The sequence below is a fragment of the Klebsiella sp. HMSC09D12 genome, assembly GCF_001808475.1.
Classification (GTDB): Bacteria; Pseudomonadota; Gammaproteobacteria; order Enterobacterales; family Enterobacteriaceae; genus Klebsiella; species Klebsiella oxytoca.
This window is the reverse complement of the sequence record NZ_KV793429.1, coordinates 1-57,671: the sequence shown is the minus strand read 5'-3', so window position 1 is coordinate 57,671 and position 57,671 is coordinate 1. Positions and strand designations below refer to the sequence as shown.

Genomic DNA, 57,671 nt, shown 5'->3' with positions numbered 1-57,671 from the left:
TAAAAGCCGCGCTCGTCTGACCGTTTCCAAGTAATAAAGCTAACCCTGAGTGGTTAAGCTCGCATTTCCCAGGGAGTTACGTTTGTTAACTCCCAGTCATTTCACTTTCGTCTTCCAGCAGCCATTACGGGCTGGCACGCCGCAAATCACCATCCTCGGCCGCCAAAATTCGCTGGGGCATCCCCGCATCGGTCTTACCGTCGCCAAGAAAAACGTTAAGCGTGCGCATGAACGCAATCGGATCAAACGTCTGACGCGTGAAAGCTTCCGTTTACGTCAACATGAACTCCCGCCAATGGATTTCGTGGTGGTGGCGAAGAAAGGGGTTGCCGACCTCGATAACCGTGCTCTCTCGGAAGCGTTGGAAAAATTATGGCGCCGCCACTGTCGCTTGGCTCGCGGGTCCTGATAGGCCTGATTCGGGTCTATCAGCGCCTGATTAGTCCGCTACTCGGGCCGCACTGCCGTTTCACGCCAACCTGTTCTCAATACGGAATTGAGGCATTGCGCAGGTTTGGATTGATAAAAGGCAGTTGGTTGACGGTGAAACGCGTATTAAAATGCCACCCTTTACACCCTGGTGGTGACGATCCCGTCCCGCCTGGACCATTTGATACCAGAGAACACTAACGATGGATTCGCAACGCAATCTTCTTATCATCGCTTTGTTGTTCGTGTCTTTCATGATCTGGCAAGCCTGGGAGCAGGATAACAATCCTCAGCCTCAGCAGCAGACCACGCAGACAACGACCACAGCAACGGGTAGCGCCGCCGACCAGGGCGTACCGGCCAGTGGCCAGGGGAAACTGATTACGGTAAAAACCGATGTGCTTGACCTGACCATCAACACCCGCGGTGGTGATGTTGAGCAGGCGCTGCTTCTGGATTATCCGAAAGAGCTGAAGTCAACTGAGCCATTCCAGCTTCTGGAAACTTCGCCGCAGTTTACCTATCAGGCGCAGAGCGGTTTAACCGGTCGTGATGGCCCGGACAATCCGGCAAACGGACCGCGTCCGTTGTATAACGTCGATAAAGATGCGTTTGTGCTGGCTGATGGCCAGAACGAAATCGTCATTCCGCTCACGTACACCGATAAAGCAGGCAACGTATTCACCAAAACCTTCACCCTGAAGCGCGGTGAATATGCGGTGAACGTCGGCTATAGCGTAGAGAACGCCAGCGAAAAACCGCTGGAAATCTCAACCTTTGGCCAGCTGAAGCAAACCGCCAACCTGCCGACGCATCGCGACACCCAGACCGGTGGCCTGACTACCATGCACACCTTCCGTGGCGCGGCGTACTCAACGTCTGAAACGAAGTACGAAAAATATAAATTCGATACTATCGTTGATAACGAAAACCTGAACGTCAGCACCAAAAACGGTTGGGTTGCCATGCTGCAGCAGTACTTTACTACCGCATGGGTTCCGCAGAACAACGGCACTAACAACTTCTATACCGCGAACCTTGGCAACGGTCTTGTGGCTATCGGCTACAAATCTCAGCCGGTTCTGGTCCAGCCGGGTCAAACCGACAAGCTGGAAAGCACCCTGTGGGTCGGCCCGGCCATTCAGGACAAAATGGCCGCCGTTGCGCCGCATCTTGACCTGACCGTCGACTACGGCTGGCTGTGGTTTATCTCTCAGCCGCTGTTCAAGCTGCTGAAATGGATCCACAGCTATCTGGGCAACTGGGGCTTCTCCATCATCGTCATTACCTTTATCGTTCGTGGCATCATGTACCCGCTGACCAAAGCGCAGTACACCTCCATGGCGAAGATGCGTATGCTGCAGCCGAAGATTCAGGCAATGCGCGAGCGTCTGGGCGACGACAAGCAGCGTCAGAGCCAGGAGATGATGGCCCTGTATAAAGCGGAGAAGGTTAACCCACTGGGTGGCTGCTTCCCGCTGATTATCCAGATGCCAATCTTCCTTGCGCTGTACTACATGCTGAGCGCCTCGGTTGAACTGCGTCATGCGCCGTTTATCCTGTGGATCCACGACCTGTCTGCGCAAGACCCGTACTACATCCTGCCGATCATCATGGGCGCGACGATGTTCTTCATTCAGAAGATGTCTCCGACTACCGTGACCGACCCGATGCAGCAGAAGATCATGACCTTTATGCCGGTCATCTTTACGGTGTTCTTCCTGTGGTTCCCGTCTGGTCTGGTGGTTTACTATATCGTCAGCAACCTGGTCACCATTATTCAGCAGCAGCTGATTTACCGTGGTCTGGAAAAGCGTGGTCTGCATAGCCGCGAGAAGAAAAAATCCTGATACTCTTGAATTATTTTGAGTATTTACGGTAACGTTAATGCCAGAGAAGGCGGTCAATAGACCGCCTTTTTTACATCTACATAGAGAGTCACCATGAGCCATAACGACACTATCGTCGCCCAGGCAACCCCACCGGGACGCGGTGGTGTGGGCATCCTGCGCATCTCTGGCCTGAAGGCGCGCGACGTTGCGCAGGCGGTGCTGGGCAAGCTGCCGAAACCGCGCTATGCCGACTACCTACCGTTTAAAGACAGCGACGGCAGCGCGCTGGATCAGGGTATTGCCCTGTGGTTCCCCGGCCCGAACTCCTTTACTGGTGAAGACGTGCTGGAGCTTCAGGGCCATGGCGGCCCTGTTATTCTCGACCTGCTTCTGAAACGTATTCTGACGCTTCCGGGTGTGCGCATCGCCAGGCCCGGCGAGTTCTCCGAGCGCGCGTTTTTGAACGATAAGCTCGATTTAGCCCAGGCCGAAGCGATTGCTGACCTGATCGACGCCAGCTCCGAGCAGGCGGCTCGTTCAGCGCTGAATTCGCTGCAGGGCGCATTCTCTACTCGCGTCAACCATCTGGTGGAAGCGCTGACTCACCTGCGCATCTACGTCGAAGCAGCCATTGATTTTCCGGACGAAGAGATCGACTTCCTCTCCGATGGTAAAATTGAAGCCCAGCTTAACGCGGTTATCGCCGATCTCGACGCCGTGCGCGCCGAGGCGCGCCAGGGCAGCCTGCTGCGCGAAGGGATGAAAGTGGTCATTGCCGGGCGGCCGAACGCCGGGAAATCAAGCCTGCTGAACGCGCTGGCGGGCCGGGAAGCGGCTATCGTCACCGATATTGCCGGAACCACCCGCGACGTTCTGCGCGAGCATATCCACATTGACGGTATGCCGCTGCACATCATTGATACCGCCGGCCTGCGCGATGCGAACGACGAGGTCGAGCGCATCGGCATCGAGCGTGCCTGGCAGGAGATTGAACAAGCCGACCGCGTACTGTTCATGGTCGACGGCACCACCACCGGTGCGACCGATCCGGCGGATATCTGGCCAGATTTTATCGCCCGTCTGCCGAAAAATTTGCCGATTACCGTGGTGCGCAACAAAGCGGATATTACCGGCGAAACGCTGGGGTTGAGCGAAGTAAATGACCACTCACTTGTCCGCCTTTCGGCGCGTACCGGCGAGGGCGTAGACGTGCTGCGCAATCATCTCAAGCAGAGCATGGGTTTTGAGACCAATATGGAAGGCGGCTTTCTGGCGCGCCGTCGCCACCTGCAGGCGCTGTCCGATGCCGCAGAGCATCTGCAGCAGGGTAAAGCGCAGCTGCTGGGCGCCTGGGCTGGCGAGCTGCTGGCGGAAGAGCTGCGCCTGGCCCAGCAGAACCTGAGCGAAATCACCGGTGAGTTTACCTCCGACGACCTGCTGGGGCGCATTTTCTCCAGTTTCTGTATTGGTAAGTAATCTCAGTTTGTGAGCATTGACTAACCCGCCTTAACGTCCTGTTAAAGCGGGTTTATTATTTTCCCTTTACGTCTTCACGGCACAGCGCTTTCTCTATTACCCTTATCGATACCCTCGCTTTACTCGTACCGGATACCACCATGTTGAGTGATTACACCCTGATTGATACCGTACCTTCTGCGGAAGACTTTTGCCGCCTGCGCATCATTTCTGGTATGTCCCCGCGCCCGCTGGAAGGCGCCCGCGCGGGTCTGCCGCATAGCTGCTACGGGGTGCATATCCTCTATGAGGGCGTGCCCGTTGGGATGGGGCGCATCGTCGGCGACGGCGCGCTGAACTTTGAAATCGTCGACGTCGCCGTTGATCCCGCTCATCAGGGAAAAGGGCTTGGTCGCCAGATCATGCAAAAAATTGTCGCCTGGCTGGATGAAAACGCGTTTAAAGGGGCATACGTCTCGCTGGTGGCGGATGTTCCCGAGCTGTACGCAAAATTTGGGTTTTCCAGCGTCAGGCCAGAAAGTGAAGGTATGGCAAAGATCTGGAAATAACGTCGCTGATAAAGAAGCATCCGGGGATGCGGTATCCCGCGGATGCCAGTCGATGCGCTTAACGATTAAATAAAATCGGCAGCGCGAAAAGCGTCCAGCGCGACGCGCTTTTGCTCGCTGGTCATCGGGCGCAGCGGGCGGCGCGGATCGCCGACGTCAATACTGTGCAGCTGCATCGCCAGCTTCCCGGCCGCAACGCCGCCGTACTGAATCAGGACGCGAATAATTGCGATAACCTTATCCATACAGGCAGCAACATCCTGATGGTCTCCCCGGTTAAAGCTGTCGATCAGACGATGATAGAGCGGCGCCGCATAGTTATAAGTACTGCCAACCGCGCCGACGGCGCCGCAGGCCAGGCCTGCCGGTAAAAACTCATCCACGCCGAACGGAATATCGAACTGGCGATTGTTGACGCGCAGGCAGCGCTGGAACTCATACATATCCGCGGAGTTAAACTTCATACCGGACAGGTTCGGGATTTTATCCGCTGCCGCGATCAGGAACTGCTCCATATCCAGGCTCAGACCCGACATGCCGGAGTGGTAGTAATAGAAGCCTTTTGACGGCGCGGCGGCGGCGATAATACGGCAATATTCCACCAGATCGTCGACGGTTGACGGTTTGAAGAAGCACGGTCCGATGACCGAGGTGGCAAAAATATCCAGGGTTTCAGCATGGCGGCTGAGCTCCAGCGCATCGGCGATGCTGAGAGCCCCGGTGTGTAGCGTAATGCTTAATTGTCCCTGGCTTGCCGCGACCCAGCGCTCGGCAATTTTTTTACGCTCTTCTACGGAACAGTGGATGCCTTCTCCGGTCGTCCCACAGACGTAAGCACCTTTAACGCCCTGCGCAATCAGATGCTCGGCAATCCGATCGATAACGGGGTAGTTGACTTCGCCGTTGGCATCAAAAGGCGTATGGGGGGCGGCAATAAGACCTGTTAACTTTGTCATGTAATCCTCGAATGGTGTTTTTCTTCTTAAATTAATTAATTTTGAAGTATTACTCCATCCTAGGGGCTAACGATGCCGGTTGCAACAGGTTACCGGCAGGGAGAAAAAACGGGAGTATCAGATTGTGACGAATCGCACTAAATTCGCGCTACTTGAGCATGGACAGAGCATCCATCGTTCGCAGTTTATTCGCGCGGGCGGCTTCCGGGTCTCTCTGCACCAGCAGCGTATAAATGAGATCCAGAACGAAGAGCTGCGCCGTTTTAGTGCCGATAGAGTCACCCTGCAGGCGCCCCTGTCGGTTGCCGTTAATGAGCGTAATATCAGCGACTTTACTCAATGGCGATCCGAGGTTATGCGTTAAGGCGACGGTGGTGGCTCCAGCCTGCCTTGCCAGATCGAGGGCGTGCGCGGTTTCCGGCGAATGTCCGGAGTGGCTGATGCCGATGGCGACATCGCCAACCTTGAGCAGCGCGGCCTGCATATACATAAAGTGATTATTTGTTAAGGCATCGACGCGCAGCCCGATTCGCATCAGCTTATGCTTCATCTCCTCGGCGGTCAGTCCGGAAGCGCCAACGCCAAAGATATAGGCGCAATTACAAGTATGCAGCGCCTCCACGACCCGTTCCACCTGCTCCATATCCAGCAGATTTAGCGTTTCCGAAAGCACGGTCGAGATGGCGCCCTGGAGCTTCAGGCCGATGGTGTGCGCATCGTCGGTTTTCTGAATTTCAGCCTCCAGCAGCGTGCTGTTGTCATCGCTATCGTTCATGGCCAGCTCAATGGCCAGTTCCATTTTGAAGTTCTGAAAACCTTTATAGCCCAGCTGTCGACAGAAACGGATCACCGATGCTTCGCCCGCGTTCACTTCCTCTGAGAGATCGGCAATCGAAAGCTGAGTCACCTTATGCGGGGAAGCGATCACATACTGCGCGATGCTTTTCCCGACGCGGGTCATACTGCTTTGCATCGCCCCCAGGGTATCAAGTATTTTCCCGGCTTTGACCGGCGAAGTCGGAGTCGTCATCTCTTCCCTACTGTTTACGCGATTATCAGGCGCTCATGATGGAGGACAGTTCAGCGCCAGGCAATATGGTTTTTTAAAAAACGCCGTGGTGATGCGGCTATCCCCGGCGCGGCAAAAACATATTACGTCTCATCGCGTGAGTCAGATCGCCTTTTTTCATTCCCCCTCGCCTGTGACCATGATCTTGTTCACATATCTCATGCAAAGCCCTTGTGGTGTTTAACTTCTAAAAAATACATTAATTGGAGTTTAACTTCATTCGGGTGCGCGGCACCCTGCTTTTTTTTGGCCCTACAGCATAAAAACGTTGCTCATCACAGGAGAGCATATGAGTGAAATAATAAGTACCAAACCATGGTATAAGCACCTCAATAAGTCGCAGTGGCGGGCGTTTTCCGCAGCCTGGCTGGGCTATTTACTGGATGGTTTTGATTTCGTTTTAATTGCTCTGGTGCTCACCGAAGTACAAAGCGAATTCCAGCTCACCACGGTACAGGCGGCGAGTATTATCTCGGCGGCGTTTATCTCCCGCTGGTTCGGCGGCTTGCTGCTGGGGGCGATGGGTGACCGCTATGGCCGCCGCCTCGCGATGGTCAGCAGTATTATTCTTTTCTCCGTCGGTACGCTGGCCTGCGGCTTTGCGCCTGGATACACCTCCATGTTTATCGCCCGTATGGTGATTGGAATGGGAATGGCCGGAGAGTACGGATCCAGCGCCACCTATGTGATTGAAAGCTGGCCAAAACACTTGCGAAATAAAGCCAGCGGCTTCCTGATTTCCGGCTTTTCCGTCGGCGCTGTCGTAGCGGCGCAGGTTTACAGTCTGGTGGTCCCCTTATGGGGCTGGCGCGCGTTGTTCTTCCTCGGCATTCTGCCGATTATTTTCGCGCTGTGGCTGCGTAAAAATATTCCGGAAACGGAAGACTGGACAGAGCGCCAGACGAAAAAAACGCCGGTGCGGACGATGGTGGATATCCTCTATCGCGGTAAATATCGCGCCATGAATATGCTGATGACGCTGGCCGCAACGGCCGCGCTCTGGTTCTGCTTCGCCGGAAACCTGCACAATCCGCTCGTGGTGATTGCGCTGGCGCTCGTCTGCACCATCATTTTCATCAGCTTTATGGTACAGAGCAGCGGAAAACGTTGGCCGACCGGCGTGATGCTGATGGTTGTCGTTCTGTTCGCCTTTCTCTACTCCTGGCCTATCCAGGCGCTGTTGCCGACCTATCTGAAAACCGAGCTGGCATACGATCCGTCGACGGTCGCGAAGGTGCTCTTCTTTAGCGGATTCGGCGCAGCCGTCGGCTGCATCGTCGGCGGTTTCCTCGGCGACTGGCTGGGCACGCGAAAAGCCTACGTTTACAGCCTGCTGGCATCGCAGGTTCTGATTATTCCGGTCTTCGCCATCGGCGGCTCCAGCCTCTGGGGTCTGGGCATCCTTCTCTTCTTCCAGCAGATGCTGGGTCAGGGGATTGCCGGGATCTTACCGAAATTGATCGGCGGCTACTTCGACACCGACCAGCGCGCTGCCGGTCTGGGTTTCACCTATAACGTAGGCGCCCTGGGCGGGGCGGCTGCGCCGGTCCTCGGCGCGCTGGTCGCACAGCACATGCATCTGGGTACGGCGCTGGGGTCGCTCTCCTTCGGACTGACGTTTGTGGTGATCCTGCTGATTGGTCTGGATATGCCGTCCCGAGTACAGCGCTGGATTCGCCCGGAAGCGCTACGTACCCATGACGCTATTGATGGTAAACCGTTCAGCGGCGCACTGGTTGGTCACGACAAAGCGAACGCTCCGCTTTGCGATAAACACTAAATTCATGCGCCCGGCTCTGTCGGGCGCAAACGGAAGTAAGGGATAGTGCTATGTCTTTATTTGATGATTTGGATAGTAACGTTAAACAATTGGGTGGCCTCATTGTCTCCTGCCAGCCGGTACCGGGTAGCCCGTTAGATAAACCTGAAATCGTCGCGGCTATGGCGCTGGCGGCGGTCAATACGGGGGCGGTCGCAGTACGAATTGAAGGCCTTAACAACCTGAAGGCGACCCGCGAGCTGATTTCAGTACCGATTATTGGCATCATCAAGCGCGATCTGCCGGACTCGCCGGTGCGCATTACGCCATTTCTGGAAGATGTAGACGCGCTGGCGCAGGCGGGGGCGGATATTATCGCCTTCGACGGTACGGATCGCCCGCGTCCGGTTGGCGTTAAGGCAATGATTGACCGAATTCATCAGCGTGGCTGCGCGGCGATGGCAGACTGCTCCAGCCTGGAGGACGGGACTGAGTGCCACAATCTTGGCGCAGACATTATCGGGACAACGATGTCCGGGTATACCACGGATGCGGTACCTACCGAACCGGATTTCCCGCTAGTGCAGGCGCTGAGCGCCAAAGGATACCGGGTCATTGCCGAAGGCCGATTTAACTCCCCGGCGCTGGCGGCGCAGGCGATAAAGCACGGCGCATGGGCGGTGACCGTCGGCTCAGCGATTACGCGTCTGGAACACATCTGCCAGTGGTACCGCGATGCGCTGACTGAGGCTGCGCTATGACCACGCTGGCAATTGATATCGGCGGCACCAAGCTTGCCGCCGCACTGGTCGATGCTCAGCATCGCGTGCTGGAAAAACAGACGCTGCCAACGCCAGCCAGCAAAACGCCGGCGGCGCTAACGGAAGCGTTACGCGAGCTGGTTGCGCCTTTCGCAGGCCGGTCCCGGCAGGTAGCGGTCGCCTCCACGGGCATTATTGGTCACGGCGTTCTGACGGCGTTAAACCCGGATAACCTGGGCGGGCTGGCGCAGTTTCCTCTTAGGGACACGCTGGCGCAGCTAACGGGGCTGCCGTGCTTGGCGGTGAACGATGCGCAGGCGGCAGCCTGGGCCGAATATCACGCTCTGGCTGCCGATGCGAGCGAGATGGTCTTCATCACCATCTCTACCGGCGTGGGCGGCGGTATCGTCTGCCACGGTAAGCTCTTGTCCGGCAAGGAGGGGCTGGCCGGACATATCGGCCATACGCTGGCTGACCCGCACGGCCCGCGCTGCGGCTGCGGGCGTATTGGCTGCGTGGAGGCTATTGCATCCGGAAGGGGGATCGCCGCGCTGGCAACCGACGATCTGCAGGGAATGACGGCCAAAACCATTTTTGCTCTTTCGCAAAGCGGCCATTCCCAGGCGACATCGTTAGTTCACCGTTCGGCGCAAACCATCGCCCGGCTGATTGCCGACATGAAGGCCAGCTATAACTGCCAGTATGCCGTCCTGGGCGGCAGTATCGGGCTGGCGCCCGGCTATATTCCCCTGGTTGAAAGATATCTGGCGCAGGAGCCTGCGGTATATCACACCCCTATTGTAGCCGCACACTATCAGCATGATGCCGGGCTGATTGGCGCGGCGTTGTTAGCAGAGGACAAAGCATTATGATTATCGGCGATATCCATCACCCGGAATGCGCAGGACTATCACCCGTTCTGCTTGAGGCTGTGAGGCTGGCCGTTAAGGCCCAACCGCAGCAGTGTGAACCCGGGCGTTATGATTTACAGGGCGATGATATTTATATGAACGTCATGCGCTTCGCTACGCAGCCGGCGGAAAGTAAAAAAGCGGAGCTGCACAAAAAATTTATTGATATTCAGATCCTGCTGGAAGGCGAAGAAACAATCCATTATGGCGTGGTCGATAGCGCCCGGGAGTGCGAAACATGGCACCACGAGGACGACTACCGGCTATGTTCAACCATTGCCGACCAGCAGCAGGTAGTGCTGAAGCCCGGTATGTTTGCCATTTTCTTGCCGGGCGAGCCGCATAAGCCAGGCGTGCAGGGCGCAGAGAGCGTTGAGATAAAAAAAACGGTGATTAAAGTTAATCACACGCTGCTGGCCTGACAAGCCTCCGCCGCCCGCCAGACCCGCTGGCGGGACGGTATCCCCTGAATCAAACCCACCATACCGATTTATCCGGGCATGAAAAGTGTCTCTTGCGTCTCCCGTTTCCTCTCAGGAAAACATTGTTGTCCAAATGGCAACTCGTACTACCGCACGAACCCCACTATGCTTTACGGCAATCTTATGTGAGGGGTTCTATGGCACGCTTTCTTATCTGCAGTTTTGCGCTGGTTCTGCTTTATCCATCCGGCATCGATATGTATCTGGTCGGCCTGCCGCGCATTGCGCAGGATCTGGGGGCCAGTGAAGCGCAGCTGCACATCGCCTTTTCAGTTTACCTGGCAGGAATGGCCGCGGCGATGCTGTTTGCTGGCCGTATAGCCGACAAATCCGGCCGGAAGCCGGTGGCGATTTTCGGCGCCGTCGTTTTCCTGCTGGCCTCTCTTCTTTGCTCGCAAGCGCAGGGCAGCGCCCATTTCCTGGCCGGGCGTTTTATTCAGGGGATTGGCGCGGGCAGCTGCTACGTGGTCGCCTTTGCGGTATTGCGCGATACCCTGGACGATCGCCGCCGGGCAAAAGTGCTTTCTCTCCTTAACGGTATTACCTGCATTATTCCGGTTCTGGCCCCGGTAATCGGTCATCTGATTATGCTGAAATTCCCCTGGCAGAGCCTGTTCTATACCATGAGCGGCATGGGGGCTCTGGTGGGATTGCTGTCGATATTTGTGTTGCGGGAAACGCGACCAACATCCGTTCCGCACGCGGCAAAGCAGCAAAATATCGTCCCGGAGTCGCTGCTCAATCGCTTTTTCCTCAGCCGAATCGTGATGACTACTCTGAGCGTGGCGGCTATTCTGACCTACGTTAACGTCTCACCGGTGCTGATGATGGAGGTGATGGGCTTCGATCGCGGTACCTATTCCATGACCATGGCGCTTATGGCGCTCGTGAGCATGGTGGTTTCATTTTCGACGCCGTTCGCTCTGACGCTATTTAAACCCCGCACGCTCATGCTGACCTCACAGGCGCTGTTCTTTAGCGCGGGCGTGCTGCTGAGTCTGTCCACCAGCCAGACGGTGACGATGCTGGGGCTGGGACTGATTTGCGCAGGGTTCTCCGCAGGCTTTGGCGTGGCGATGAGTCAGGCCCTCGGGCCATTCACCCTGCGCGCTGGCGTAGCGAGTTCAGTTTTAGGGATAGCTCAGGTTTGCGGCTCTTCTCTGTGGATTTGGCTGGCGGCCATCATCGGACTCAGCGCGATGAATATGCTGATCGGGATACTTATTGCCTGTAGCATAGTGAGCATTGTTCTGATTATGGTCGCCTCTCCGGCGCGGGCCGCGCAACGCTATGAAGAAACCCCTGTCGAGTCTCGATCTTAATCTGCTGCTCTGCCTGCAGCTCTTAACTCAGGAGCTCAGCGTCACCCGCACGGCGAAACGGATGAACGTCTCGCCGTCAGCGGTAAGCAAATCGCTGGCCAAGCTGCGCGCCTGGTTTGACGATCCGCTGTTTGTCAAAACGCCTCTGGGGCTATCACCCACGCCGCTGATGAGCAGTATGGAGCAGGATCTGGCGGACTGGATGCAGATGGGCAATCAGATCCTTGATAAGCCTCATCACACTATGCCCAGCGGGCTAAAGTTTGAGCTGGCGGCAGAGTCGCCGCTGCTGATGATCCTCCTCAATACGCTTTCGCAGCGGATTTACCAGCGCTATCCTCAGGCGCTGATCCGCCTGCGTAACTGGGATTACGATTCGCTGGATGCGATTATTCGCGGTGAAGTCGATATCGGATTTTGCGGCAGGGAAACACATCCTCGCTCCCGGGAGCAGCTTAGCCTGCTGCCCTGGTATATTGATTTTGAAATCCTGTTTACCGATCTCCCGCAGGTATGGTTGCGCGCCGATCATCCCGCGCTGAGCGAAGAGTGGAATCTGGACACATTCTTGCGCTATCCGCACATTAATATTTGCTGGGAACAAAGCGACACCTGGGCGCTGGACGATGTCCTGCAGGATCTGGGACATAAACGCACCGTGGCGCTGACCGTTCCGGGTTTTGAGCAGTCGTTATTTATGGCCGCTCAGCCCAATCATACGATGCTGGCCACCGCTCCGCGTTACTGCCAGCGTTACAATCAGCAGCACCACCTGCCGCTGGTTTGCTTACCTCTGCCGCTGGAACCGTCGCAGCTGGAGAAAATACGCGTCCCCTTTACCCTTCTTTGGCATAAGCGCAACAGTTATAACCCGAAGATCGTCTGGCTACGGGAAACGCTCAGGCAGCTCTACGCCGAACCGCTATAGCTCCCGGTTTGCCCCCCTTTGCGCAATAAATTGTAAAATTCACGCAATTTCCCTTTTCAAGAGATGATTTCCACATTAAAACCTGGTAATTCTGAGCGATAATATCATTTGCAGTTTTTATCATTGACCATTAATCACGGAGCGAAGAATGGCAACGCATTTTGCAAGAGGGATACTCAACACCCGGGAGCCGCTATCCACACGCCTGTCAGCGGCCTGTCATCAATCCGCCAGACGCCTGCCTGAGTACCGACAAAGCCGATATCGCGCATCCCGGTCACTCCTCGCAGAACTCCTCTTTATGTTGTACGGCATCAGTGAACTCCCCGAAATTATTGACGAAGAGAATGGAAAACCGGCTTTTCGCGACGAACATCTCCCGCGTTTCTCCATCTCCTATGCCGGAAATATCGTCGGCGTTGCCTTAACCACCGAAGGCGATTGCGGCCTGGATATGGAATTGCCGCACGCTTCCCGCGCGTTACATGCATCGCACGATACAGAACGTTACGTATTTAACAGTAATGAGCGAATATGGATTAGCAATCAGCACGATCCTGACGAAGCGCGCGCGCAGCTTGATGCGTTACGCAAAAGCGTGATGAAGCTGACCGGCGAAACCGCCTTGAACCTGCAGCTTCTCCCGGGCTCCGGACGGTTGCGGACAAGCGGGACGCAGTCAATCGAAGCCGTCTGCGACGCCGAAACGGTGCTGGTCTGGTCTATTGCCGCCAGCCCGGATATTGGCCAGCTAAAAGTCTGGGAATATAACGCGAAAGAGGGTTGGCGCAGCCTGCCTGACGCGCAGGCCCGTGCTAAAGAACCATCCGCCCGGCTGATGCGCTTCACCAGTTTACCGGTAGAAAAAGCCTTCTCCCTCAACTGACCGGTGTTTCCGGCCATCATGATGCAAAGGAGCAATCATGTCTGATACGTTGAAAGTTGTTACGTTACTCGGAAGTCTGCGCAAAGGCTCTTTTAATGCCATGGTCGCACGTACCCTGCCCGGCATCGCGCCCGCGGGTATGGAAGTTTCCGCGTTACCGTCCATTGGCGATATTCCTCTCTATGATGCCGACGTGCAGCAGGAAGAGGGTTTCCCACAAAGCGTTCAGGATATCGCGCAGCAAATTCGTGAGGCGGATGGCGTGGTTATCGTTACGCCGGAATATAACTACTCGGTGCCCGGCGGCCTGAAAAACGCCATCGACTGGCTGTCTCGTCTCCCGGAACAACCGCTATCCGGCAAGCCGGTTCTGATCCAGACCAGCTCTATGGGGGCCATTGGCGGCGCGCGCTGCCAGTATCATCTGCGTCAGATTCTGGTATTCCTCGATGCGATGGTGATGAATAAGCCCGAGTTTATGGGCGGCGTGATTCAGAATAAAGTGGATCCGCAGGAGGGGAAAGTTGTCGATCAGGGCACGCTCGATCATCTGACCGGGCAGCTTAGCGCTTTTGCCGAGTATATTCAGCGAGTTAAGGCCTGAATAAAAAGGGATGTCACCCCGCCCCTCTCCCTCGCGGAGAGGGTGTAAACGCTAAAGCCCTTTTCACAGAAAAGGGCTTACTGTTTATTTCGCGTCAATAAACACAATCTTCAGCACGAACAGCAGTGAAACTACAATAACGCACGGGCTGAGATCGCGCAGCCGGCCGGTGCCAATCTTCATCACGCAATAAGAGATAAAGCCTAAGGCAATACCTTCTGTAATGGAGAAGCTAAACGGCATCATCACGGCGGTAATAAACGCAGGAACGGATTCGGTTAAATCATCCCACTTCACGCGCGCCAGGCTGGACGTCATCAGGACGCCAACGTAAATCAGCGCGCCGGCTGCGGCATAAGGAGGGACCATGCCCGCCAGCGGCGACAGGAAGATCACCAGCAGGAACAAAATGCCCACCACCACGGCGGTTAAGCCGGTACGGCCGCCCACGGAAACCCCAGAGGAAGATTCAATATAGGCAGTGACGGAAGAGGTACCGATAAAAGACCCCGCAACGGAGGATACGCTATCGACAAACAGCGCCTGCTTCATACGCGGGAACTTGCCCTTAGCATCGGCCAGGCCGGCCTTGTCGGTTACGCCGATCAGGGTGCCGGAGGAGTCGAACAGGTTCACCAGCATAAACGAGAAGATCACTCCTGCCAGGCCAAGATTCAGCGAACCTGCCAGGTCAACATGGCCAATGACCGTCGTTACGCTCGGCGGCATGGAAACGATGCCGCTGTAGTGAACGTCACCCAGCATCCAGCCCAGCAAAGTGGTGACCACGATAGAAACCAGCACCGCCGCGTGGATGTTGCGGGAAGCCAGAATAGCAATAATAAAGAAGCCAAGAATACCCAGCAGCACGCTGTGAGACGTCAGGTTGCCGATACTCACCAGGGTTTCCGGGTTGGCGACGATAACGCCCGCGTTTTTCAGGCCCATCATACCGATAAACAGGCCGATACCGCTGGTGATACCAATACGCAGGCTAACCGGGATATTCGCAATCATCCAGTAGCGCACGCGGAAAATCGTCAGCAGGAGCAGGCCAACGGCGCCCCAGAAAATCGCGCCCATCCCGACCTGCCAGGGCAAGCCCATCGCCTGTACCACGACAAAAGCAAAGAAGGCGTTTAGCCCCATCGCCGGCGCCAGGGCCACCGGAAGGTTCGCGAACAGCCCCATCATGATGCTGCCGAATGCAGCAATCAGACAGGTTGTGACGAAAACGGCGCTGGTATCCATACCCGCCACGCCGAGGATCTGTGGGTTAACGAAAACGATGTACACCATCGTCAGAAAGGTGGTGAAACCTGCAATCGCTTCGGTGCGTGCCGTCGTGCCGTGTTCACGCAGTTTGAACACGCGCTCCAGCAGACCCTGGCCAGAAGACTGGCTGGTTTGTTGTTGACTCATTATCGGTTTCCGAACAAAGGAGGGAAAATTCGTCGCTATCCTATACCAAAATGCGACAATAAGGGCGGTTGTGAGATACTTTTTTTCATCGATTTTGCTTATACGGCAACGATTGCGTCTCACAAATCAGCAAGACGAAAACGTTAACTTATTAAAATGGAAACGACATGACCCAACCAGAAGCAGTATTTTTCGACTGTGACGGCACGCTGGTCGACAGCGAGGTGATCTGCTCCCGCGCCTACGTTCACATGTTCAGGGAATTCGGCATTACGCTGGATTTAGAGGAGATTTTTAAGCGCTTCAAGGGCGTAAAGCTGTACGAGATTATCGACACCATTAACGCGGAGTACGGCGTTAATCTGGATAAGGCGACCCTTGAGCCGGTGTACCGCGATGAAGTCGCCCGCCTGTTTGATAGCGAACTGGAAGTCATCTCTGGCGCCCAGGCGCTACTGGACGCGGTCAGCGTGCCGATGTGCGTGGTCTCCAACGGTCCGGTGAGCAAAATGCAGCACTCTCTGGGTAAAACCGGAATGCTGCACCATTTTCCCGAGCGTCTTTACAGCGGCTATGATATTCAGCGCTGGAAGCCCGATCCGGCCCTGATGCTGCATGCCGCAAAAGCGATGAACGTTAACGTCGAAAACTGCATTCTGGTTGATGATTCCAGCGCAGGCGCGCAGTCAGGGATTGCCGCCGGAATGGAGGTGTTCTACTTCTGCGCCGATCCGCATAATAAGCCGATCGACCATCCGAAGGTGACGACCTTTACCCGCCTGGAAGAGCTACCTGAACTATGGCAAGCGCGCGGCTGGAATATAACGCGATAAACCCGGAGCGTAGCGCTATCAGGGCGCGTCCCGCCTGCGCTACGCTGAAAGTGGATTACGGTTGTCTCAATTCCGCAGCCGCCGCTTTATCAGCCACTATCACCAGGGATGGATGCAGTTTCAGCACTGATGCCGGAACCCGCTCGCTGACTTCGCCTTCAATCACCTCTTGTAGCGCCCGCGCCTTTGCGGCGCCGCTGACGATAAGCAGCAGGTTTTTCGCCGCCATAACGCTTTTCGGCCCCATCGTGACGTAGCTATCCGGCACCGCAGAGAAGTCGCCGCCCATTTCGCCGTGAGCGACAAGCCCCACCATATCTCCGACGATAGGGACTTCCACCGTCGCATCGTGGAAGCGCGTGGTATTCGGCAAGTTACCGCAAAAATGGCCGTCGGCGCCGAGGCCCATCACCATCAGATCGAGGCCCCCTTCTTCCTGTAACCTCTGGTCGTGATGCATAAAATTTTCATGGCTGAGCTTGTGAATGTTCTCTTCCGGGATCTGAGCGGGAGTGAAAAACAGATTGCGCAAATTGGAAATGGTCACGCCTTCACGATCCTGTCCACGAAATGGGATCTCGTCAAAGTTGTAATAATGGACTTGAGAATAGAACGGTTTACCTTTAATCGCGGCCGTCAGATATTCATACATTTTTTTCGGCGTACTGCCTGCCGTCACCGCCAGATTCACCCTGCGCGGCGCGGTGATATAGCCCAGAACGTGATGGCTGGCGACCAGGCTCATCTCCGCATAATCTTCCGTCACGATTAATTTCATATTGTCTCCCTCAAGGTATTGAAGATAAGGAGCCAGCAAACTGGCCCCTTAATTTTATTTGAACAACTTCTGAACGAACTCGGCGTAGGCCGGGCGCCAGACGTCCATTTCATGGTTGAGGCCCGGATACTCATGGTAATCAAAGTTGATTTTCTGCTTCTCCAGCTCCGCTTTCAGGCCGGCGATATCTTTACCGGTGACCACGTCTTTCTCACCCACGACGACGGTAAAGTTACGCAGCTGCTTGTTGATCGCCTGCGGCTGGTTTAGCTGTGCTTCAACGCCGGCATCCGGTACCGTCGTTGTCGTTACGCCGCTGAAGGTTGCCAGCCAGCCGAAGCTCTCCAGATGGTTCATTCCGGAGACCAACGCCTGATAACCGCCCTGCGACAGCCCGGCAAGCGCCCGGCCATCCGCGTCTTTACGCACGTTAAAGCGCTCATCAATCAGCGGAATAATATCGTTCATCAGCTCTTTATCAGCCGCTTTCGCATTCAGCGGATAGAAGGTTTTACGCCGCTCCTGCGGCGGGAAGTTTTCCGCAACCGCTTCAGGAATATCGGTTTCGGTATCCGGCACCACTACCAGCATGGGCTTGATTTTGCCTTCCGCCAGCAGGTTATCCATGATTTGCGGGATACGTCCCTGATCGATAGCCGACAGGCCGCTGTCGCCAAAACCGTGATAGAAGTAGAGCACCGGCAGCGGCTCGCCGCTACCGGTATAGCCTGGCGGCGTCCACACGTAGGCGCGACGCTCAGAATTCAGGGCCTTTGAGTGATAGGTCAGAGTTCGTAGCTCGCCGTGAGCCACCGCGCGATCGTCAAGAATGCTGCCGGGAACCAGAATCAGGCTGGTATTCACCTGTCGCTGCGGTTTTTGATAGCGGCTACCGGTATCGACAGAACGGAATCCGTCGACATCGAAATAATATTCGTAAAGGTTCGGGGTCATCGTTTCGCTTTTCCATGTCCAGATCCCCTGCTCGTCTTTGGTCATATCATGGGAGACGAAGGTATCCGGCGTTGCCCCCGTTACCACGGATACCCGTTTTGCATCCGGGGCAAACAGGCGGAAGGTAATGCTCTTATCGCCGTTAACCTGGGTAATATACTGGCTGACCGGGATCGCCGCGCTCGGGGTGGCCGGGAATGGCGCGGCATGAGTGGTAAACGCAGCGCCTGCCAGCGCCAGAGCGAAGTAAATAGCATGTCGTTTCATCGATATTCCTCTTGAGAATTTGTCCTGACCGGAACCAGCCTTACCACCAGATTTCAGCCTGGGCGCCTACGGCAAACTGGTCGTTCTTACCGTCTTCAAAAATGCTGCGAGTATTGCTGTTGGCTGCCTTATCCAGGTCGATATCCTGCGCTTTAATATAAGTCGCATAGAAACGAATTTCCGGGCGGGAGGTCAGCATACTGGTATTCACTTTAAAGGTATGGAACAGGGTGGTTTTGTAGCCGGATTCGTTATATTTCTTGCCGGTGATATCTTTGTTCTGCTGCTTGAAATAGCCCAGCTCAACGCCGGTCTGGTTATATTTATCCCAAATCCAGGCCGGGCGCACGACGGCGCGAATAGACTCAAAATCAGAGTGCGCGCCGGTCTCGTAGCTGTAGACATCATTACCAAAAGAGTAAACGATGGCGTTCGCCAGAATGATGTCATCACTCAAATAGGTTTCTCCCTGAGAGGTCAAACGAACGGCGGTGCCGTTGGTGTGATCGCCATAGTATCTGCCGTTAAAGGTGGTATACGGGCTGGATCCCGCGTAGCGCGAGAAGCTGCTGGCGATGGAGTTATTTGCCAGCAGGAAGGAAAATTCGTTAAATCCGCCGTTATCAAACTTCTGCGTTAACGACGTTCCCGCCATCCAGGTATCTTTCCATTCATAATATCCATTATTACCTTCATTATATTTCTCAGATGAGCTCTGATTGGCCGCGACATAACGACCGCTGACCATCAGTGATGCTTTATCCCAAAGAGGGATCTCTTTATAACGAATATCAATAGTATTGGTGTTAATTTGCTGGCTTTTGGTCAACGTGCGGTTGTAGTCATCGACGTCCTCGCGCACCAGCGCGATATCAAATTTACCCGCGCCCACTTTCCAGTTTTCAAGACCAATGCCTGCTGCGGCATCGGTTCTCTGCGTTTTCCAGTCCAGCATCTGGATTTCAATTTTCGGCGCGCCGTGCTTACCCACCCAGAAATCCGCCTCCGGTGCGAATGGCAGGAAACCTTTGGTATTTACGTACATATCAGAGAACTGCATATAGTTCTCGCCGCCAGCGTTATCGCCAAACCAGCCGGAGGAATACTGCTGCCCGACGTTACCGTCAAGCATCACGATGGCATCAACCCGCTTATTGTCTTCCTGATAGACCCGCTGCTTAAGCTGTAAATCAAACCAGCCAGAGTATTCATTACCGAAGCGACCGAGCGAGCCAATCGCCCAGGACTTTGGTGAACCATGAGATGCGGTCCCCCAGCCGGAACGGTAATAGCCGTTATAGCTGAAGCCAATTTCATCCTTCACAAACTTGCTGAAATCCTTCATTGTCATCGAGCTATAAATGGACTCGCCATTCGCCGCGGGCTGTTCGTTTTTCACCAGAACCGCGGCTGGTTTTTCTGCGCCGCCGGCCGGTGCGGGAGCGCTGGCAACCTGCGTAGAAGCACGTTGTGTGTTGGTACCGGACTGCGTATTGGCGATCCAGATTTGATTTCTGGCTTTCTCTTCATCTTTATATTTTTTAAGTTCGGACTGCGTATCTTTAAGCGCCTTTTCCAGAAGCTCAAGGCGCTGTTCGACCGTTAGCGATTCCGCCAGAGCATGCGTCGAATAAGCGAGCGGCGCCATAATAAGTATGGCAGATGTAATCAGATTTTTTTTAAACATAAGTTCCCTTTATATAAACATGAGTGCAATTGAATATCGCGAAAAAATAACAACCTGCGTGAAGGCATGGTGTATTCTCAGACATCCTTGCATCGCATAAAAAAACCTGAAGAAAACTCCCTGTATAAAACAGAGGCGATTTTCTTCAGGTTTTGCCCGCACGGCGGTAACAATCCCATTCATTTACTGCGGGTGGATTATTTGGCAAAAAAAAACCTGACATCACCCGGTTAACGGTGATGTCAGGTTTTGCCTGCTTACGCAGTAACAATCCAGCGTATTTATTCGGGCCCTGTAACGACAAGTCACCCGATTAATGAACCACATTGTTACGCTATAAAAATCAAACCACAATTGGCGAAATTATTATTTGTGATGAAAATCGCATCAATTTTTGCGAATAAAAAAATAGCCACTGCATTAATCATAACTAATTCTGATATATCCTTATATCAGAATTAGTCTCTGTGATTCATTACTCTTTAGGATCTTTTCCCGCCAGCAGTTTATCCAGTTCGTCGCCGCCAACGTGACGGAAATCCTGACCTTTAACGAAGTAGAAAATATATTCGCAGATATTCTGGCAGCGGTCGCCAATACGCTCAATCGAGCGGGCGCAGAACAGCGCGGTCAGGACGCTGGGAATAGTGCGCGAATCTTCCATCATATAGGTCATCAGCTGGCGCACGATGCCTTCATATTCCTGGTCGACTTTCTTATCTTCACGATAAATCCGCACCGCTTCATCAAGGTCCATACGGGCAAAAGCATCCAGCACATCGTGCAGCATCTGCACGGTATGGCGCCCCAGCGATTCCAGACTCACCAGCAGCGGCTGGTGCTGCTGGGAGAATTTTTCCAGCGCTGTGCGGCAGATTTTATCCGCAACGTCACCGATACGTTCCAGTTCGGCGATGGTTTTGATAATCGCCATCACCAGGCGCAGGTCGCTGGCGGTCGGCTGACGCTTGGCGATGATGCGCACGCAGGCTTCATCGATCGCCACTTCCATCATATTGACCTGCTTATCGCCGTCGATAACGCGCTTTGCCAGTTCGCTGTCCTGGTTATGCATTGCGGTGATAGCATCAGAAAGCTGCTGCTCCACCAGCCCACCCATGGTCATGACCTGGGTGCGGATGTACTCCAGTTCGGCATTGAACTGGCCGGAAATATGTTTATTAAGATTTAGGTTATCCATGGTATCTCCTGATTGCCCAATAGGTTAGAGCCTGAAAGCAGAAGGGCAATCAACCGTAGCGGCCAGTAATATAATCTTCAGTTTGCTTCTTAGCGGGCTTGGTAAACAGATCGTCCGTGTTGCTGAATTCAATCAGCTCGCCAAGATACATAAACGCCGTATGGTCGGAGCAACGCGCGGCCTGCTGCATGTTGTGGGTCACGATAACGACGGTGTAATCCTGTTTCAGTTCGGTGATCAGCTCTTCAATACGCCCGGTAGAGATCGGGTCCAGCGCCGAACAGGGCTCATCCAGCAGCAGCACTTCCGGACGAATAGCGATACCGCGCGCGATACACAGACGCTGCTGCTGACCGCCGGAGAGAGAATATCCGCTCTGATGCAGTTTATCTTTGGTTTCATTCCATAATGCGGCTTTGGTCAAAGCCCACTGCACTCGCTCGTCCATATCCGCGCGGGAGAGTTTCTCGAACAGACGCACGCCAAAGGCGATATTGTCATAGATAGACATCGGGAACGGCGTCGGCTTCTGGAATACCATGCCGACTTTGGCACGCAGCAGCGCGATATCCTGGGTATTGGTCAGAATATTATCGCCATCCAGCAGAATTTCACCTTCTGCACGCTGCTCCGGGTACAGCTCAAACATTTTGTTGAACGTACGCAGCAGCGTGGATTTACCGCAGCCTGACGGACCGATAAACGCCGTCACCTGGTTTTTTGTGATATCCAGGTTGATGTTTTTCAGGGCATGGAATTTTCCGTAGTAGAAGTTCAGGTTACGAACTGAAAGCTTACCCGGGGTCGTATTCACCATACTCATCTCGTTCTTTTCCTCGTTCGACGCCGCGTTTCGCCGCGCCGCAAAAATTAACCGTGTTTATTCTTCGCGAAAATAACGCGCGCCAGAATGTTCAGCAGCAATACGCACAGGGTGATAATCAATACCCCGGCCCATGCCAGTTGCTGCCACTCCGCAAAGGGACTCATGGCAAATTTGAAAATCGTTACCGGCAGGTTAGCGATCGGCTGCATCATGTCGGTGCTCCAGAACTGATTGGAGAGCGCGGTGAACAGCAGCGGCGCCGTTTCCCCGGCGATACGGGCAATGGCCAGCAGGATACCGGTCATAATGCCGGAGACCGATGCTTTCAGGGTGATCGCAGAAATCATTCGCCACTTTGGCGTACCGAGCGCATAGGCCGCTTCGCGCAGGCTATCCGGCACCAGCTTCAGCATATTTTCAGTAGTACGAATCACGATAGGCACCTGCAGCAGCGCCAGCGCAATCACGCCCGCCCAGCCGGAAAAGTGCTGCATTTGCGCAACGACGATGGTGTATACAAACAGACCGACCACAATCGACGGCGCGGAAAGCAGGATGTCGTTAATAAAACGAATGACTTCAGCCAGCCAGGATTTACGGCCATATTCCGCCAGATAAATCCCCGCCAGAATGCCCAGAGGGGTACCGATAATCGTCGACCACAGGATCAACAATCCGCTACCTGCCAGGGCGTTCGCCAGACCGCCGCCCGCCGTATTAGGCGGCGGCGTCATTTCGGTAAACAGCGCCAGGCTCATGCCGTCGATGCCGCGAGTGACGGTGGACATCAGGATCCAGATAAGCCAGAACAAGCCAAACGCCATGGTCGCCATCGATAGCGTCAGGGCGAGGCGGTTTTTCATGCGGCGTTTCGCCTGCATTTTGCGACGGGATTCCGCCAGCTCTGCGGTGGTTTGTAATTCAATCGTCGCCATTAGCGTGCCCCCTCGTTCTTAGCCAGGCGCATGATCATAAACTTTGATGCGGCCAGAACAATAAAGGTGATAACGAACAGAATCAGACCCAGTTCCATCAAGGCTGCAACGTGCAGTCCGGTTTCCGCTTCGGCAAACTCATTCGCCAGCGCGGAGGTGATGCTGTTACCTGGCATATACAGCGAAGCGCTATCGAGCTGGTAGGTGTTGCCGATAATAAAGGTTACCGCCATGGTTTCCCCCAGCGCGCGCCCCAGTCCGAGCATCACCCCGCCAATCACGCCGTTTTTGGTAAAGGGCAGAACGATACGCCAGATAACTTCCCATGTTGTACAACCGATACCGTATGCGGACTCTTTCATCATTACCGGCGTCTGTTCAAAAACGTCACGCATAACGGCAGCGATGTAAGGAATGATCATGATGGCCAGAATGACGCCGGCCGCCAGAATGCCGATACCAAACGCCGGACCCGCAAAGAGCGCGCCAACGAACGGAATGGTCGACAAAACGTTGCCAACCGGCTCCTGAAAGTAAGTCGCAAACAGCGGGGCGAAAATAAACAGACCCCACATGCCGTAAACGATACTGGGGATGGCGGCCAGCAGTTCAATAGCGATACCCAGCGGGCGCTTCAGCCAGGCGGGTGAAAGTTCCGTCAGGAACAGCGCGATACCGAAGCTCACCGGTACGGCGATCAGCAGCGCGATAAATGAGGTGACCAGCGTCCCGTAAATGGGCACCAGGGCGCCGAAAATCTGGTTTGGCGCATCCCACTCTTTGGTCCACAGAAAGGCAAAGCCAAATTTCTCAATGCTTGGCCAGGACGAGATGATAAGGGAGACGATGATGCCGCCAAGCATCAATAGCACAATCAGCGCCGCCAGTTTTACCAGCACGCTGAAAATTATGTCACCCTTTTTCCCCGGAGGGTTAAATGCCGGCTTGGTTGCAGCCATACGTTACTCTTCAGTTTCGGGCCAGAAAAAATCGTAGTTTACTGATCTTTCTGGCAAAGGTAATGCCATACCCTAAATAATTCGAGCTGCAGGCAGGTAGCAAGCTTGTTCACCCTGGTCACATAGCGTATCTATGCTCCCGGGATGAACAAGCGCTACCATCGTCCCTGTAACTCGACGTAAGACGGGTATTAGTACAGCGCTTTACCGCTGCTGTCCTTTACGTTGGTCTTCCATGCTGCGCGAACTTGCTCAACCACGCTATCCGGCAGGGTGGCATAATCCAGCGCATTCGCTTCTTTACCGCCGTTCTTATACGCCCAGTCGAAGAACTTCAGCACTTCAGCGGTTTGCTCTGGCTTGTTGGAAGCCTTGTGAACCAGGATGAAGGTGGTAGAAGTGATCGGCCAGGCATTGTCACCTTTCTGGTTAGTCAGATCCTGTGCAAAGGATTTGCTCCAGTCGATTTCTTTCGCCGCGTTAGCGAAGTTGTCTTCCGTCGGGCTCACCGGCTTGCCATCGGCAGACAGCAGTTTGGTATAAGCAAGGTTGTTCTGTTTCGCGTAGGCATATTCTACGTAGCCGATTGAGCCCGGCAGACGCTGAACGAACGCGGCGATGCCGTCGTTGCCTTTACCGCCCAGCCCGGTCGGCCAGTTAACGGTTGAACCCGCGCCGACTTTAGATTTCCACTCTTCGTTCACCTTCGCCAGGTAGCTGGTGAAAACGAAGGAGGTGCCGGAGCCATCCGCACGGCGAACAACCGCGATGTTCTGAGAAGGCAGCTTCATACCTGGGTTGAGCTTAGCAATCGCTTCGTCATCCCATTTTTTGATTTTGCCCAGGTAGATATCACCCAGCGTTTTACCGTCAAGCACCAGCTCGCCTGATTTCACGCCAGGCAGGTTGATCGCCAGCACCACGCCGCCGATCACGGTCGGGAACTGGAACAGACCTTCCTGAGCCAGTTTGTCGTCAGCCAGAGGGGCATCAGAGGCGCCGAAATCTACGGTGTTGGCCGTAATTTGTTTTACGCCGCCAGAGGAGCCGATACCCTGGTAATTGATTTTATTACCCGTTTCCTTGTTATAGGTATCTGCCCATTTGGCATACACCGGCGCGGGGAAAGTTGCGCCAGCGCCAGTCAGGCTTGCTGCTGCAAAAACAGAGAAAGCACTCATCGATAAGGTCGCGGCGACAACTGTTGCGACGGTGGTACGCATAACGTTCATAATGTCTCCTGCTGGATTCGTAAACCATTGTTTCGAAGCTATGGTGAGCAAAATAGGACAAACAGGTGACAGTAAAATGTACGAATTATTACAGTTTTATGACAAGCCAAAAGGCGGGATTTTACGATAAATAAAAACAATACAAATCATATTGTTAATAAAGATAATGAGGAAAATATTGCCGAAAAATTTTATTTTTATGACGGCAAAAAAGCGTCGCAAAAATGACAGACTGTCATAAAGCGGGTGGGATCTCGCCGTTCGCCGCAAATAAAAAGGGCTGCCGGATGGCAGCCCTGTCACGATGTAAAAACCGTTATTCCACGGTCACCGATTTCGCCAGGTTACGCGGCTGATCGACGTCAGTTCCTTTGATCAGCGCGACGTGATAAGCCAGCAGCTGCAGCGGTACAGTATAGAAGATTGGCGCGATCACCTCTTCAACGTGCGGCATCTCAATGATGTGCATATTATCGCTGCTGGTGAAACCCGCATCGCCGTCAGCAAAGACGTACAGCTGGCCGCCGCGGGCGCGAACCTCTTCAATGTTAGATTTCAGCTTTTCCAGCAGTTCGTTGTTCGGCGCGACCACAACCACCGGCATTTCTGCATCAATCAGCGCCAGCGGACCGTGCTTCAGCTCGCCAGCGGCATAGGCTTCCGCGTGAATATAGGAGATCTCTTTCAGCTTCAGCGCCCCTTCAAGGGCAATGGGGTACTGATCGCCACGTCCGAGGAACAGCGCGTGATGTTTATCAGAGAAATTCTCAGCCAGCGCCTCAATGCGCTTGTCCTGCGAGAGCACCTGCTCAATGCGGTTCGGCAGCGCCTGCAGGCCATGCACGATATCGTGTTCAATCGCGGCATCCTGGCCCTTAAGACGCGCCAGTTTCGCCACCAGCATCAGCAGAACGGTCAATTGCGTAGTGAAGGCTTTAGTCGAAGCGACGCCGATTTCCGTCCCGGCATTGGTCATCATCGCCAGATCGGACTCCCGCACCAGTGATGAACCCGGCACGTTACAAATCGCCAGCGAGCCCAGATAGCCCAGCTCTTTAGACAGGCGCAGACCTGCGAGGGTGTCCGCCGTTTCGCCGGACTGCGAGAGGGTGATCATCAGGCTATTGCGACGCACGGCCGATTTACGATAGCGGAACTCAGAAGCGATTTCGACATCACACGGCACACCGGCCAGCGATTCAAACCAGTAACGGGAAACCATTCCTGAGTTGTAGGAGGTACCGCAGGCGATGATCTGAATATGCTCAACCTGAGACAGCAGCTCGTTAGCCTGCGGGCCCAGTTCGCTTAAATCAACTTCACCGTGGCTAATGCGCCCGGAGAGGGTATTTTTGATCGCGTTCGGCTGCTCGTAGATCTCTTTCTGCATATAGTGGCGATAGATACCTTTATCGCCTGCATCATACTGCAGACTGGATTCAATATCCGGGCGCAGCACTTCGGCGCCGGATTTATCAAAGATAGTGACCGAACGACGGGTGACTTCCGCAATATCCCCCTCTTCGAGGAAGATAAAGCGGCGGGTAACCGGCAGGAGCGCCAGCTGATCGGAGGCAATGAAGTTTTCTCCCATCCCCAGGCCAATAACCAGCGGGCTGCCCGAACGAGCGGCCAGCAGCGTACCCGGATCGCGGGAATCCATAATCACGGTACCGTAAGCGCCGCGAAGCTGCGGGATAGTCCGCAGAACAGCATCACGCAGGGTGCCGCCTTGTTCCAGCTCCCAGTGAACCAGATGCGCAATAACTTCGGTGTCAGTCTCGGAGGCGAAAACGTAGCCCCGCGACTGCAACAGCTCGCGCAGCGGCTCATGGTTCTCGATAATTCCGTTATGCACGACCACAATATGGTCAGAAACATGCGGATGCGCGTTGCCTTCAGAGGGTTCGCCGTGCGTCGCCCAGCGGGTATGGGCAATTCCCGTCCCACCGTGCAACGGATGTTCCTCCAACGCCTGGGCCAGCATCTGGACTTTCCCAAGGCGACGAACGCGGTTCATATGACCTTCGTTATCGACGACTGCCAGACCGGCGGAGTCATAACCGCGGTATTCCAGACGACGTAAACCTTCGAGAAGGATTTCAGCAATATCACGCTGCGCGACTGCGCCAACAATTCCACACATAGTTTTTCATTCCGATTTTGGCTGTATGCCATACGTTGTCGGTCAACCTGTTTACCCGTTTTTCCGGGCGCCCCGAGCCTTGTAGAGAGTGGGGTTATTTTTATGGGCACTGCCGTGGGGGGAGGATTATTTTATCCCCTCACCCCGCTCTTTCCCCCAAAAGGGCGAAAGAGAAAAGCGTTACTTCTTCTTCACCGGGCGCTGCCAGCCCTGTTTATGAACCTGCGGCACGCGGCTTAAAACTAACTCATCGTCGGCAACGTTGCGCGTTACCGTCGTTCCTGCAGCAATGGTGACTCCCTTGCCGATGGTCACGGGAGCGACCAGCTGGCTGTCCGAACCAACAAACACGTCATCGCCGATCACCGTTTTATGTTTATTTGCGCCATCATAGTTACAGGTGATGGTGCCGGCGCCGATATTGACGTTATCGCCAATCTCAGCGTCTCCGAGGTAGGAAAGATGCCCGGCTTTCGTGCCTCTCCCCAGACGCGCCTTTTTAATTTCGACAAAGTTGCCGACGTGCGCGCCTTCCAGGAGCTCCGCGCCAGGGCGCAGCCGTGCGAACGGCCCGATAGTACAGGCTGCCTCAAGATGAGCATCTTCCACTACGGTATAAGGACTGATCTCGCAGTCATCGCCAATGGTACTGTTCTTGATCACGCAGCCGGAGCCGATCTTCACCCGATTGCCCAGTACAACATGCCCCTCGAGAATAACGTTAGTATCTATTTCGACATCGCGCCCGTGTTTCAGCACGCCGCGCAGGTCAAAACGCGCCGGATCGCGAAGCATTACGCCTGCGAGCAGAAGTTCCTCCGCCTTTTCAGACTGCCAGACGCGTTCCAGGCGGGATAGCTGCAGCCGGTTATTCACGCCTTCCACTTCGCTTAGGCGCTGAGGATGGACTGCCGCGATTTCGCGACCTTCGGCATAGGCCATGGCGATAATATCGGTAATGTAATATTCGCCCTGCACGTTATTATTGGTCAGCTTAGCCAGCCAGCGTTTGAGATCCGCCCCGTTGGCGACCAGAATTCCGGTATTAATTTCCTGAATCCGACGCTGCTCTTCGCTGGCGTCTTTATGCTCAACAATGCCGGTTACCGCGCCGTTATGGCGCGTAATGCGACCATAGCCGGTCGGATCGTCCAGCTTCACCGTCAGCAAACCGATGCCGCCCTGCGGTTTCGCTTCTCGCAGGCGCTTTAATGTTTCGACGGAAATCAACGGTACATCGCCGTACAGCATGAGGATATCTTCATCATCTTTGAAGAACGGCGCCGCCTGCTGCATGGCGTGGCCGGTACCCAGCTGTTCAGCCTGTAAGATCCAATTTAGCTTATCTTCGTGCAGCGTCTGGCGAAGGAGATCGCCGCCGTGCCCGTAGACCAAATGGACAGCGGAAGCACCTAATTCTTTAGCCGTATCAATGACATGCTGAACCATTGGCTTGCCGGCCAGCGAATGCAGCACCTTGGGAAGATCGGAATACATGCGGGTACCCTTGCCTGCGGCAAGAATCACCACGCTCATCGGACTGTTTGACATACGCATCCTGACTGCTGTTAGAACGAAAAGTAAAAGCCTTTCACGTTGAAATATCTACATATTTTTCATCATGAAACGAGACGGAGATAAAACGCGCAGGCTTCACGCAATACATCATTTTAGGGGGCTATTTTTAGTCAGCGCAAACCCGTTTCGCGCAAAAAAATCATTTTTATGAGGGGGTGGCCAGGCTATCCCTCTGCTTTTGCTGTTTTTTTGGCGGGTAAATAAAGAAAAACCATAAAATAAAACGCAGTTTTAATATTCATTAATTGTGACGTGATAAATAGAAACACCATTTCATTTTCCTGATAATGCCGATTAATAATTACCCAGGAGAAAAGAATGAATAACAAAATACCTTTGGCATTAACCCTTTGCAGTACGATGATCGCGCTACCGCTGCAGGCCAACGAAGGCCCTCAGTGGCGCGCTATCGCCTTCGGGCAATCCACGGACAGCAATTTTTCCTCGAATGTTCTGCCTGAAAAGATTGGCGTCAATGATGTCACTATCGCCGGTAAAAAACTGACGCCGCAGGACGTCGCCGATCTCAGCCAACCCATTACTATTGAAAGCCGGGGAGGTAAAATTGCCAACTCCCACGACGGACTGACCTTCTTTTATACCCAACTTCCGACCAGTCAGAATTTTATCCTGCAGGCAACGGTGACCGTCAATCAGTTTGGCCCGGAAAATGGCGCTCGCCCGGCAGCACAGGAAGGGGCAGGACTGCTGGTGCGCGATGTAATAGGAGTTCCGCGTCAACAGCCGCTGAAGGTCGGTTATGAAGAGTTCCCGGCGGCGTCCAATATGGTGATGAACGCCATTATGACGCAGGATAAAAAAGATCACTCGCATATTAAGCTGCAGGCTATCAGCCGGGAAGGGATAACCCAACCGTGGGGCAATGCGGGGGCATCAATAAAGCGTCAGAGTTATAAAGAAAAAATCGATATACAGCAAACGCCGACGTTCCAGCTCAGGCTGGAACGCACCAACGACGGGTTTATTACTTCCTGGGCAGCGACGGGCAGTGAAAAATGGGTAAGCCAGCAGGTTCCTCACGCCGATCTGATTGCTCAACAGGATAAAGAACATTACTACGTCGGTTTTTTTGCTTCTCGTAACGCTAAAATCACCGTCAGCAACGCCTCGCTCACCACGTCAGCGGCAAATACTGTTCCCTCTGCGCCGTACATCGCTAAAAGCTGGCCGCCGGTCATGCAAATTGCCTCGGGAACAAAAAGCCAGGACAAAAAGTACATCCTACAGGCGCGTACCAATAGTGACGGGCGCATAACCGTTCGCCAGGATGAAGTGGTGATCGGGCAGGATAAAGCCGTGAAAGCCGGTGAGATGTTTACCCAGCCTGCCGTTCTGAAAGATAAAAGCACGTTCGAAGTTACCTTTACGCCGACCACCAGCGCAAAAACGCTGACCCAGACGCTGACGGTGGAACAGAATGCCAATATCACAGGCAATACGCTCTATGCTGCACCTGAGGGGCAAGCGCAGGCCAAAGGCACGGCAGAGTCGCCGTTGGATTTAGCCTCCGCCGTCGAGCTCGTACCCGCTGGCGGGGAAATTATATTAGCCGCCGGAGACTACCCGCAAACCGTCATCCCTCTGAGCGCCAGCGGCCTGAAAGACAAAACCAAGACCCTGAAAGCCACCGGTAAAGCGGTAATACACGGGCTACTGCTGGATGCCAGCTACTGGCATATCGTTGGAGTAGATATTACGGATAAGAGCCTGCGCATACAGGGTAGCCATAACCTGATTGAGAACGTCACCGCTTATCGTAACGATGATACCGGCATTCAAATTTCCTCACCGGCGGATGTAGGACGCCCGCTGTGGGCCAGCTATAACCGGGTGGTGAATTCAGAATCCTTTAGCAACGAAGATCCGGGAAAAATAAACGCCGATGGCTTCGCCGTAAAAATGCGCGTAGGAGAGGGGAACCGACTGGAAGGCTGTTACTCGCACGATAACATCGACGACGGTTTCGATCTGTTTAATAAGATTGAGGACGGTGCAAACGGCGTTGTGGTGATCGAGAACTCTATTGCCCGCAATAATACCAGCAACGGTTTTAAGCTCGGCGGGGAAGGGCAGCCGGTTGCTCATGAGGTACGTAACAGCATCGCCATCGGGAACCATCTCGACGGTTTCACCGACAACTTCAATCCCGGCAAGCTGGTGGTGGTCAACAACGTCGCGGTGGATAACCAGCGCTTTAACTACCTGTTCCGCCCAAGTCCATACGGCGCGCCGGAAACCCAGGGCACGTTCAGCGAGAACCTTTCCTTACGTAGCCAGCCGGGGAAATATGACGATGCCGTTGTCGGGAATATCGACGATAGCAACTACTTTATCCACGCTGGTAAAAGCATCAACGCTCAAGGAAAAAGCATTAACAGCGCCGATTACCAGACTCTGGCGCTGCCTGACCCGCTAATACGTGAGGCTGACGGCAGCTTCAATACCGGTAACTTCCTCAGCCGTAATTAACCCCGCTATACGTGAAAAACATAAAGGTCGCCCTGGGGCGACCTTTTCACTTTCTGTCTGTTTCACACCGCATGTGTTGTCGTTTTAGTTAGCGGTACAGCGCAAAAACAACCTGGAAAGTTGACTTCTTAGTGGTTGAACGTACCGAAGGTTACGTTCATAGCACTGAAGAAAGCGACGATTTTATTAAGCAGTTTCATGATCTCTTCCTGGATAGTGATTACGTTTTATGATGCATTTTTTGTGACTTACATCACAAAACAAAGTCTACGCTGCATTCTCCAAACGATCAACAAAAATGAGACATTCATCACAAATTTTTTAAACCATCTTTTTAGTTTTGTTATTTCTGAAACGAAGCCATAAAAAAAGCCAGCCTGGCAACCAGACTGGCTTTTTAACTTTCAAGCCGGTGTTACATCGCTTTTTTGGTCAACTCGATAACGCGCAGTTTAGCGATCGCTTTGGCCAGTTCCGCGGACGCCTGAGCGTAATCCACGTCACCATGAGAGCTCTTAATGTGCTCTTCAGCCTTACGTTTCGCTTCCAGGGCTCGCGCTTCGTCGAGATCCTGGCCACGAATTGCCGTATCAGCCAGAACGGTCGTGCTACCCGGCTGCACTTCAAGAATGCCGCCTGACAGGTAGATAAATTCTTCGTGACCGTGCTGCTTAACGATGCGAATCATACCAGGCTTAATGGCGGTGAGCAGCGGCGCGTGCCCCGGGTAAATACCCAGTTCACCTTCGCTACCCGTTACCTGGATTTTCTCGACCAGACCAGAGAACATTTGTTTCTCTGCGCTGACGACGTCCAGGTGGTAAGTCATTGCCATATCACCCTCCGATTAAGGCGTTAAAGTTTTTTGGCTTTTTCCACGGCTTCGTCGATAGAACCGACCATGTAGAACGCCTGCTCCGGCAGGTGATCGTATTCGCCTTCCATGATGCCTTTAAAGCCACGGATGGTGTCTTTCAGGGAGACGTATTTGCCCGGAGAACCGGTAAATACTTCTGCCACGAAGAACGGCTGGGACAGGAAGCGCTGAATCTTACGTGCGCGAGCTACCACCAGTTTATCTTCTTCAGACAGTTCATCCATACCCAGGATGGCGATAATGTCTTTCAGTTCCTGATAACGCTGCAGGATGGACTGAACGCCACGAGCGGTGTCGTAGTGCTCCTGACCAACAACCAGCGGATCCAGCTGACGGCTGGTGGAGTCCAGCGGGTCAACTGCCGGGTAAATCCCCAGAGAAGCGATCTGACGGCTCAGTACCACGGTTGCGTCAAGGTGCGCAAAGGTGGTGGCTGGAGACGGGTCAGTCAAGTCATCCGCAGGTACGTATACCGCCTGTACGGAAGTGATAGAACCCGTTTTGGTGGAGGTGATACGTTCCTGCAGAACGCCCATCTCTTCCGCCAGAGTCGGCTGGTAACCTACCGCTGAAGGCATACGACCCAGCAGTGCGGATACTTCAGTACCGGCCAGAGTGTAACGATAGATGTTATCGACGAACAGCAGAACGTCACGACCTTCGTCACGGAACTTCTCAGCCATGGTCAGGCCGGTCAGCGCAACGCGCAGACGGTTTCCCGGCGGCTCGTTCATCTGGCCATACACCAGGGATACTTTATCGATAACGTTGGAGTCGGTCATTTCGTGGTAGAAGTCGTTACCCTCACGAGTACGTTCACCTACGCCCGCAAACACGGAGTAACCGGAGTGCTCGATCGCGATGTTACGGATCAGCTCCATCATGTTTACGGTTTTACCTACACCCGCACCACCGAACAGACCAACTTTACCGCCCTTCGCAAACGGACACATCAGGTCGATAACTTTGATGCCGGTTTCCAGCAGTTCCTGAGAGTTTGACAACTCTTCGTAGGAAGGCGCTGCGCGGTGAATCGCCCAACGCTCTTCTTCGCCGATGTCGCCTTTCATGTCTACCGGTTGGCCCAGTACGTTCATGATACGACCCAGCGTTGCTTTACCTACCGGGACTTCGATCGGATGCTCGAGGTCTTTGACTTCCAGACCGCGACGCAGACCGTCGGAAGAACCCATGGCGATGGTACGAACAATACCGCCGCCGAGCTGCTGCTGAACTTCCAGCACCAGATTCTCACTACCATTTTGTACCTCAAGAGCCTCGTACACGCGCGGTACGGCATCCTGAGGGAATTCGACGTCGACCACGGCGCCGATTACCTGGACAATTTTTCCAGTAGCCATCTTGAATCCTCTACGAATTAACCTGGTTATACCGCGGATGCTCCACCGACGATCTCGGTGAGTTCCTGAGTAATGCTGGCCTGACGAGCTTTGTTGTATACCAACTGCAGCTCTTTAATCAGGCTGCCGCCATTGTCGGTCGCGGCTTTCATCGCCACCATACGTGCGGCCTGCTCGCTGGCCAGGTTTTCTACCACGCCCTGATAAACCTGAGATTCCACATAACGACGCAGCAGGGTATCCAGCAGCGCTTTCGGATCGGGTTCATACAGGTAATCCCAGGATTTACGCTTCAACTCACCATCTTCTGAAGCCGGTAACGGCAGCAGCTGAGTAATGGTTGGAACCTGAGACATGGTGTTAATAAATTTGTTGCTGACAATATACAGCTTGTCCAGACGGCCTTCATCGTAGGCCTGCAACATCACTTTTACCGGACCGATCAGTTCGGACAGGGATGGGTTATCCCCCATACCTGTCACCTGGGCGACAACATTACCGCTAACGGAATTAAAGAAAGACACGCCCTTCGAGCCGATCATTGCGAGTTCGCACTGAACGCCTTTATCGGACCATGCTTTCATTTCCGCCAGCAGCTTTTTGAACAGGTTAATGTTCAAGCCACCACACAGACCACGGTCGGTAGACACCACCAGGTAGCCCACGCGTTTAACGTCGCGTTCTTCCAGGTAAGGGTGCTTATATTCCAGATTACCGTTCGCAAGGTGACCGATCACTTTGCGCATCGTATCTGCATAAGGACGGCTGGCTGCCATGCGCTCCTGCGATTTACGCATTTTGGAAGCGGCGACCATTTCCATCGCTTTAGTGATCTTTTGCGTGTTCTGGACGCTTGCGATCTTACTACGTATCTCTTTTGCGCCGGCCATGAGCTTCTCCTCAATGCCTTGCGGCCTGCCCTAAAGCAAGCCGCCAGACTTTACCAGGATTGGGTTGCTTTGAAGGAATCGAGGATGCCTTTCAGCTTGCCTTCGATTTCGTCGTTATAGCCACCGGACTGGTTGATCTCTTGCATCAACGGAGCGTGATCACGGTCGACGTAAGCCAGCAGAGCGGCTTCAAAGCTACCGATTTTCGCCAGCTCTACATCCGCCAGATAACCACGTTCTGCCGCGAACAGAACCAGAGACTGCTGCGCAACGGACATCGGCGCATACTGTTTCTGTTTCAGCAGTTCAGTTACTTTCTGACCGTGGTCCAGCTGCTTACGGGTTGCATCGTCAAGGTCAGAAGCAAACTGCGAGAACGCCGCCAGTTCGCGATACTGTGCCAGCGCGGTACGAATACCACCGGACAGTTTCTTCATGATCTTGGTCTGAGCTGCACCACCAACACGGGATACGGAGATACCCGGGTTAACCGCAGGACGAATACCGGAGTTGAACAGGTTGGTTTCCAGGAAGATCTGACCATCGGTAATAGAAATTACGTTGGTCGGAACGAACGCAGAAACGTCACCCGCCTGGGTTTCGATAATCGGCAGAGCGGTCAGAGAACCGGTTTTACCTTTCACTTCACCTTTGGTGAAAGCTTCAACGTATTCGACGTTAACACGTGCAGCACGCTCCAGCAGACGAGAGTGGAGGTAGAATACGTCGCCCGGGAATGCTTCACGTCCAGGCGGACGGCGGAGCAGCAGGGAAATCTGACGGTAAGCAACGGCCTGTTTAGACAGGTCATCATAAATGATCAGCGCATCTTCACCGCGGTCGCGGAAGTATTCACCCATTGCGCAACCGGCATACGGAGCCAGGTATTGCAGCGCGGCGGATTCAGATGCGGTTGCAACCACAACGATGGTGTTAGACAGCGCGCCGTGTTCTTCCAGTTTACGCACCACGTTAGAAATGGTGGACGCTTTCTGGCCGATTGCCACGTAGACGCACTTGATGCCGGAATCACGCTGGTTGATGATGGCGTCGATTGCCAGCGCGGTTTTACCGGTCTGACGGTCGCCGATGATCAGTTCACGCTGACCACGACCGATTGGGATCATGGCATCAACGGATTTATAACCGGTCTGCACCGGCTGATCGACGGACTGACGTTCGATTACGCCCGGAGCGATAGCTTCAACGGCAGAGAAGCCGTCGTGCTCCAGCGGACCTTTACCATCAATCGGTGCACCCAGGGTGTTAACCACACGTCCCAGCAGGCCGCGGCCAACCGGAACTTCAAGGATACGGCCAGTACATTTAACCTTCATGCCTTCGGCGAGGTCAGCATACGGACCCATCACAACCGCACCAACGGAGTCGCGCTCCAGGTTCAGTGCGATAGCGTAACGGTTACCCGGCAGAGCGATCATCTCACCCTGCATACAATCGGCCAGGCCGTGAATGCGGATAACACCGTCACTTACAGAAACGATAGTACCTTCGTTATGAGCCTCGCTCACAACATTGAACTGAGCAATGCGCTGCTTGATCAGTTCGCTGATTTCGGTGGAATTCAGTTGCATGCTCCAGTCCCCTTAAGACTGCAAGACGTCTGCAAGGCGTTCAAGACGGCCGCGTACGCTGCCATCAATGACCATATCACCCGCACGGATGATAACGCCTGCCATTACAGACTTATCGATTTTGCAATTCAGCTTAACTTTGCGTGACAGACGTTTTTCCATCGCGCTGGTGATTTTCGCAAGCTGTTCTTCGCTCATCTGAGCGGCAGAAATAACTTCTACCTCTGCGGTTGCCTCACTGGCAGCGCGCAGGTGAATGAACTGCTCAAGAACATCAGGGAGCGCATTCAGACGACCATTTTCAGCCATTACCCGAATCAGGTTTTGACCGTTTTCGTCCAGTTGCTCACCACAAACCGCGATAAACGCATCAGAGAGCGTTTCCGGCGCCAGCGCGCCAGAGAGTAGCTCTGCCATTTGTTCGTTTTTAGTCACTTCAGCGGCAAACGCCAGCATATCCTGCCAGCGCTCTACGCTTTGGTGTTCGACGGCAAAGTCAAAAGCTGCTTTGGCGTAGGGGCGAGCTACCGTTACAAATTCAGACATCAGCCCCTCCCTCCTTACAGTTCAGCGACAAGTTTATCCACGATGTCGCTGTTAGCAGCTTCATCCACGGAACGTTCGATGATCTTCTCGGCGCCAGCAACAGCCAGGATAGCGACCTGCTTACGCAGCTCCTCGCGAGCACGTTTACGTTCGGCATCGATTTCAGCCTGCGCCTGTGCGACGATTTTAGTGCGTTCCTGTTCTGCTTCAGCTTTAGCTTCGTCCAGAATCTGAGAGCGACGCTTGTTCGCCTGCTCGATGATTACCTGGGCTTCCGCTTTCGCTTTTTTCAGCTGGTCGGTCGCGTTGGCCTGTGCAAGGTCCAAATCTTTCTTAGCGCGTTCTGCAGAAGCTAAACCGTCAGAAATTTCTTTCTGGCGCTTTTCGATGGCAGCCATTAACGGCGGCCATACATACTTCATGCAGAACCATACGAAGATAACAAACGCGATGGCCTGGCCGAGGATTGTTGCGTTCATGTTCACAGCACAATACCTCTTAAAAAATAACTCTGTGGCTTAGGTTTCTTTCGAACAACTTACTACGCGACGGCGAACATCACGTACAGACCCAGACCTACAGCGATCATCGGGATAGCATCCACCAGACCCATAACGATAAAGAACTGAGTACGCAGCAGAGGAATCAGATCCGGTTGACGCGCTGCGCCTTCCAGGAATTTACCCCCGAGGATGCCGATACCGATCGCAGCACCGATTGCCGCCAGACCCATCATCACAGCGGCAGCCATGTACAGCAGATCCATATTCAGGTTTTCCATGACAGTCTCCAGTTTGTTTCAGTTAAAACGTAGTATGTTGGTAAAAAATCAATGCTCTTCAGATGCCATCGACAGATAGACGATCGTCAGAACCATGAAGATGAAGGCTTGCAGCGTAATAATCAGGATGTGGAAAATGGCCCACGGCACATTCAGAACCCACTGTGACCACCACGGCAACAGACCAGCAATCAGAATGAAAATCAGCTCACCGGCATACATGTTGCCGAACAGTCGCAGACCCAGAGATACAGGTTTAGACAGCAGGCTTACCCCTTCAAGGATTAAGTTGACAGGAATGAACGCCCAGTGATTGAACGGCTGCAGGGTCAGTTCTTTAACGAACCCGCCCACGCCTTTCATTTTGATGCTGTAGAAAAGAATCAGGATAAACACGCCAAGCGCCATCGACAGGGTGATGTTGACGTCCGCAGACGGAACCACGCGCAGTGCTGGCAGGCCGAAAATGTGTTCACCGATGTATGGCAACAGGTCGATAGGCAGCAGGTCCATCAGGTTCATCAGGAATACCCAAACGAACACGGTGAGGGCCAGCGGAGCGATAACCTTGCTCTTGCCGTGGTACATGTCTTTAACGCTGCCATGGACGAAGCCGATGATCATCTCGATAAAGGTCTGGAATTTTCCCGGTACGCCGCTGGTCGCCTTTTTGGCTACGCTACGGAACATAAGCAGGAACAACAGACCAAGCACCACCGAGAAGAACATGGAGTCAATGTTGAGCGTCCAGAAGGTGGCCGGGGGGTTATGCGGATCCACCAGCGAGAAAGTACGCAGGTCCAGCTGAAGGTTATTCAGATGGTGTCCTATGTATTCCTGCGGCGTCATATTTTCTGAAGCCATGATGCCTTTTACCCTTTGTTGTTAATTACAGCTGGCGCCAGAACTTGTACCACCAGCACCAAAACCCACGTCACTATCAGCGGCAAAAACACCACTTTGAAAACCGCCAGCGCCACCGCCAGAAGGGCGAAGGTCAACGACACCTTGAAAGCTTCGCCGAGAGCGAAGGTCCAGGCCACTCGGCCTTTAGCAGGTGTATGCGCCTGATGACGCCAGGCAAAAATCATAAAAATCATATTTGGCAAAAGAACCGCCAAACCTCCGCTAACGGCGGAGATGCCCCAGAAAGGGTCTTTGAGGCTGAACAGCAGTCCACTTGCTATTACCGCCAGTAACTGAATAAACAGAAGCTTACGAGCAACGTTTCGACTCAAGAGCGACACTGACATCACGTATTTACTCCTGCTCCCTTCGAGGTATGTCGCGTGTCGTATAAAACGTCCTTTAAGACGAAGAGTCAAGCATCAAAAAGCGGACAAATTATACGGTGACGCCCCGTGATTTCAAACAATAAGTAGCAAAATAGTGAATAAATGTTTAATTATTTTCCGACTGACAACTTTTCATGCATTTCACCAATCTGTGAGCCGTCATGCAAAACTGCAAATACCGCGAAAACACGGCTATTAAAGCGTGCATCAGATCACATAATAAACATTTTTCGTGAAATCGAATTAATTCTGTACATAAAACTCAATTTTTTATCCAATTGATATTCAACATAAAAAGTGGGTATTCTTTCTAAAACAATCCCATATACAATAAAAACCTTTTATTGACATTCATAATAAAAATTTAACATCAGTATGAAGTGCAAGCAGCGAGATTTTTAGCGTACTGATATTTTCAATGTTGACTATTCTCCTGGTAAAGCAACAGCGCAAAGTTAACCGAAAGAAAAACCATGGTAACGACAAGGTTAAATCTTGTCCGATGCTACCCTGCTGTGACTTTTATTTTTGTAACATGCACAACCCGGTTTTTTTTCACATTTTTTGATAAAAATTAAATCATTTTTGGCTGGATCACCACAAGGTGACGCTCACCATCCAGCTGAGGAACATGCAGTTCGAAAACATCACTAATGGCAAACCCTTCCGGAAGATTGGCCATTTCATCTTCTTGCGCTAACCCTTTGAGCGCATAGAAGTGACCGTCCTGCGCCGGTAAATGATGGCACCAGCTCACCATATCATTCAGCGACGCAAAAGCGCGGCTGATCACGCCATCAAACGGCGGTTCAGCCGGAAACGTTTCCACGCGGCTTTGTACCGGCGTGATGTTATCCAGTTTTAACTCATGCTGGACCTGTCGCAGGAAACGTACTCGTTTACCGAGGCTATCCAGCAGGGTGAAATGAGATTCAGGGCGTACGATAGCCAGCGGGATCCCCGGCAGACCCGGTCCGGTACCCACATCGATAAAACGCGTTCCTTTAAGGTATGGCGCAACAACAATGCTATCGAGAATGTGGCGTACCAGCATCTCATCCGGATCGCGAACCGAGGTAAGGTTATAGGCCTTATTCCACTTATCCAGCATGCCTACATAGGCGACCAGCTGATTTTTCTGGTGATCGGTAAGTGAAATACCCGCTTCATCAAGCAGACGAGAAAGTTTGTTGATCACGTTCGGTACCTGTTTAAAAACAATGAGCCCGGAGGCGATGCGCTTACCGGGCTGGATATAAACCAGGCGGATATCTTATGCGCTATCCGCCAAATGTATCGTTCAGGGAAAGTCAGGCGCTACGGCGCAGCATTCCCTGCTTTTTCAACCACACCAGCAAAATCGAGATTGCCGCAGGCGTAATGCCGGAAATACGCGATGCCTGCCCTATTGAAGACGGCTTGTGGTCGTTCAACTTAGCAATGACTTCGTTCGACAGCCCATTCACCTGGCGATAATCAAGCGTGGCAGGCAGCAACGTGTTTTCATTGCGCTGCTGTTTCTCAATCTCATCCTGCTGGCGCGCGATGTAGCCTTCGTATTTTACCTGAATCTCAACCTGTTCCGCGGCCTGCTTGTCTTCAAGACCCGGCGAGAATGGCGACATCTTCACCAGCTGTTCGTAGGTCATTTCCGGACGACGGAGCAAATCTTCACCGTTAGCTTCACGAGACAAAGGCGCCGTCAGCTGTGCGTTAACTTCAGCGGCGCTTTCCGCCAGCGGATTTACCCAGCTGGATTTCAGGCGCTGACGTTCACGTTCAATACTCTCAAGCTTCTCGTTGAAACGCGCCCAGCGTTCATCATCTACCAGGCCCAGTTCACGGCCTTGCTCAGTCAGGCGCAGATCGGCGTTGTCTTCACGCAGCATCAGGCGGTATTCCGCACGTGAAGTAAACATGCGGTACGGCTCTTTGGTGCCGAGCGTACACAGATCGTCCACCAGGACGCCAAGGTAGGCCTGGGAGCGACCCGGCGCCCATCCCTCTTTCTCGGCAGAGAAGCGGGCTGCGTTCAGGCCTGCCAGCAGGCCCTGAGCGGCCGCTTCTTCATAACCGGTAGTGCCGTTAATCTGGCCCGCAAAAAACAGGCCATGGATAAATTTACTTTCCAGCGTTGGTTTCAGGTCACGCGGATCGAAGAAATCGTACTCGATAGCGTAGCCGGGGCGAACGATTTTTGCATTTTCCATCCCCTGCATTGAGCGGACGATTTGCATCTGGACATCAAACGGCAGGCTGGTGGAGATGCCATTTGGATAAATTTCGTTCGACGTCAGTCCTTCCGGCTCGAGGAAGATCTGATGCTGATTGCGATCGGCAAAACGCATCACCTTGTCTTCGATCGAAGGACAGTAGCGAGGGCCGATCCCTTCAATCACGCCGGCATACATCGGGCTACGATCGAGGTTATTGCGGATCACATCGTGGGTTTTCTCGTTGGTATGCGTGACATAGCACGGTACCTGACGCGGGTGCTGGGAAGCATTCCCCATAAACGAGAAAACCGGCATTGGATCGTCGCCGTGCTGCTGAGCCAGAACGCTGAAATCAATGGTCCGCGCATCAATACGCGGTGGGGTACCGGTTTTCAGGCGGCTGACGCGTAGCGGCAGTTCACGTAAACGGCGAGACAGCGGGATCGACGGAGGATCGCCAGCGCGACCGCCGCTGTAGTTATCGAGTCCGATATGGATCTTACCGTCGAGGAATGTCCCTACGGTCAGCACTACCGCTTTGGCGCGGAATTTAAGCCCCATCTGGGTAACAGCACCCACCACGCGATCGTTCTCCACAATCAGATCTTCAACGGCCTGCTGGAAGATCATCAAATTAGGCTGATTCTCCAGGGCCGTGCGTACGGCTTGCCGATAAAGCACGCGATCGGCCTGAGCGCGAGTCGCCCGTACGGCTGGGCCTTTGCTGGCGTTTAGTATCCTAAACTGGATACCGGCATGGTCAATGGCCTTCGCCATCAGGCCGCCAAGCGCATCCACTTCTTTTACCAGGTGTCCTTTCCCAATGCCGCCAATCGCCGGGTTACAGCTCATTTGCCCTAGCGTGTCGATATTGTGTGTCAAAAGCAGAGTCTGTTGACCCATTCGCGCTGCGGCCATTGCGGCCTCAGTGCCTGCATGACCCCCGCCAATGATGATGACGTCAAAAGGATCCTGATAAAACATGGTGGTATGCCTCGCATAAAGCGGTTTGAAAATGGATTGAAGCCCGGGCCGTGGATTCTACTCAACTTTCGCCTTTCGAGAAAGCGCCGGGATCCTGAGTATTAAAAAGAAGATCTTTTATTTAGAGATCTGTTTTATTGTGATCTCTTATTAGGATCGGCTTGTCTTGTGGATAAGTCGGATCCAAGATTTAAGATCAATCGTTTAAGAAGGATCGCTTTCTGTGAATGATCGGTGATCCTGGTCCGTATAAGCTGGGATCAAAATGAAGGGTTATACACAGCACAAAAATCAGTCTACGGTTATACTTTGGATAACTACCGGTTGATCCAAGCTTTTAAGCATAGTTATCCACAGAAGAAAGTATGATCTTTACAATTCTCAGAGCAATTTTTGCCAGGATCCCAGCCAGACCTCAGCCGGATCTTCCGGAATTTCATGTTCGAGGACGTTAATTTTTAGCGTTTCGCCAATCTGTTTTGCCCCGCAGGCCTTCAGCGCCGACTCCAGCTTATCAATCGCTCCGCAGAAGGTGTCATATTCACGACTACCGATACCGACTGCGCCAAAATGGACCGCAGAAAGGTCGATCTGCTTTTCCTGAAGCGCTTCATAAAAAGGCAGCAGGTTATCGGGAATGTCGCCGGCGCCATGAGTAGAAGAGATAACCAGCCAGATCCCTTCCGCCTGTAGATCGTCAATCAGCGGGCCGTGCTGAATAGTCGTGCTGTGACCAGCCTCTTCCAGCTTTTCCGCCAGATGTTCTGACACATATTCTGCGCTACCCAGCGTACTGCCGCTGATAAGAGTTATCTCTGCCATGATCGCCCGCTCCACTTTTCCAGAGTGGCGTATTGTACGCTGTGAGCGAGCTGGGATCTACCTGTGGAAAAATGTGGGATTAAATAGTCCGTTCACGGGCGGATGGTACGCATGATCGGGTTTTGCAGCACGATCAGCGTTTCGGTGGACTGAATTTCATCAATTGTTTGGATCTTGTTGATAAGTACATGCTGGAGCGCATCGATCGATCGGCACATGACTTTTATAAAGATACTGTAGTGCCCGGTGGTGTAGTACGCTTCGGTAACCTCATCCAGACTGTTTAACCTCGCCAGCGCCGAGGGATAGTCTTTGGCGCTTTTCAGAATGATGCCGATAAAACATCCCACATCGTAGCCCAGCTGCTTTGGGCTCACGTCAATCCGTGCGCCAGTGATAATTCCGGCCTGCTTCATCTTCTCCACGCGAACGTGAATGGTTCCCGGACTGACGCCAAACTGTTTTGCCAGTTCAGCATAAGCGGTGCGCGCGTTGGCCATTAAGGCCTCAAGGATGCCGCGGTCCAGATTGTCGATCTGATAATTTTCCATAGGTTTTTCTTATGAAGTTTGACGAATCTTTCTATTTTAGCCTCGAATTTTAATGAATCAAAATCGATGCTGGCTTTTTGTTGTGGGATTATTGAATTGCAGCGCTGTTTTGTTGCTTAATCAATGGCAACAGGACGCAGGAGTTATAAAAAATGAAAACCGCATACATCGCAAAACAACGCCAGATTAGTTTCGTTAAGTCACACTTTTCCCGTCAGCTTGAAGAGAAGCTCGGCCTGATCGAAGTTCAGGCGCCGATCTTAAGCCGCGTGGGCGATGGAACTCAGGATAACCTTTCTGGTTGCGAAAAAGCGGTTCAGGTTAAAGTGAAAACACTGCCAGACGCCCAGTTCGAAGTGGTTCATTCACTGGCGAAGTGGAAGCGTCAAACCCTGGGACAACACGACTTCAGCGCGGGCGAAGGGCTGTACACGCACATGAAGGCCCTTCGCCCCGATGAAGACCGATTAACGCCCATCCATTCCGTTTACGTTGACCAGTGGGACTGGGAGCGCGTAATGGGTGACGGAGAACGCCACTGCGGAACGCTGAAATCGACCGTTGAAGCGATCTATGCCGGGATCAAAGCTACCGAAGACGCCGTCAGTAAAGAATTTGGCCTCAAGCCGTTTCTGCCGGAGACGATCCAGTTTGTTCATAGCGAGGAGCTTTTAAGTCGCTATCCGGATCTTGATGCCAAAGGTCGTGAACGGGCGATTGCTAAAGAGCTGGGGGCTGTATTCCTGATCGGCATCGGCGGCAAGCTTTCCGATGGTCAGCGCCACGATGTTCGCGCGCCGGATTATGATGACTGGAGCACGCCGGCTGCTGAAGGCTATGCCGGTCTGAACGGCGATATTCTGGTATGGAACCCGGTTCTGGAAGATGCCTTCGAGCTCTCTTCAATGGGGATCCGCGTGGATGCCGAAGCGCTGAAGCGCCAGCTTGCGATTACCGGTGATGAAGATCGCCTGAAGCTGGAATGGCACCAGGCGCTGCTGCGCGGAGAGATGCCGCAGACTATCGGCGGCGGCATTGGTCAGTCTCGTCTGACGATGCTGCTCCTGCAGCTTGACCATATCGGCCAGGTACAGTGCGGCGTATGGCCGACACAGGTTCGTCAAAGCGTTGCCGCTCTTCTTTAATGCGTGATTAACGCCGCCAGCGTCGCAGCAGGCGGCTACGCAGCCCGGTATCAAAGCGCCAGATATGATCGAAAATGCGCATAATACCGGGCTTGCCGTGTACCGACATCGCCACCGCATGAAAGCGATGCTGATGTTTATGCTGTAGCTCTCCCACCTTATTGATCACCTCATCCGGCAAGCGCTGTGCGATAAAATCTGAAATGACTACCGCATCGGCATCGATCCACTGCGGATTCTGCATACGCTCAATCACTGCCCGGAAACAGCTGGCCAGATCGGTGCCGCCACGGAAGCGCTGGCTCAGAAAGCGGATCGCCTGTTCCAGCCCCTGCGGACCGGTAAGTTCGTAATGCACCACCTCGCTGGAAAACAGCATAATAAAGCAGCGGCGGTTATCCGCCAGAGCGACCCGCATTAGCGCCAGACAAAACGCCTTGGCGCACTGTTCATTAAAACCGCCCATTGAGCCGGAAGTATCGACGCAGACGATAAAGGGTCCGCGCGGCTGTTCATCAAAATCCTGGCGAGTGACCGGCCGTTCGGTGATCTTTTCTTTCCACGCATCGCCGTGAAGCCGATAGGTCAGCAGCTGCTTTTCAACCAGCTTACGATAGAACTCGAACTCCAGCTCGGTGATACCGAGGGTAGCCAGCTCTGGCGGCAACAAACGCAGAATATCGTCGCTCTGCTGAAGCCCGTCCACCTGTTCCGGTACGGTGGCCGGTTCGCGCACCAGGCTGCGAAAGGTTTCCATCGGCGCATCTTTTTTCGGCACCGCTTTCGCTTCACGTGAGCGTCCCAGCTGTTCAGCGAGCTGCATGAGCTCGGGTTGTTGGCTTAGAAAGTCGCCGTAGCGCACGATCAGCTGATAGTCGCCTCGCTTCAGCTCGCCAGCGCTCATGTCCCACAGGTGTCCCGCCGCATTGTCATTTTCCACCAGCACCGGCTCCAGCTGGCCGCTGAGGGTCATGCGTTCCTGAACTTCGATCAGTAGCTGATCGCGCTCTTCATCCAGCAGTTGCTGATTAAGTGAGGTTGCCTGCACCACCAGACTCAAGCGCCAGCGCTGGAGGAATAACGTGTGCAGCGCTGGCGTAAAGGTGCTGTTGTTATCCACCAGCTGCTGGGCCTGGCTGGCAAAAGGGGAGTGCAGCTTATGCAGCTGGCTCAAAATTTGCGGAAGCTGGACGATAAACTGCGAGGTAGAAAGCCGCTGTGATTGCTGATAACACTGAACCTCCGCATCCAGCTCGGGGGGGATATTGGTCTCTTTAAGTCGCGATCTGACCGCTTCCCGCCAGCGCGGAATGTCGGCGGCGATAATATTTTTTAGGCGCGGGAATTTTTCAAAGAATACCGCCAGTTGAGGTGCCGCCAGCAGCGCCAGCAGCATCTCATCGATCATACCCTCTTCGCCGACTGCCAGCATGACATTCAGCATGTCCAGCGTCATGACTGACGCGCCTGTTTAATCTGCGCTCCGACGTCCTGCAGGCTGGCCTCAATGCGTCCCAGCCACTCACCGGGAATAAACAGACATTTCTGCTGTTCGCTGAAGCGGTTATGTTGCTGATGCCATTCGTCGTCCAGCGCTTCCAGCTGCTGCCGGATTTCGGCCGGCATATTTTCCCGCGATTCGCTACCGGGCAGGGAAAGTCGCGACCCCTGTAAGCTGACATCGCGCACGACCAGATGCTGGCTGGTATCGACATCCATATTCAGCGGCTGGGCAAAACCAATACCGTTGAGCTTGCCGCGAATCTCACCCCCTTTCTCCAGCCAGTGAGCAAGCTCTTCACGAACAAACGTAATATGAATCACTTCCAGGTCGTGCAGCTTAAGCGGCTGCTGGAGGAGCAGCGTCAACGTGGGCTCCTGAACTTCAGCGGGCAGTTCATAATGAGGTTTACGGCTGAACATACCGCCAAGACGGTTTACTTTTAGCGCGGTTTTATCGCTTTGCTGCTGTTGAAGCTGAATACGTCGTTGGATAATCGACCCCAGGCGAGTGAGCATCGCCTGCTGCTGCCAGGCGTGGCTGGTCATTAAGGTCTCCAGCTGCGCGGACATCAGGTTCATCGTCTCAATATTGTGCCACAGGCAATCTTTCAGCAGGATCAGGTCTATTGGCGCGATAGTGTCGCGGCCGCTGAAAAAGGCGCTGGCCTGCAGCAGACGAATGGCTTTTTTCCACCGACGATCTGAGACGTACGGCGCGTTCGGCAGCGTATCTAACTGCTGGCGCAGCTGGAAAATAAGTTCAAAAACGCTGTCCGGCAGCTTAACGCTGCCGATATCCTGCTGCCATTGCTGAAACTCCTCGTCGCTGACCTGTAGATTCGCCGGGACGGGGTTACTGTTCTCGTCCTGCTGGCTTATCAGCATTGAGCGGAAGTTGGTTTTATCCTGAACCTTATCCAGCCATAAACGGATAAGCATCCGATCGTATAGCGCCTCCAGGCTGTTGTCTGCTTCGGGGAGTTCGTTCGACGCCGCCACCAGCAGGCGCATAGGGATTTTTTCTTCGGTTGCCCCGTTGCGGAAATGACGTTCGTTTATTGCCGTCAGCAGCGTATTGAGGATCGCCGGGCCAGCTTTCCAGATCTCATCGAGGAAAACAATTTCGGCTTCCGGAAGATAACCCGCGGTCAAACGCTCGTAGCGTCCTTCATCTTTTAGCGCCTGAATGGAGAGCGGGCCAAAAACTTCTTCCGGCGTGGAAAAACGCGTCATCAGGTACTCAAATGCGCGAGCCTGCTGGAAGGCGAATTTTAGGCGTCGGGCGATCAGACTTTTGGCAATGCCCGGTGGACCCAGCAGAAAAACGCTCTCGCCGCTGAGTGCGGCAAGCAGGCAAAGGCGAATGGCGTGGCTGCGTTCGAAGAGTCCTTTTTCCAGAGCGGCGCTGAGCCGGGAAATTCTTTCTGCCAGTAAATGTGATTGAGCCATAATAGAGTTGCGTGCTTTTTAGAATGTCGTTGTTAGGTCGAGTATAGATGTTTGCTTAGGGGTGGTAATAGCCTGAAGAATCGATTTATTTTCTTTGAGTCAGGTTAAGATGATGTCAGTTAGGGGTACGATTCAGCAAATAATCGTGCATACTGTGCGCTTTTTGTGGGCCAAGGGACTAGGCACACATTTGTTTTATAAACGAAAAGACTAGTCTATGAGCACTGATAATAAGCAATCGCTGCCGGCAATAACGCTGGCGGCAATCGGCGTGGTATACGGCGATATCGGTACCAGTCCACTGTATACACTTCGTGAATGTCTGTCCGGCCAGTTTGGCTTTGGCGTTGAGCGTGATGCTGTTTTTGGCTTCCTGTCGCTCATTTTCTGGCTATTAATTCTCACCGTATCACTCAAATACATCACCTTCGTGATGCGGGCAGACAATGCCGGCGAAGGCGGGATCCTGACGTTAATGTCGCTGGCGGGGCGAAACACCTCCGCGCGCGCAACCTCCATCCTGGTGATCCTTGGGCTTATCGGCGGCAGCTTCTTTTATGGCGAGGTGGTGATTACGCCTGCCATCTCGGTGATGTCGGCGATAGAGGGGCTGGAAATTATCGCCCCGGACCTGGATACCTGGGTGGTTCCCATATCCATCATCGTTCTGACGCTGCTATTTGCCATTCAAAAGCACGGTACCAGCATGGTCGGTAAGCTGTTCGCGCCGATTATGCTGATCTGGTTCCTGCTGCTGGCGGTACTGGGCGCGCGCAGTATCTTTGCTAACCCGGAAGTGCTGCAGGCGCTGAATCCTTACTGGGCGGTACACTTTTTCCTCGAATATAAAACCGTCTCGTTTGTGGCGCTGGGCGCGGTAGTGCTGTCGATTACCGGCGTGGAGGCGCTGTACGCGGATATGGGGCATTTTGGTAAACTGCCGATTCGCCTGGCCTGGTTTTCGGTAGTACTGCCTTCACTGGTGCTTAACTACTTTGGTCAGGGCGCGCTGCTGCTCAAACACCCGGAAGCGATTAAAAACCCGTTCTTTCTGCTGGCGCCCGAGTGGGCGCTCATTCCCATGCTGATTATTGCCGCCCTGGCGACGGTTATCGCTTCACAGGCGGTTATCTCTGGCGTCTTCTCGCTAACCCGGCAGGCGGTGCGCCTGGGGTACCTGTCGCCGATGCGGATTATTCATACTTCGGAAATGGAGTCCGGGCAGATTTATATTCCGTTTATCAACTGGCTGCTCTATATCTCGGTGGTCATCGTCATTGTTAACTTTGAGCACTCCTCGAATCTGGCGGCGGCCTACGGTATTGCGGTGACGGGGACGATGGTGCTGACCACCATTCTGTTCACGACGGTAGCGCGTCAAAACTGGCACTGGAATAAGTTCGTTGTGGCGCTGCTGCTGGTTGCCTTTATGTGCATTGATATCCCGCTCTTCTCCGCGAACCTCGATAAAATCGTCTCCGGCGGCTGGCTGCCTCTGACCCTCGGCCTGGTGATGTTTACCATCATGACCACCTGGAAAAGCGAGCGTTTCCGCCTTCTGCGTCGGATGCATGAGCACGGTAATTCTCTGGAAGCGATGATCTCTTCTCTGGAGAAATCGCCGCCGGTCCGCGTTCCGGGTACCGCCGTCTATATGTCGCGGGCGCTGAACGTCATTCCTTTCGCGCTGTTGCATAACCTTAAGCATAATAAGGTGCTGCACGAGCGGGTGATTTTGCTCACGCTGCGTACTGAAGATGCGCCGTACGTGCATAACGTTCGTCGCGTACAGATTGAGCAGATTTCGCCGTCGTTCTGGCGCGTCGTAGCCAGCTACGGCTGGCGGGAAACGCCGAATGTCGAAGAAGTTTTCCACCGCTGTGGGCTGGAAGGCCTGAGCTGCCGGATGATGGAGACCTCCTTCTTTATGTCTCATGAGTCGCTGATCATCGGCAAGCGGCCATGGTACCTGCGCCTGCGCGGCAAGCTTTATCTTCTGCTGCAGCGCAACGCTCTGCGAGCGCCTGACCAGTTCGAAATCCCGCCGAATCGGGTTATTGAGCTCGGCACCCAGGTTGAAATCTGATGCGCTAAAGCCCTTCTTGATGAAGGGCTTTTTGTTTATTTGAACGCTTCTGGCTTTAACTCTTCAGACTTGCGAAACGTTTCGATGACGATCACAATTCTCACATCTGGTGATGGTTTTCTGTTCTCTTATTGCTAATACTTATACCAGCGAAACGTTTCGCTAGTGGAGTAAAAGAGAAAATGAAAAAAGGTACCGTCCTCAATGCTGAAATTTCGTCGGTCATCTCCCGCCTGGGTCATACCGATACGCTGGTAGTTTGCGATGCCGGGTTACCTGTTCCCCGCAGCAGCGCACGTATCGATATGGCGTTAACCCACGGGGTGCCCTCCTTTATGCAGGTTCTGGAGGTGGTGACTAGCGAAATGCAGGTTGAAGCGGCTATCCTCGCGGAAGAGATTAAAACGCTTAATCCGCAGCTCCACGCGACGTTGCTCAATCATCTTGAGCAGCTGCAGCAACACCAGGGAAACACCATTGAAATTCGTTACACCAGCCATGAGCAGTTCAAAAAAGAAACCGCAGATAGTCAGGCGGTGATTCGCAGCGGGGAATGTTCCCCGTATGCGAACGTTATTCTCTGTGCCGGCGTGACGTTCTGAGGTCGCCGCTATGGAAGCCTTATTGCAATTAAAAGGGATCGATAAATCGTTCCCTGGCGTCAAGGCGCTCTCCGGCGCCTCGCTAAACGTATATCCGGGCCGCGTGATGGCGCTGGTCGGGGAAAACGGCGCCGGTAAATCCACGATGATGAAAGTGTTGACCGGCATTTACTCCCGCGATGCCGGTTCGCTGCTGTGGTTGGGTAAAGAGACCACCTTCAACGGTCCCAAATCTTCTCAGGAAGCCGGAATTGGCATCATCCACCAGGAGCTAAACCTGATCCCCCAATTGACGATCGCCGAGAACATTTTCCTCGGCCGTGAATTTGTGAATCGCTTTGGCAAAATAGACTGGAAAACGATGTACGCCGAAGCCGATAAGCTGCTGGCAAAGCTGAATCTGCGTTTTAACAGCCAGAAGCTGGTGGGGGATTTATCGATAGGCGATCAGCAAATGGTTGAGATCGCTAAGGTGCTGAGCTTTGAGTCGAAGGTCATCATTATGGATGAGCCCACCGATGCGTTGACTGACACCGAGACCGAATCCCTGTTCCGCGTAATCCGCGAACTGAAATCGCAGGGGCGCGGTATTGTCTATATCTCCCACCGTATGAAAGAGATCTTCGAGATTTGCGATGACGTCACGGTATTTCGCGATGGGCAGTTTATCGCCGAGCGTGAAGTGGCCAGTCTGGATGAAGATCTGCTGATTGAGATGATGGTCGGCCGTAAGCTGGAAGATCAGTACCCGCATCTGGACAAAGCCCCGGGCGCTGTTCGTCTTAAGGTCGACAACCTGTGCGGTTCGGGCGTGGAAAATATCTCCTTTATTCTGCGTCAGGGCGAGATTCTCGGCGTCGCCGGGCTGATGGGCGCCGGGCGCACCGAGCTGATGAAGGTACTGTACGGTGCGCTGCCGCGCAGCAGCGGTTCGGTCACGCTGGATGGACGCGAAGTTGTTACGCGCTCCCCGCAGGATGGTCTGGCCAACGGAATCGTCTACATCTCAGAAGACCGTAAGCGCGACGGTTTAGTGCTCGGCATGTCGGTTAAAGAGAACATGTCGCTGACCGCGCTGCGTTACTTCAGCCGCGGCGGCGGTAGTCTCAAGCACAAAGATGAACAACAGGCGGTGAGTGATTTTATCCGCCTGTTTAACGTGAAAACGCCTTCGATGGAGCAGGCCATTGGGCTACTTTCCGGCGGTAATCAGCAGAAGGTCGCGATAGCCCGCGGGTTGATGACCCGCCCGAAGGTATTGATCCTTGATGAGCCGACCCGCGGCGTCGACGTCGGGGCGAAGAAAGAGATCTACCAGCTGATTAATCAGTTCAAAGCCGAAGGTCTGAGCATCATTCTGGTCTCTTCGGAGATGCCGGAAGTGCTGGGCATGAGCGATCGCATCATGGTGATGCATGAAGGGCATCTCGGCGGTGAATTCACACGCGAGCAGGCCACCCAGGAAGTATTGATGGCTGCCGCTGTGGGCAAGCTTAATCGTGTGAATCAGGAGTAAAAAAGATGAATAACCCGGCTGTTTCTGGTCGTCGCTACTTCACAAAAGCGTGGCTGATGGAGCAAAAATCGCTGATTGCCCTGCTGGTGCTGATTGCGATTGTCTCGACCATGAGCCCCAACTTTTTTACCGTGAATAACCTGTTCAATATTCTGCAGCAGACTTCAGTTAACGCCATTATGGCGGTAGGGATGACGCTGGTTATCCTGACGTCGGGTATCGACCTGTCCGTCGGTTCTCTGCTGGCTCTGACCGGCGCGGTTGCTGCTTCAATTGTCGGGATTGAGGTCAACGCGCTGGTGGCCGTGGCCGCTGCGCTGGCATTAGGCGCGGCTATCGGCGCCGTGACCGGCGTGATTGTGGCGAAAGGGCGCGTGCAGGCATTTATCGCTACGCTGGTCATGATGCTGCTGCTGCGCGGCGTGACGATGGTGTATACCAATGGAAGCCCGGTAAATACCGGCTTTACCGACAACGCCGATCTGTTCGGCTGGTTCGGGATTGGTCGTCCGCTGGGGATCCCAACGCCGGTGTGGATTATGGCGATCGTTTTCCTGGCCGCCTGGTACATGCTGCACCATACTCGCCTGGGCCGTTATATTTATGCGCTCGGCGGTAACGAGGCGGCAACGCGCCTTTCCGGCATCAGCGTGAATAAAGTTAAAATCATCGTCTATTCTTTGTGCGGCATGCTGGCCTCGCTGGCCGGGATTATTGAGGTCGCGCGTCTCTCTTCCGCGCAGCCGACGGCGGGCACAGGATATGAACTGGATGCGATTGCGGCGGTGGTGCTCGGTGGTACCAGCCTCGCGGGCGGTAAAGGCCGTATTGTCGGCACGCTGATTGGTGCGTTGATCCTTGGCTTTCTGAACAACGGCCTGAATTTATTAGGCGTTTCATCCTATTACCAGATGATCGTGAAAGCGGTGGTCATTTTGCTGGCGGTACTGGTAGATAACAAGAAGCAGTAACTGAGAACTCTACAGGACATCTTAACTATGAATATGAAAAAACTGGCGACCCTGGTCTCTGCTGTAGCGTTAAGTGCGACCGTAAGCGCAAACGCGATGGCAAAAGATACTATCGCTCTGGTTATCTCTACCCTTAACAACCCGTTCTTTGTCTCGCTGAAGGATGGCGCGCAAAAAGAAGCGGACAAACTTGGCTATAACCTGGTGGTACTGGACTCCCAGAATAACCCGGCCAAAGAGTTGGCTAACGTTCAGGATTTAACCGTTCGTGGCACCAAACTGCTGCTGATCAACCCTACGGATTCCGATGCGGTGGGTAACGCCGTGAAGCTGGCTAATCAGGCGAAAATTCCGGTTATCACCCTCGACCGTCAGGCGTCAAAAGGCGACGTGGTAAGCCATATTGCATCTGACAACGTGCTGGGCGGTAAGATGGCCGGCGACTATATCGCGAAGAAAGTCGGCGAAAGCGCGAAGATCATTGAACTACAAGGCATTGCCGGGACCTCCGCGGCGCGCGAACGTGGTGAAGGTTTCCAGCAGGCCGTTGCTGCGCACAAGTTTAACGTACTGGCCAGCCAGCCGGCAGATTTTGACCGTACCAAGGGTCTGAACGTCATGCAGAACCTGCTGACGGCGCATCCTGATGTGCAGGCGGTATTTGCCCAGAACGATGAAATGGCGCTGGGCGCGCTGCGTGCGCTACAAACGGCAGGCAAATCTGATGTGATGGTTGTTGGATTTGACGGCACGCCGGATGGCGAAAAAGCGGTTAATAGTGGCAAACTGGCTGCGACCATCGCCCAGCTACCGGAGCAGATCGGCGTTAAAGGCGTTGAGACCGCCGATAAAGTGCTGAAGGGCGAAAAAGTGGATACCAGCTACCCGGTTGAGTTGAAACTGGTCATTAAGCAATAATGTGCGATTCGGATCGGCGACGGTCCGAGGGACAACATAATAAAGAAAAGCAGGGCATGCGCCACCGGATCCCGGTGGCGCGCTTTCCGGGAATATTGATTATGAAAACCGCAGGCAAACTTGTCGTCCTTGGCAGTATCAACGCCGATCACATCCTGAATCTCGACGCCTTCCCAACGCCTGGTGAAACCGTTACCGGTCATCACTATCAGGTCGCTTTTGGCGGTAAGGGCGCAAACCAGGCCGTTGCTGCCGGACGCAGCGGGGCTAATATTTCCTTTATCGCCTGTACCGGCGATGACGACATTGGCGAGCGCGTTCGTCACCAGCTGGAAAGCGACAATATTGACGTTTCGCCGGTCAGAGCCGTCACCGGAGAATCAACCGGCGTGGCGCTGATTTTTGTTAACGCTGAAGGTGAGAATACTATCGGTATTCATGCCGGTGCTAATGCCGCGCTCTCCGTTGCGCAGGTTGATGCGGAAAAAGAGCGTATTGCTGGCGCGCAGGCGCTGCTGATGCAGCTGGAATCACCGCTGGAAAGCGTACTGGCCGCGGCGAAAATCGCTCACCAGAATCAAACCTCAGTCATCCTCAATCCGGCGCCGGCACGTGAATTGCCCGATGAGCTGCTCACGCTGGTAGATATCATTACCCCTAACGAGACCGAAGCGGAAAAGCTCACCGGCGTGCGCGTGGAAAGCGACGATGATGCGGCAAAAGCCGCCAAAGTGCTCCATGATAAAGGTATCGGTACGGTGATCATTACCCTTGGCAGCCGTGGCGTATGGGCCAGCTGCGAAGGTGAAGGTCGTCGGGTGCCCGGCTTTAAAGTGCAGGCGGTAGATACCATAGCCGCTGGCGATACCTTTAATGGTGCGCTGGTCACCGCGCTGCTTGAAGGTAGTGAACTGGCGCAGGCGATTCGTTTTGCCCATGCCGCCGCCGCTATCGCCGTCACCCGCAAAGGGGCCCAGCCCTCCGTGCCCTGGCGAAAAGAAATAGACGAATTTTTACGTCAACAGGGGTAACGCTTGGCCACCATGAAGGATGTAGCCCGCATAGCGGGCGTTTCCACTTCGACGGTTTCTCATGTCATCAACAAAGATCGTTTCGTTAGCGAAGCAATTACCGCTAAAGTCGATGCCGCGATTAAAAGCCTGAACTACGCGCCGTCTGCGCTGGCGCGCAGCCTTAAATTAAACCAAACCCGCACCATAGGCATGCTTATTACCGCCAGTACCAACCCGTTTTATTCGGAGCTAGTGCGCGGCGTGGAACGTAGCTGCTTTGAGCGAGGCTATAGCCTGGTGCTGTGTAATACCGAAGGCGATGAGCAGCGGATGAACCGTAATCTTGAGACGCTGATGCAAAAGCGCGTCGATGGTTTACTCCTGTTGTGCACTGAAACTCATCAGCCTTCGCCGGAAATTATGCAGCGCTATCCTTCTGTACCGACGGTGATGATGGACTGGGCGCCGTTCGACGGCGATAGCGATCTGATTCAGGATAACTCTCTGCTCGGCGGCGATATGGCGACCCAGTATCTGATTGACCAGGGCTATAGTCGGATTGCCTGTATCGCAGGTCCGCTGGATAAAACGCCAGCCCGATTGCGCCTGGAGGGATATCAGGCTGCGATGACTCGAGCCGGACTTGCGGTACCGGAAGGATATGTGATTAGCAGCGATTTTGAATTTGGCGGCGGATTCAGCGCCATGCAGACGCTGCTGACGCTGTCAGAGCTACCGCAGGCAGTATTTGTCGGTAACGATGCGATGGCGGTGGGCGCCTATCAGGCCCTTTACCAGAGCGGCCTGCGTATTCCGCAGGACATGGCGCTGGTGGGTTATGACGACATCGAACTGGCGCGCTATATGACGCCGCCGCTAACCACAATTCATCAACCGAAAGATGAGCTGGGCGAACTGGCCATCGATGTGCTGATTCACCGCATGGCCGATCCGGGACAAAAACAGCAGCGCGTACAGTTAACGCCTGAGCTGGTGGTTCGTGGCTCAGCCTAACGCTTATGCCGCTCCTTAATCAGGTTGCGGCCATCTTTTGCTCTTAATAAGGTAAATACCAGCGCCGATACCACGGTGATAGCCCCCATGGTAATAAAGGTGTAATGAAATTGCTCAATGGTATTTGCGCTATCAAATCCTTCATAAAACCTCAGCACCGCCGCGCTAACGGCGACCCCGAGACTGATAGAGAGTTGCTGAGTAACGGCCAGCATGCTGTTGCCGCTGCTGGCGTTTTCATCGGTTAAATCGGCGAGCGTGATGGTGTTCATTGAGGTGAACTGAGTGGACATCGCCATCCCCAGAACGAATAGCGGCAGCAGCAGCATCCAGATCGACAGATCCGGAGATTGCAGCGAAAACTGAGCAATCATCAGGCCGATGAATACCGTGACCCCAACCAGCGTTTTACGGTAGCCGAACCAGCGAAGTATCTGGGTGACGGTTGATTTCGCAATAATGGAACCGATAGCCGTAGGCGCAATCATGCAGCCAGCAATAATCGCCGGATACCCGAAGCCAACCTGGAGCATCAGCGGCATCAGGAACGGAACGCAGCCGGTGCCCAGGCGCGTGGCCAGGTTTCCCGCGATCCCAACAGAGAAGGTATGCGTCTTAAATAAGGATAGCGAAATGAGCGGTGTGGGATGACGGCGAGCGTGGCGAATATAGGCCCACATTAAAACGATGCTCAGGGCGATAACGGCCAGAGCCATCCAGGTGGCAACAATCTTCTCGCCAAACAGCTCGATTCCACTGGAAAACAGCACCAGGCTCAGGCCAAAGAGGATAAAACCGAGCGTGTCGAAGCGACGTCGTGGCGTGGTGAAATCCGGCATGTACTTGCGAGCGTAGACGATTCCGATAATGCCGATGGGAATATTAATCAGGAATATCCAGTGCCAGCTTGCCCAGGTCACCAGTACGCCGCCGAGCACGGGGCCGAGGATAGGGCCGACCAGGCCAGGCATGGTGACGAAGTTGAGTACCGGCAGCAGTTCGCTGCGCGGATAGGCGCGCAGTAACGCCAGCCTCGCAACCGGCATCATCATCGCTCCGCCGATGCCCTGAATGACGCGGAAGATAACCAGTTCCATCAGGGAGTTGGAAAGCGCGCAGGCCAGGGAACCGAGGGTAAACAGGCTGACGGCGATGATAAATACTTTCCGCGTGCCGAAGCGGTCGGCCAGCCAACCGCTGACCGGGATAAGCATGGCTACTGTCAACGTGTAGCTGATAATGGCCGATTGCATCGCAAGCGGTGAACGGTTAAGGCTATGGGCGATAGCGGGAAGGGCCGTATTCAGAATGGTAGCGTCAAGCGCCTGCATAAAAAAAGCCATCGCTGCGATCCATGGCAGCCCGGCCATACTGCGGGCTTTCTTTTTGGTCATTCGATACCTTTACTATTTGTCGGAATGGTTGGGGGCACTCAACAACGCCTGGCAGGCGCTCAGCGCTCGCAAGCCGTCGCTATCCAGAATGGCATCAACGATTGCCTGATGGAGATCCAGCTTCACCACTTCATTTTGGGTAATCGAAGTGAAGTAGGTGTGGTAAACCGAATGAAATAAAGAAGCGAAAGAGGTCAGGAAAGGATTGCCGCTCATTTCATATATATGTTCATGCCAGGCCATATCGACCTCAATCCAGCGCTCGCGCTGAAAGTTCCTCTTTAGCTCAACCATCTCCTCCATCAAAGCGTTGAGTTGAGCCTTCTGCTCCGGCGTGCCTGAGGTTGACGCCAGAAAACAGGCTTGGGGCTCCAGGCTTTCGCGCATAACGAGGAAATGGCCGACAACTTCAGCGAAATTATCTTCCGTTAACCACCATGCGAGTAGTTCTTTATCGAGAAAGTTCCAGCTGCTGCGGGGCATCACCCGCGTTCCGATCCGTGGACGAGGTAAAAGCATCCCTTTCGCAGCAAGCGTTTTAACCGCTTCACGCACGGCCGTACGGCTCACGCCAAACTGCTCACCCAGTTCCATCTCTCCGGGAAGGATACTTTCTGGCGGGTATTCCCCGGTCAGGATTTTTTGAGCTAGTTTCTCCGCTAATACCCAGGAGATGTTCTTTTGTGCCGCCAACTGCTGTGCGCTTAAAGACATAAATGCCGTTCCTTTCTCTTTTTTACCTTATCAGTATGCCATCTGGCGGCGTGCTTCGTTGGTTAAAACGGCAAAACGCCGCTTTTTTGCTACATTACACGGCGTAATGATGAAAAAAGAGGCGGTTGAAAAGTTTTTTGAAATTTCCCCTTGTCACTTC

General features: G+C 53.7%; 54 protein-coding genes (1 of these 54 running past the window's edge). 24 read left to right on the top strand and 30 right to left on the bottom strand.

Annotated elements, in window-relative coordinates:
* The 6 genes from rpmH to HMPREF3178_RS06425 form a co-directional block, all read left to right on the top strand.
* On the top strand, positions 1–34 hold the 3' end of the coding sequence (gene rpmH / locus HMPREF3178_RS29660) for a 50S ribosomal protein L34 (RefSeq protein ID WP_004871828.1). It extends 107 nt beyond the left edge of the window; 34 of the gene's 141 nt are visible here — the last part of the coding sequence; the start codon falls outside the window, past its left edge; its stop codon occupies positions 32–34.
* A gap of 15 nt (positions 35–49) precedes the next feature.
* Positions 50–409 carry a ribonuclease P protein component gene (gene rnpA / locus HMPREF3178_RS06440; RefSeq protein ID WP_004871829.1) on the top strand — a complete coding sequence of 120 codons (360 nt, stop codon included), beginning with the start codon at positions 50–52 and terminating at the stop codon, positions 407–409.
* Complete coding sequence (gene yidD, locus HMPREF3178_RS29655; protein WP_071530267.1) at positions 373–630, top strand: membrane protein insertion efficiency factor YidD; 258 nt, start codon at positions 373–375, stop codon at positions 628–630. The genes rnpA and yidD overlap by 37 nt, the downstream gene beginning before the upstream one ends.
* Before the next feature lie 2 nt (positions 631–632).
* A complete protein-coding gene (yidC, locus tag HMPREF3178_RS06435; RefSeq protein ID WP_004107212.1) occupies positions 633–2,279 on the top strand; it encodes a membrane protein insertase YidC in 1,647 nt (548 codons plus the stop codon).
* A 93-nt stretch (positions 2,280–2,372) separates the two neighbouring features.
* Positions 2,373–3,737: a tRNA uridine-5-carboxymethylaminomethyl(34) synthesis GTPase MnmE gene (gene mnmE, locus HMPREF3178_RS06430; RefSeq protein WP_004107214.1), complete on the top strand. Its 1,365-nt coding sequence runs from the start codon at positions 2,373–2,375 to the stop codon at positions 3,735–3,737.
* Between the two features lie 140 nt (positions 3,738–3,877).
* Entirely contained in the window at positions 3,878–4,285 is a 408-nt protein-coding gene (locus HMPREF3178_RS06425) for a GNAT family N-acetyltransferase (protein ID WP_004107215.1), read from the top strand.
* Positions 4,286–4,350: 65 nt separating this feature from the next.
* On the opposite strand, the gene HMPREF3178_RS06420 is transcribed toward HMPREF3178_RS06425, so the two are convergent.
* The gene (locus tag HMPREF3178_RS06420) at positions 4,351–5,241 is read right to left on the bottom strand and encodes a dihydrodipicolinate synthase family protein (protein WP_004107216.1); all 891 of its coding nucleotides are present in this window, start codon (positions 5,239–5,241) and stop codon (positions 4,351–4,353) included.
* A 148-nt stretch (positions 5,242–5,389) separates the two neighbouring features.
* The gene (locus tag HMPREF3178_RS06415; protein WP_004107217.1) at positions 5,390–6,271 is read right to left on the bottom strand and encodes a MurR/RpiR family transcriptional regulator; all 882 of its coding nucleotides are present in this window, start codon (positions 6,269–6,271) and stop codon (positions 5,390–5,392) included.
* 328 nt (positions 6,272–6,599) lie between these two features.
* On the opposite strand from HMPREF3178_RS06415, the gene HMPREF3178_RS06410 reads away from it, so the two are divergent.
* From HMPREF3178_RS06410 to HMPREF3178_RS06375, 8 genes are all read left to right on the top strand, one after another.
* Positions 6,600–8,090: an MFS transporter gene (locus HMPREF3178_RS06410; protein ID WP_004107218.1), complete on the top strand. Its 1,491-nt coding sequence runs from the start codon at positions 6,600–6,602 to the stop codon at positions 8,088–8,090.
* Between the two features lie 50 nt (positions 8,091–8,140).
* Positions 8,141–8,830 (top strand): N-acetylmannosamine-6-phosphate 2-epimerase, encoded by a 690-nt coding sequence (locus tag HMPREF3178_RS06405; RefSeq protein WP_004107219.1) that lies wholly within the window; start codon positions 8,141–8,143, stop codon positions 8,828–8,830.
* Positions 8,827–9,702 carry an N-acetylmannosamine kinase gene (gene nanK / locus HMPREF3178_RS06400; protein ID WP_004107220.1) on the top strand — a complete coding sequence of 292 codons (876 nt, stop codon included), beginning with the start codon at positions 8,827–8,829 and terminating at the stop codon, positions 9,700–9,702. Before HMPREF3178_RS06405 ends, nanK begins: the two co-directional genes overlap by 4 nt.
* Positions 9,699–10,163 (top strand): N-acetylneuraminate anomerase, encoded by a 465-nt coding sequence (nanQ, locus tag HMPREF3178_RS06395; protein ID WP_004107221.1) that lies wholly within the window; start codon positions 9,699–9,701, stop codon positions 10,161–10,163. The genes nanK and nanQ overlap by 4 nt, the downstream gene beginning before the upstream one ends.
* 197 nt (positions 10,164–10,360) lie before the next feature.
* Positions 10,361–11,545 (top strand): MFS transporter, encoded by a 1,185-nt coding sequence (locus HMPREF3178_RS06390; protein ID WP_017145195.1) that lies wholly within the window; start codon positions 10,361–10,363, stop codon positions 11,543–11,545.
* Positions 11,514–12,473, top strand: coding sequence for an HTH-type transcriptional regulator YidZ (gene yidZ, locus HMPREF3178_RS06385; RefSeq protein WP_004107223.1), 960 nt, complete (start codon positions 11,514–11,516; stop codon positions 12,471–12,473). Before HMPREF3178_RS06390 ends, yidZ begins: the two co-directional genes overlap by 32 nt.
* A 301-nt stretch (positions 12,474–12,774) precedes the next feature.
* Entirely contained in the window at positions 12,775–13,359 is a 585-nt protein-coding gene (locus tag HMPREF3178_RS06380; protein WP_369752008.1) for a 4'-phosphopantetheinyl transferase family protein, read from the top strand.
* Between the two features lie 37 nt (positions 13,360–13,396).
* Entirely contained in the window at positions 13,397–13,963 is a 567-nt protein-coding gene (locus tag HMPREF3178_RS06375) for an NADPH-dependent FMN reductase (protein WP_004116720.1), read from the top strand.
* Between the two features lie 84 nt (positions 13,964–14,047).
* Here the strand turns inward: HMPREF3178_RS06375 and adeP are convergent, their stop codons facing one another.
* The gene (gene adeP, locus HMPREF3178_RS06370) at positions 14,048–15,385 is read right to left on the bottom strand and encodes an adenine permease AdeP (RefSeq protein WP_004116723.1); all 1,338 of its coding nucleotides are present in this window, start codon (positions 15,383–15,385) and stop codon (positions 14,048–14,050) included.
* Positions 15,386–15,552: 167 nt separating this feature from the next.
* On the opposite strand from adeP, the gene yieH reads away from it, so the two are divergent.
* Positions 15,553–16,218: a 6-phosphogluconate phosphatase gene (gene yieH / locus HMPREF3178_RS06365; protein WP_004107237.1), complete on the top strand. Its 666-nt coding sequence runs from the start codon at positions 15,553–15,555 to the stop codon at positions 16,216–16,218.
* A 55-nt stretch (positions 16,219–16,273) separates the two neighbouring features.
* Here yieH and HMPREF3178_RS06360 read toward each other — a convergent pair whose 3' ends face one another.
* The 10 genes from HMPREF3178_RS06360 to glmU form a co-directional block, all read right to left on the bottom strand.
* Complete coding sequence (locus tag HMPREF3178_RS06360; RefSeq protein ID WP_004107241.1) at positions 16,274–16,996, bottom strand: glucosamine-6-phosphate deaminase; 723 nt, start codon at positions 16,994–16,996, stop codon at positions 16,274–16,276.
* Between the two features lie 54 nt (positions 16,997–17,050).
* The gene (locus HMPREF3178_RS06355) at positions 17,051–18,217 is read right to left on the bottom strand and encodes an esterase (protein WP_004107245.1); all 1,167 of its coding nucleotides are present in this window, start codon (positions 18,215–18,217) and stop codon (positions 17,051–17,053) included.
* A 40-nt stretch (positions 18,218–18,257) separates the two neighbouring features.
* Complete coding sequence (locus tag HMPREF3178_RS06350; RefSeq protein WP_004107248.1) at positions 18,258–19,904, bottom strand: carbohydrate porin; 1,647 nt, start codon at positions 19,902–19,904, stop codon at positions 18,258–18,260.
* A gap of 475 nt (positions 19,905–20,379) precedes the next feature.
* Complete coding sequence (phoU, locus tag HMPREF3178_RS06345) at positions 20,380–21,105, bottom strand: phosphate signaling complex protein PhoU (RefSeq protein ID WP_004107251.1); 726 nt, start codon at positions 21,103–21,105, stop codon at positions 20,380–20,382.
* 49 nt (positions 21,106–21,154) lie between these two features.
* A complete protein-coding gene (gene pstB, locus HMPREF3178_RS06340; protein WP_004107254.1) occupies positions 21,155–21,928 on the bottom strand; it encodes a phosphate ABC transporter ATP-binding protein PstB in 774 nt (257 codons plus the stop codon).
* Positions 21,929–21,975: 47 nt separating this feature from the next.
* On the bottom strand, positions 21,976–22,866 hold the full coding sequence (gene pstA / locus HMPREF3178_RS06335; RefSeq protein ID WP_017145194.1) for a phosphate ABC transporter permease PstA: 891 nt from the start codon (positions 22,864–22,866) through the stop codon (positions 21,976–21,978).
* A complete protein-coding gene (pstC, locus tag HMPREF3178_RS06330) occupies positions 22,866–23,825 on the bottom strand; it encodes a phosphate ABC transporter permease PstC (protein WP_004107261.1) in 960 nt (319 codons plus the stop codon). The genes pstA and pstC overlap by 1 nt, the downstream gene beginning before the upstream one ends.
* Before the next feature lie 191 nt (positions 23,826–24,016).
* Positions 24,017–25,057, bottom strand: coding sequence for a phosphate ABC transporter substrate-binding protein PstS (gene pstS, locus HMPREF3178_RS06325; protein WP_004107263.1), 1,041 nt, complete (start codon positions 25,055–25,057; stop codon positions 24,017–24,019).
* A 316-nt stretch (positions 25,058–25,373) separates the two neighbouring features.
* Positions 25,374–27,203: a glutamine--fructose-6-phosphate transaminase (isomerizing) gene (gene glmS, locus HMPREF3178_RS06320; protein ID WP_004107265.1), complete on the bottom strand. Its 1,830-nt coding sequence runs from the start codon at positions 27,201–27,203 to the stop codon at positions 25,374–25,376.
* A gap of 180 nt (positions 27,204–27,383) precedes the next feature.
* Entirely contained in the window at positions 27,384–28,754 is a 1,371-nt protein-coding gene (gene glmU, locus HMPREF3178_RS06315) for a bifunctional UDP-N-acetylglucosamine diphosphorylase/glucosamine-1-phosphate N-acetyltransferase GlmU (RefSeq protein ID WP_004107268.1), read from the bottom strand.
* 345 nt (positions 28,755–29,099) lie between these two features.
* Between glmU and HMPREF3178_RS06310 the strand changes: the two genes are divergently transcribed.
* Positions 29,100–31,271, top strand: a complete 2,172-nt coding sequence (locus tag HMPREF3178_RS06310) for a right-handed parallel beta-helix repeat-containing protein (protein ID WP_017145192.1) — start codon at positions 29,100–29,102, stop codon at positions 31,269–31,271.
* A gap of 415 nt (positions 31,272–31,686) precedes the next feature.
* Here the strand turns inward: HMPREF3178_RS06310 and HMPREF3178_RS06305 are convergent, their stop codons facing one another.
* From HMPREF3178_RS06305 to asnC, 13 genes are all read right to left on the bottom strand, one after another.
* On the bottom strand, positions 31,687–32,106 hold the full coding sequence (locus HMPREF3178_RS06305; protein WP_004107274.1) for a F0F1 ATP synthase subunit epsilon: 420 nt from the start codon (positions 32,104–32,106) through the stop codon (positions 31,687–31,689).
* Between the two features lie 20 nt (positions 32,107–32,126).
* Complete coding sequence (atpD, locus tag HMPREF3178_RS06300) at positions 32,127–33,509, bottom strand: F0F1 ATP synthase subunit beta (protein ID WP_004107276.1); 1,383 nt, start codon at positions 33,507–33,509, stop codon at positions 32,127–32,129.
* 26 nt (positions 33,510–33,535) lie between these two features.
* Positions 33,536–34,399 (bottom strand): F0F1 ATP synthase subunit gamma, encoded by an 864-nt coding sequence (gene atpG / locus HMPREF3178_RS06295; RefSeq protein WP_004107278.1) that lies wholly within the window; start codon positions 34,397–34,399, stop codon positions 33,536–33,538.
* Positions 34,400–34,449: 50 nt separating this feature from the next.
* The gene (gene atpA, locus HMPREF3178_RS06290; protein WP_004107281.1) at positions 34,450–35,991 is read right to left on the bottom strand and encodes a F0F1 ATP synthase subunit alpha; all 1,542 of its coding nucleotides are present in this window, start codon (positions 35,989–35,991) and stop codon (positions 34,450–34,452) included.
* A 12-nt stretch (positions 35,992–36,003) separates the two neighbouring features.
* Positions 36,004–36,537 carry a F0F1 ATP synthase subunit delta gene (gene atpH, locus HMPREF3178_RS06285; RefSeq protein WP_004107287.1) on the bottom strand — a complete coding sequence of 178 codons (534 nt, stop codon included), beginning with the start codon at positions 36,535–36,537 and terminating at the stop codon, positions 36,004–36,006.
* 14 nt (positions 36,538–36,551) lie between these two features.
* Positions 36,552–37,022, bottom strand: coding sequence for a F0F1 ATP synthase subunit B (gene atpF, locus HMPREF3178_RS06280; RefSeq protein ID WP_004107293.1), 471 nt, complete (start codon positions 37,020–37,022; stop codon positions 36,552–36,554).
* Positions 37,023–37,078: 56 nt separating this feature from the next.
* Complete coding sequence (gene atpE, locus HMPREF3178_RS06275; protein WP_000429386.1) at positions 37,079–37,318, bottom strand: F0F1 ATP synthase subunit C; 240 nt, start codon at positions 37,316–37,318, stop codon at positions 37,079–37,081.
* Positions 37,319–37,366: 48 nt separating this feature from the next.
* Positions 37,367–38,182, bottom strand: coding sequence for a F0F1 ATP synthase subunit A (gene atpB / locus HMPREF3178_RS06270; protein ID WP_004107295.1), 816 nt, complete (start codon positions 38,180–38,182; stop codon positions 37,367–37,369).
* Positions 38,183–38,190: 8 nt separating this feature from the next.
* The gene (atpI, locus tag HMPREF3178_RS06265) at positions 38,191–38,571 is read right to left on the bottom strand and encodes a F0F1 ATP synthase subunit I (RefSeq protein ID WP_017145191.1); all 381 of its coding nucleotides are present in this window, start codon (positions 38,569–38,571) and stop codon (positions 38,191–38,193) included.
* A gap of 616 nt (positions 38,572–39,187) precedes the next feature.
* A complete protein-coding gene (gene rsmG, locus HMPREF3178_RS06260; RefSeq protein ID WP_004116746.1) occupies positions 39,188–39,811 on the bottom strand; it encodes a 16S rRNA (guanine(527)-N(7))-methyltransferase RsmG in 624 nt (207 codons plus the stop codon).
* Positions 39,812–39,923: 112 nt separating this feature from the next.
* Complete coding sequence (gene mnmG, locus HMPREF3178_RS06255) at positions 39,924–41,813, bottom strand: tRNA uridine-5-carboxymethylaminomethyl(34) synthesis enzyme MnmG (RefSeq protein WP_004116749.1); 1,890 nt, start codon at positions 41,811–41,813, stop codon at positions 39,924–39,926.
* 381 nt (positions 41,814–42,194) lie between these two features.
* Positions 42,195–42,635, bottom strand: coding sequence for an FMN-binding protein MioC (mioC, locus tag HMPREF3178_RS06250; protein WP_004107304.1), 441 nt, complete (start codon positions 42,633–42,635; stop codon positions 42,195–42,197).
* Positions 42,636–42,727: 92 nt separating this feature from the next.
* Entirely contained in the window at positions 42,728–43,186 is a 459-nt protein-coding gene (gene asnC, locus HMPREF3178_RS06245) for a transcriptional regulator AsnC (RefSeq protein WP_004107306.1), read from the bottom strand.
* Positions 43,187–43,338: 152 nt separating this feature from the next.
* Here asnC and asnA point away from each other — a divergent pair, with 152 nt between their 5' ends.
* The gene (asnA, locus tag HMPREF3178_RS06240; protein WP_004107308.1) at positions 43,339–44,331 is read left to right on the top strand and encodes an aspartate--ammonia ligase; all 993 of its coding nucleotides are present in this window, start codon (positions 43,339–43,341) and stop codon (positions 44,329–44,331) included.
* 7 nt (positions 44,332–44,338) lie between these two features.
* Here the strand turns inward: asnA and viaA are convergent, their stop codons facing one another.
* A complete protein-coding gene (gene viaA, locus HMPREF3178_RS06235) occupies positions 44,339–45,787 on the bottom strand; it encodes an ATPase RavA stimulator ViaA (RefSeq protein ID WP_017145190.1) in 1,449 nt (482 codons plus the stop codon).
* Positions 45,784–47,283: an ATPase RavA gene (ravA, locus tag HMPREF3178_RS06230; protein ID WP_017145189.1), complete on the bottom strand. Its 1,500-nt coding sequence runs from the start codon at positions 47,281–47,283 to the stop codon at positions 45,784–45,786. The genes viaA and ravA overlap by 4 nt, the downstream gene beginning before the upstream one ends.
* Positions 47,284–47,500: 217 nt before the next feature.
* Here ravA and kup point away from each other — a divergent pair, with 217 nt between their 5' ends.
* The 7 genes from kup (at position 47,501) to rbsR (ending at position 55,403) form a co-directional block, all read left to right on the top strand.
* Positions 47,501–49,369, top strand: coding sequence for a low affinity potassium transporter Kup (kup, locus tag HMPREF3178_RS06225; RefSeq protein WP_004107313.1), 1,869 nt, complete (start codon positions 47,501–47,503; stop codon positions 49,367–49,369).
* Between the two features lie 182 nt (positions 49,370–49,551).
* Positions 49,552–49,971: a D-ribose pyranase gene (gene rbsD / locus HMPREF3178_RS06220; RefSeq protein WP_004116762.1), complete on the top strand. Its 420-nt coding sequence runs from the start codon at positions 49,552–49,554 to the stop codon at positions 49,969–49,971.
* A 10-nt stretch (positions 49,972–49,981) separates the two neighbouring features.
* Positions 49,982–51,487, top strand: a complete 1,506-nt coding sequence (rbsA, locus tag HMPREF3178_RS06215; RefSeq protein WP_004107317.1) for a ribose ABC transporter ATP-binding protein RbsA — start codon at positions 49,982–49,984, stop codon at positions 51,485–51,487.
* Positions 51,488–51,492: 5 nt separating this feature from the next.
* Positions 51,493–52,458 carry a ribose ABC transporter permease gene (gene rbsC, locus HMPREF3178_RS06210; protein ID WP_004855792.1) on the top strand — a complete coding sequence of 322 codons (966 nt, stop codon included), beginning with the start codon at positions 51,493–51,495 and terminating at the stop codon, positions 52,456–52,458.
* Positions 52,459–52,485: 27 nt separating this feature from the next.
* On the top strand, positions 52,486–53,376 hold the full coding sequence (gene rbsB, locus HMPREF3178_RS06205; protein WP_004107321.1) for a ribose ABC transporter substrate-binding protein RbsB: 891 nt from the start codon (positions 52,486–52,488) through the stop codon (positions 53,374–53,376).
* 98 nt (positions 53,377–53,474) lie between these two features.
* Positions 53,475–54,407 carry a ribokinase gene (gene rbsK, locus HMPREF3178_RS06200; RefSeq protein WP_024274853.1) on the top strand — a complete coding sequence of 311 codons (933 nt, stop codon included), beginning with the start codon at positions 53,475–53,477 and terminating at the stop codon, positions 54,405–54,407.
* A gap of 12 nt (positions 54,408–54,419) precedes the next feature.
* A complete protein-coding gene (rbsR, locus tag HMPREF3178_RS06195) occupies positions 54,420–55,403 on the top strand; it encodes a ribose operon transcriptional repressor RbsR (RefSeq protein WP_004107325.1) in 984 nt (327 codons plus the stop codon).
* Here the strand turns inward: rbsR and mdtD are convergent.
* Positions 55,400–56,797, bottom strand: coding sequence for a multidrug transporter subunit MdtD (gene mdtD / locus HMPREF3178_RS06190; RefSeq protein ID WP_004107327.1), 1,398 nt, complete (start codon positions 56,795–56,797; stop codon positions 55,400–55,402). The two genes, rbsR and mdtD, sit on opposite strands and share 4 nt — an antisense overlap.
* Before the next feature lie 12 nt (positions 56,798–56,809).
* On the bottom strand, positions 56,810–57,511 hold the full coding sequence (locus HMPREF3178_RS06185) for a FadR/GntR family transcriptional regulator (protein WP_004107328.1): 702 nt from the start codon (positions 57,509–57,511) through the stop codon (positions 56,810–56,812).
* Between the last annotated feature and the right edge of the window lie 160 nt (positions 57,512–57,671).

Bases quoted from the DNA above. Each gene is read 5' to 3' on its own strand.
- HMPREF3178_RS06410 (WP_004107218.1), top strand. From the start codon at position 6,600: ATGAGTGAAATAATAAGTACCAAACCATGGTATAAGCACCTCAATAAG.
- asnA (WP_004107308.1), top strand. From the start codon at position 43,339: ATGAAAACCGCATACATCGCAAAACAACGCCAGATTAGTTTCGTTAAG.
- phoU (WP_004107251.1), bottom strand. From the start codon at position 21,105: ATGGATAACCTAAATCTTAATAAACATATTTCCGGCCAGTTCAATGCC.
- mdtD (WP_004107327.1), bottom strand. From the start codon at position 56,797: ATGACCAAAAAGAAAGCCCGCAGTATGGCCGGGCTGCCATGGATCGCA.
- asnC (WP_004107306.1), bottom strand. From the start codon at position 43,186: ATGGAAAATTATCAGATCGACAATCTGGACCGCGGCATCCTTGAGGCC.
- HMPREF3178_RS06355 (WP_004107245.1), bottom strand. From the start codon at position 18,217: ATGAAACGACATGCTATTTACTTCGCTCTGGCGCTGGCAGGCGCTGCG.
- HMPREF3178_RS06425 (WP_004107215.1), top strand. From the start codon at position 3,878: ATGTTGAGTGATTACACCCTGATTGATACCGTACCTTCTGCGGAAGAC.
- rbsA (WP_004107317.1), top strand. From the start codon at position 49,982: ATGGAAGCCTTATTGCAATTAAAAGGGATCGATAAATCGTTCCCTGGC.
- HMPREF3178_RS06350 (WP_004107248.1), bottom strand. From the start codon at position 19,904: ATGTTTAAAAAAAATCTGATTACATCTGCCATACTTATTATGGCGCCG.
- kup (WP_004107313.1), top strand. From the start codon at position 47,501: ATGAGCACTGATAATAAGCAATCGCTGCCGGCAATAACGCTGGCGGCA.
- pstC (WP_004107261.1), bottom strand. From the start codon at position 23,825: ATGGCTGCAACCAAGCCGGCATTTAACCCTCCGGGGAAAAAGGGTGAC.
- yidC (WP_004107212.1), top strand. From the start codon at position 633: ATGGATTCGCAACGCAATCTTCTTATCATCGCTTTGTTGTTCGTGTCT.
- viaA (WP_017145190.1), bottom strand. From the start codon at position 45,787: ATGACGCTGGACATGCTGAATGTCATGCTGGCAGTCGGCGAAGAGGGT.
- pstS (WP_004107263.1), bottom strand. From the start codon at position 25,057: ATGAACGTTATGCGTACCACCGTCGCAACAGTTGTCGCCGCGACCTTA.
- mnmG (WP_004116749.1), bottom strand. From the start codon at position 41,813: ATGTTTTATCAGGATCCTTTTGACGTCATCATCATTGGCGGGGGTCAT.
- pstB (WP_004107254.1), bottom strand. From the start codon at position 21,928: ATGAGTATGGTGAATACGACCCCGGGTAAGCTTTCAGTTCGTAACCTG.
- HMPREF3178_RS06185 (WP_004107328.1), bottom strand. From the start codon at position 57,511: ATGTCTTTAAGCGCACAGCAGTTGGCGGCACAAAAGAACATCTCCTGG.
- HMPREF3178_RS06360 (WP_004107241.1), bottom strand. From the start codon at position 16,996: ATGAAATTAATCGTGACGGAAGATTATGCGGAGATGAGCCTGGTCGCC.
- yidZ (WP_004107223.1), top strand. From the start codon at position 11,514: ATGAAGAAACCCCTGTCGAGTCTCGATCTTAATCTGCTGCTCTGCCTG.
- glmS (WP_004107265.1), bottom strand. From the start codon at position 27,203: ATGTGTGGAATTGTTGGCGCAGTCGCGCAGCGTGATATTGCTGAAATC.
- nanQ (WP_004107221.1), top strand. From the start codon at position 9,699: ATGATTATCGGCGATATCCATCACCCGGAATGCGCAGGACTATCACCC.
- atpB (WP_004107295.1), bottom strand. From the start codon at position 38,182: ATGGCTTCAGAAAATATGACGCCGCAGGAATACATAGGACACCATCTG.
- glmU (WP_004107268.1), bottom strand. From the start codon at position 28,754: ATGTCAAACAGTCCGATGAGCGTGGTGATTCTTGCCGCAGGCAAGGGT.
- adeP (WP_004116723.1), bottom strand. From the start codon at position 15,385: ATGAGTCAACAACAAACCAGCCAGTCTTCTGGCCAGGGTCTGCTGGAG.
- atpI (WP_017145191.1), bottom strand. From the start codon at position 38,571: ATGTCAGTGTCGCTCTTGAGTCGAAACGTTGCTCGTAAGCTTCTGTTT.
- HMPREF3178_RS06310 (WP_017145192.1), top strand. From the start codon at position 29,100: ATGAATAACAAAATACCTTTGGCATTAACCCTTTGCAGTACGATGATC.
- HMPREF3178_RS06405 (WP_004107219.1), top strand. From the start codon at position 8,141: ATGTCTTTATTTGATGATTTGGATAGTAACGTTAAACAATTGGGTGGC.
- nanK (WP_004107220.1), top strand. From the start codon at position 8,827: ATGACCACGCTGGCAATTGATATCGGCGGCACCAAGCTTGCCGCCGCA.
- mioC (WP_004107304.1), bottom strand. From the start codon at position 42,635: ATGGCAGAGATAACTCTTATCAGCGGCAGTACGCTGGGTAGCGCAGAA.
- atpH (WP_004107287.1), bottom strand. From the start codon at position 36,537: ATGTCTGAATTTGTAACGGTAGCTCGCCCCTACGCCAAAGCAGCTTTT.
- rbsR (WP_004107325.1), top strand. From the start codon at position 54,420: ATGAAGGATGTAGCCCGCATAGCGGGCGTTTCCACTTCGACGGTTTCT.
- HMPREF3178_RS06380 (WP_369752008.1), top strand. From the start codon at position 12,775: ATGTTGTACGGCATCAGTGAACTCCCCGAAATTATTGACGAAGAGAAT.
- mnmE (WP_004107214.1), top strand. From the start codon at position 2,373: ATGAGCCATAACGACACTATCGTCGCCCAGGCAACCCCACCGGGACGC.
- HMPREF3178_RS06305 (WP_004107274.1), bottom strand. From the start codon at position 32,106: ATGGCAATGACTTACCACCTGGACGTCGTCAGCGCAGAGAAACAAATG.
- atpD (WP_004107276.1), bottom strand. From the start codon at position 33,509: ATGGCTACTGGAAAAATTGTCCAGGTAATCGGCGCCGTGGTCGACGTC.
- rbsD (WP_004116762.1), top strand. From the start codon at position 49,552: ATGAAAAAAGGTACCGTCCTCAATGCTGAAATTTCGTCGGTCATCTCC.
- atpA (WP_004107281.1), bottom strand. From the start codon at position 35,991: ATGCAACTGAATTCCACCGAAATCAGCGAACTGATCAAGCAGCGCATT.
- atpE (WP_000429386.1), bottom strand. From the start codon at position 37,318: ATGGAAAACCTGAATATGGATCTGCTGTACATGGCTGCCGCTGTGATG.
- atpG (WP_004107278.1), bottom strand. From the start codon at position 34,399: ATGGCCGGCGCAAAAGAGATACGTAGTAAGATCGCAAGCGTCCAGAAC.
- yieH (WP_004107237.1), top strand. From the start codon at position 15,553: ATGACCCAACCAGAAGCAGTATTTTTCGACTGTGACGGCACGCTGGTC.
- HMPREF3178_RS06420 (WP_004107216.1), bottom strand. From the start codon at position 5,241: ATGACAAAGTTAACAGGTCTTATTGCCGCCCCCCATACGCCTTTTGAT.
- HMPREF3178_RS06390 (WP_017145195.1), top strand. From the start codon at position 10,361: ATGGCACGCTTTCTTATCTGCAGTTTTGCGCTGGTTCTGCTTTATCCA.
- pstA (WP_017145194.1), bottom strand. From the start codon at position 22,866: ATGGCGACGATTGAATTACAAACCACCGCAGAGCTGGCGGAATCCCGT.
- rbsC (WP_004855792.1), top strand. From the start codon at position 51,493: ATGAATAACCCGGCTGTTTCTGGTCGTCGCTACTTCACAAAAGCGTGG.
- HMPREF3178_RS06375 (WP_004116720.1), top strand. From the start codon at position 13,397: ATGTCTGATACGTTGAAAGTTGTTACGTTACTCGGAAGTCTGCGCAAA.
- HMPREF3178_RS06415 (WP_004107217.1), bottom strand. From the start codon at position 6,271: ATGACGACTCCGACTTCGCCGGTCAAAGCCGGGAAAATACTTGATACC.
- yidD (WP_071530267.1), top strand. From the start codon at position 373: ATGGCGCCGCCACTGTCGCTTGGCTCGCGGGTCCTGATAGGCCTGATT.
- rbsB (WP_004107321.1), top strand. From the start codon at position 52,486: ATGAATATGAAAAAACTGGCGACCCTGGTCTCTGCTGTAGCGTTAAGT.
- ravA (WP_017145189.1), bottom strand. From the start codon at position 47,283: ATGGCTCAATCACATTTACTGGCAGAAAGAATTTCCCGGCTCAGCGCC.